General features: G+C 62.6%; 60 protein-coding genes and 2 pseudogenes (1 of these 62 only partly in view). 30 read left to right on the top strand and 32 right to left on the bottom strand.

Annotated features, from left to right (window positions below):
* The first annotated feature begins 269 nt into the window (after positions 1-269).
* The 7 genes and pseudogenes from C8J26_RS19535 to C8J26_RS21020 all read left to right on the top strand — a co-directional run bounded on the left by C8J26_RS19535 (position 270) and on the right by C8J26_RS21020 (position 3806).
* Positions 270-1514 carry a molybdopterin-dependent oxidoreductase gene (locus C8J26_RS19535; RefSeq protein ID WP_019054679.1) on the top strand — a complete coding sequence of 415 codons (1245 nt, stop codon included), beginning with the start codon at positions 270-272 and terminating at the stop codon, positions 1512-1514.
* Positions 1515-1527: 13 nt separating this feature from the next.
* Complete coding sequence (locus C8J26_RS19540) at positions 1528-2004, top strand: hypothetical protein (protein ID WP_037535047.1); 477 nt, start codon at positions 1528-1530, stop codon at positions 2002-2004.
* Positions 2005-2335: 331 nt separating this feature from the next.
* Positions 2336-2668, top strand: a complete 333-nt coding sequence (locus C8J26_RS19545; RefSeq protein ID WP_037535046.1) for an ArsR/SmtB family transcription factor — start codon at positions 2336-2338, stop codon at positions 2666-2668.
* A gap of 10 nt (positions 2669-2678) precedes the next feature.
* Positions 2679-2849 (top strand): annotated as a pseudogene (locus C8J26_RS21015) (thioredoxin domain-containing protein); the annotation flags it as partial.
* Between the two features lie 34 nt (positions 2850-2883).
* Positions 2884-3171, top strand: a complete 288-nt coding sequence (locus C8J26_RS19555; protein ID WP_409349175.1) for a hypothetical protein — start codon at positions 2884-2886, stop codon at positions 3169-3171.
* Entirely contained in the window at positions 3168-3530 is a 363-nt protein-coding gene (locus tag C8J26_RS19560; protein WP_192239384.1) for a DUF190 domain-containing protein, read from the top strand. The genes C8J26_RS19555 and C8J26_RS19560 overlap by 4 nt, the downstream gene beginning before the upstream one ends.
* A 21-nt stretch (positions 3531-3551) precedes the next feature.
* Complete coding sequence (locus tag C8J26_RS21020) at positions 3552-3806, top strand: CrcB family protein (protein ID WP_244647480.1); 255 nt, start codon at positions 3552-3554, stop codon at positions 3804-3806.
* 125 nt (positions 3807-3931) lie between these two features.
* On the opposite strand, the gene C8J26_RS21115 is transcribed toward C8J26_RS21020, so the two are convergent.
* From C8J26_RS21115 to C8J26_RS19580, 4 genes are read right to left on the bottom strand one after another with little or no spacing between them, the layout of a single operon-like run.
* Complete coding sequence (locus tag C8J26_RS21115; RefSeq protein ID WP_260171586.1) at positions 3932-4057, bottom strand: hypothetical protein; 126 nt, start codon at positions 4055-4057, stop codon at positions 3932-3934.
* A 52-nt stretch (positions 4058-4109) separates the two neighbouring features.
* Positions 4110-4622 carry an MgtC/SapB family protein gene (locus C8J26_RS19570; RefSeq protein WP_107963382.1) on the bottom strand — a complete coding sequence of 171 codons (513 nt, stop codon included), beginning with the start codon at positions 4620-4622 and terminating at the stop codon, positions 4110-4112.
* A complete protein-coding gene (locus C8J26_RS19575) occupies positions 4619-5689 on the bottom strand; it encodes a sulfite oxidase (RefSeq protein ID WP_037535043.1) in 1071 nt (356 codons plus the stop codon). Before C8J26_RS19575 ends, C8J26_RS19570 begins: the two co-directional genes overlap by 4 nt.
* Positions 5690-5748: 59 nt before the next feature.
* Positions 5749-6840: a YeiH family protein gene (locus C8J26_RS19580; protein ID WP_183128845.1), complete on the bottom strand. Its 1092-nt coding sequence runs from the start codon at positions 6838-6840 to the stop codon at positions 5749-5751.
* Positions 6841-6950: 110 nt separating this feature from the next.
* On the opposite strand from C8J26_RS19580, the pseudogene C8J26_RS19585 reads away from it, so the two are divergent.
* The 4 genes and pseudogenes from C8J26_RS19585 (at position 6951) to C8J26_RS19600 (ending at position 11806) form a co-directional block, all read left to right on the top strand.
* Positions 6951-7828: pseudogene (locus tag C8J26_RS19585) on the top strand (LysR substrate-binding domain-containing protein).
* A gap of 450 nt (positions 7829-8278) precedes the next feature.
* Entirely contained in the window at positions 8279-8944 is a 666-nt protein-coding gene (locus C8J26_RS19590) for a hypothetical protein (protein ID WP_107960067.1), read from the top strand.
* 20 nt (positions 8945-8964) lie between these two features.
* On the top strand, positions 8965-9993 hold the full coding sequence (locus C8J26_RS19595; protein WP_107960069.1) for a Swt1 family HEPN domain-containing protein: 1029 nt from the start codon (positions 8965-8967) through the stop codon (positions 9991-9993).
* 166 nt (positions 9994-10159) lie between these two features.
* Positions 10160-11806, top strand: a complete 1647-nt coding sequence (locus C8J26_RS19600) for an ATP-dependent nuclease (RefSeq protein WP_107960071.1) — start codon at positions 10160-10162, stop codon at positions 11804-11806.
* A gap of 137 nt (positions 11807-11943) precedes the next feature.
* Here the strand turns inward: C8J26_RS19600 and C8J26_RS19605 are convergent, their stop codons facing one another.
* The 3 genes from C8J26_RS19605 to C8J26_RS19615 form a co-directional block, all read right to left on the bottom strand.
* Positions 11944-12342, bottom strand: a complete 399-nt coding sequence (locus tag C8J26_RS19605; RefSeq protein WP_167398932.1) for a DUF4160 domain-containing protein — start codon at positions 12340-12342, stop codon at positions 11944-11946.
* 164 nt (positions 12343-12506) lie between these two features.
* The gene (locus C8J26_RS19610; RefSeq protein ID WP_146168927.1) at positions 12507-12818 is read right to left on the bottom strand and encodes a hypothetical protein; all 312 of its coding nucleotides are present in this window, start codon (positions 12816-12818) and stop codon (positions 12507-12509) included.
* 142 nt (positions 12819-12960) lie between these two features.
* Complete coding sequence (locus C8J26_RS19615) at positions 12961-13470, bottom strand: hypothetical protein (protein WP_107960077.1); 510 nt, start codon at positions 13468-13470, stop codon at positions 12961-12963.
* Between the two features lie 198 nt (positions 13471-13668).
* Here C8J26_RS19615 and C8J26_RS19620 point away from each other — a divergent pair, with 198 nt between their 5' ends.
* From C8J26_RS19620 to C8J26_RS19630, 3 genes are read left to right on the top strand one after another with little or no spacing between them, the layout of a single operon-like run.
* Entirely contained in the window at positions 13669-14322 is a 654-nt protein-coding gene (locus C8J26_RS19620; protein ID WP_107960079.1) for a ParA family protein, read from the top strand.
* Entirely contained in the window at positions 14322-14654 is a 333-nt protein-coding gene (locus C8J26_RS19625) for a hypothetical protein (protein WP_107960081.1), read from the top strand. The genes C8J26_RS19620 and C8J26_RS19625 overlap by 1 nt, the downstream gene beginning before the upstream one ends.
* On the top strand, positions 14651-15604 hold the full coding sequence (locus C8J26_RS19630) for a replication initiator protein A (RefSeq protein WP_088183874.1): 954 nt from the start codon (positions 14651-14653) through the stop codon (positions 15602-15604). Before C8J26_RS19625 ends, C8J26_RS19630 begins: the two co-directional genes overlap by 4 nt.
* Before the next feature lie 581 nt (positions 15605-16185).
* On the opposite strand, the gene C8J26_RS19635 is transcribed toward C8J26_RS19630, so the two are convergent.
* Genes C8J26_RS19635 through C8J26_RS19650 form a run of 4 tightly spaced genes read right to left on the bottom strand, consistent with a single transcriptional unit; the run spans position 16186 to position 18581 of the window.
* The gene (locus C8J26_RS19635; protein ID WP_107960083.1) at positions 16186-17736 is read right to left on the bottom strand and encodes a type IV secretory system conjugative DNA transfer family protein; all 1551 of its coding nucleotides are present in this window, start codon (positions 17734-17736) and stop codon (positions 16186-16188) included.
* Positions 17736-18017 (bottom strand): hypothetical protein, encoded by a 282-nt coding sequence (locus C8J26_RS19640; protein WP_107960085.1) that lies wholly within the window; start codon positions 18015-18017, stop codon positions 17736-17738. Before C8J26_RS19640 ends, C8J26_RS19635 begins: the two co-directional genes overlap by 1 nt.
* Positions 18014-18238: a conjugal transfer protein TraD gene (locus tag C8J26_RS19645; protein WP_107960086.1), complete on the bottom strand. Its 225-nt coding sequence runs from the start codon at positions 18236-18238 to the stop codon at positions 18014-18016. Before C8J26_RS19645 ends, C8J26_RS19640 begins: the two co-directional genes overlap by 4 nt.
* A gap of 13 nt (positions 18239-18251) precedes the next feature.
* Positions 18252-18581 (bottom strand): conjugal transfer protein TraD, encoded by a 330-nt coding sequence (locus tag C8J26_RS19650; RefSeq protein WP_107960088.1) that lies wholly within the window; start codon positions 18579-18581, stop codon positions 18252-18254.
* A gap of 173 nt (positions 18582-18754) precedes the next feature.
* Between C8J26_RS19650 and traA the strand changes: the two genes are divergently transcribed.
* Both traA and C8J26_RS19660 read left to right on the top strand, forming a co-directional pair.
* On the top strand, positions 18755-21727 hold the full coding sequence (traA, locus tag C8J26_RS19655) for a Ti-type conjugative transfer relaxase TraA (RefSeq protein ID WP_056677703.1): 2973 nt from the start codon (positions 18755-18757) through the stop codon (positions 21725-21727).
* Between the two features lie 61 nt (positions 21728-21788).
* On the top strand, positions 21789-22517 hold the full coding sequence (locus C8J26_RS19660; RefSeq protein ID WP_192143182.1) for a DUF6118 family protein: 729 nt from the start codon (positions 21789-21791) through the stop codon (positions 22515-22517).
* 49 nt (positions 22518-22566) lie between these two features.
* Here C8J26_RS19660 and C8J26_RS19665 read toward each other — a convergent pair whose 3' ends face one another.
* A complete protein-coding gene (locus tag C8J26_RS19665; protein WP_056677700.1) occupies positions 22567-23004 on the bottom strand; it encodes a MerR family transcriptional regulator in 438 nt (145 codons plus the stop codon).
* Between the two features lie 36 nt (positions 23005-23040).
* On the opposite strand from C8J26_RS19665, the gene C8J26_RS19670 reads away from it, so the two are divergent.
* The 5 genes from C8J26_RS19670 (at position 23041) to C8J26_RS19690 (ending at position 30482) form a co-directional block, all read left to right on the top strand.
* Positions 23041-23703 carry a cation efflux transmembrane domain-containing protein gene (locus C8J26_RS19670; RefSeq protein ID WP_055843156.1) on the top strand — a complete coding sequence of 221 codons (663 nt, stop codon included), beginning with the start codon at positions 23041-23043 and terminating at the stop codon, positions 23701-23703.
* 420 nt (positions 23704-24123) lie between these two features.
* On the top strand, positions 24124-25389 hold the full coding sequence (locus tag C8J26_RS19675) for a TolC family protein (protein ID WP_055763290.1): 1266 nt from the start codon (positions 24124-24126) through the stop codon (positions 25387-25389).
* Positions 25386-26555 (top strand): efflux RND transporter periplasmic adaptor subunit, encoded by a 1170-nt coding sequence (locus C8J26_RS19680; protein WP_055763292.1) that lies wholly within the window; start codon positions 25386-25388, stop codon positions 26553-26555. The genes C8J26_RS19675 and C8J26_RS19680 overlap by 4 nt, the downstream gene beginning before the upstream one ends.
* 3 nt (positions 26556-26558) lie before the next feature.
* Positions 26559-29792 (top strand): efflux RND transporter permease subunit, encoded by a 3234-nt coding sequence (locus C8J26_RS19685; protein ID WP_056677697.1) that lies wholly within the window; start codon positions 26559-26561, stop codon positions 29790-29792.
* Between the two features lie 3 nt (positions 29793-29795).
* Entirely contained in the window at positions 29796-30482 is a 687-nt protein-coding gene (locus C8J26_RS19690; protein ID WP_055763298.1) for a ZIP family metal transporter, read from the top strand.
* 244 nt (positions 30483-30726) lie between these two features.
* Here C8J26_RS19690 and C8J26_RS19695 read toward each other — a convergent pair whose 3' ends face one another.
* From C8J26_RS19695 to C8J26_RS19765, 14 genes are all read right to left on the bottom strand, one after another.
* Positions 30727-30915 carry a hypothetical protein gene (locus C8J26_RS19695; RefSeq protein ID WP_041394287.1) on the bottom strand — a complete coding sequence of 63 codons (189 nt, stop codon included), beginning with the start codon at positions 30913-30915 and terminating at the stop codon, positions 30727-30729.
* Between the two features lie 451 nt (positions 30916-31366).
* On the bottom strand, positions 31367-32125 hold the full coding sequence (arsH, locus tag C8J26_RS19705) for an arsenical resistance protein ArsH (RefSeq protein WP_055763304.1): 759 nt from the start codon (positions 32123-32125) through the stop codon (positions 31367-31369).
* Entirely contained in the window at positions 32125-32448 is a 324-nt protein-coding gene (locus C8J26_RS19710) for a YnfA family protein (protein ID WP_055763308.1), read from the bottom strand. The genes arsH and C8J26_RS19710 overlap by 1 nt, the downstream gene beginning before the upstream one ends.
* The gene (locus C8J26_RS19715; RefSeq protein WP_055763311.1) at positions 32445-33731 is read right to left on the bottom strand and encodes an arsenic transporter; all 1287 of its coding nucleotides are present in this window, start codon (positions 33729-33731) and stop codon (positions 32445-32447) included. The genes C8J26_RS19710 and C8J26_RS19715 overlap by 4 nt, the downstream gene beginning before the upstream one ends.
* A complete protein-coding gene (arsC, locus tag C8J26_RS19720; RefSeq protein ID WP_082446616.1) occupies positions 33731-34159 on the bottom strand; it encodes an arsenate reductase (glutaredoxin) in 429 nt (142 codons plus the stop codon). The genes C8J26_RS19715 and arsC overlap by 1 nt, the downstream gene beginning before the upstream one ends.
* An 11-nt stretch (positions 34160-34170) precedes the next feature.
* Entirely contained in the window at positions 34171-34503 is a 333-nt protein-coding gene (locus tag C8J26_RS19725) for an ArsR/SmtB family transcription factor (RefSeq protein WP_055763316.1), read from the bottom strand.
* A gap of 173 nt (positions 34504-34676) precedes the next feature.
* Positions 34677-35120: a DUF411 domain-containing protein gene (locus tag C8J26_RS19730; RefSeq protein WP_055763320.1), complete on the bottom strand. Its 444-nt coding sequence runs from the start codon at positions 35118-35120 to the stop codon at positions 34677-34679.
* A gap of 54 nt (positions 35121-35174) precedes the next feature.
* Complete coding sequence (locus C8J26_RS19735) at positions 35175-35564, bottom strand: DUF305 domain-containing protein (RefSeq protein ID WP_235516307.1); 390 nt, start codon at positions 35562-35564, stop codon at positions 35175-35177.
* 36 nt (positions 35565-35600) lie between these two features.
* Positions 35601-36353, bottom strand: coding sequence for a PepSY domain-containing protein (locus C8J26_RS19740; protein ID WP_055763323.1), 753 nt, complete (start codon positions 36351-36353; stop codon positions 35601-35603).
* Complete coding sequence (locus C8J26_RS19745) at positions 36344-37555, bottom strand: copper resistance protein B (protein ID WP_055763326.1); 1212 nt, start codon at positions 37553-37555, stop codon at positions 36344-36346. Before C8J26_RS19745 ends, C8J26_RS19740 begins: the two co-directional genes overlap by 10 nt.
* Complete coding sequence (locus tag C8J26_RS19750; protein WP_056405756.1) at positions 37552-39489, bottom strand: copper resistance system multicopper oxidase; 1938 nt, start codon at positions 39487-39489, stop codon at positions 37552-37554. Before C8J26_RS19750 ends, C8J26_RS19745 begins: the two co-directional genes overlap by 4 nt.
* Before the next feature lie 43 nt (positions 39490-39532).
* The gene (locus C8J26_RS19755) at positions 39533-40126 is read right to left on the bottom strand and encodes an RNA polymerase sigma factor (RefSeq protein ID WP_055763333.1); all 594 of its coding nucleotides are present in this window, start codon (positions 40124-40126) and stop codon (positions 39533-39535) included.
* Positions 40123-40563, bottom strand: coding sequence for a periplasmic heavy metal sensor (locus C8J26_RS19760; protein ID WP_055763336.1), 441 nt, complete (start codon positions 40561-40563; stop codon positions 40123-40125). Before C8J26_RS19760 ends, C8J26_RS19755 begins: the two co-directional genes overlap by 4 nt.
* Entirely contained in the window at positions 40560-40832 is a 273-nt protein-coding gene (locus tag C8J26_RS19765) for a hypothetical protein (RefSeq protein WP_055763369.1), read from the bottom strand. The genes C8J26_RS19760 and C8J26_RS19765 overlap by 4 nt, the downstream gene beginning before the upstream one ends.
* A gap of 122 nt (positions 40833-40954) precedes the next feature.
* Between C8J26_RS19765 and copC the strand changes: the two genes are divergently transcribed.
* From copC to C8J26_RS19785, 4 genes are all read left to right on the top strand, one after another.
* Positions 40955-41326 (top strand): copper homeostasis periplasmic binding protein CopC, encoded by a 372-nt coding sequence (gene copC, locus C8J26_RS19770; protein WP_055763339.1) that lies wholly within the window; start codon positions 40955-40957, stop codon positions 41324-41326.
* A gap of 1 nt (position 41327) precedes the next feature.
* Positions 41328-42257, top strand: a complete 930-nt coding sequence (gene copD, locus C8J26_RS19775; RefSeq protein ID WP_055763342.1) for a copper homeostasis membrane protein CopD — start codon at positions 41328-41330, stop codon at positions 42255-42257.
* 126 nt (positions 42258-42383) lie between these two features.
* Positions 42384-44858 (top strand): heavy metal translocating P-type ATPase, encoded by a 2475-nt coding sequence (locus C8J26_RS19780; RefSeq protein WP_107960090.1) that lies wholly within the window; start codon positions 42384-42386, stop codon positions 44856-44858.
* Positions 44855-45238 (top strand): MerR family DNA-binding protein, encoded by a 384-nt coding sequence (locus C8J26_RS19785; protein WP_055763348.1) that lies wholly within the window; start codon positions 44855-44857, stop codon positions 45236-45238. The genes C8J26_RS19780 and C8J26_RS19785 overlap by 4 nt, the downstream gene beginning before the upstream one ends.
* Before the next feature lie 221 nt (positions 45239-45459).
* Here the strand turns inward: C8J26_RS19785 and C8J26_RS19790 are convergent, their stop codons facing one another.
* The 4 genes from C8J26_RS19790 to C8J26_RS19810 form a co-directional block, all read right to left on the bottom strand.
* Positions 45460-46032 carry a PIN domain-containing protein gene (locus C8J26_RS19790; RefSeq protein WP_056677692.1) on the bottom strand — a complete coding sequence of 191 codons (573 nt, stop codon included), beginning with the start codon at positions 46030-46032 and terminating at the stop codon, positions 45460-45462.
* Entirely contained in the window at positions 46032-46514 is a 483-nt protein-coding gene (locus C8J26_RS19795; protein ID WP_056677689.1) for a helix-turn-helix domain-containing protein, read from the bottom strand. The genes C8J26_RS19790 and C8J26_RS19795 overlap by 1 nt, the downstream gene beginning before the upstream one ends.
* A gap of 608 nt (positions 46515-47122) precedes the next feature.
* Positions 47123-47686: a recombinase family protein gene (locus C8J26_RS19805; protein WP_056677686.1), complete on the bottom strand. Its 564-nt coding sequence runs from the start codon at positions 47684-47686 to the stop codon at positions 47123-47125.
* Between the two features lie 146 nt (positions 47687-47832).
* Complete coding sequence (locus C8J26_RS19810; RefSeq protein ID WP_031392881.1) at positions 47833-48303, bottom strand: hypothetical protein; 471 nt, start codon at positions 48301-48303, stop codon at positions 47833-47835.
* 201 nt (positions 48304-48504) lie between these two features.
* On the opposite strand from C8J26_RS19810, the gene parA reads away from it, so the two are divergent.
* From parA to C8J26_RS19825, 3 genes are all read left to right on the top strand, one after another.
* The gene (parA, locus tag C8J26_RS19815; RefSeq protein WP_031392882.1) at positions 48505-49182 is read left to right on the top strand and encodes a ParA family partition ATPase; all 678 of its coding nucleotides are present in this window, start codon (positions 48505-48507) and stop codon (positions 49180-49182) included.
* Between the two features lies 1 nt (position 49183).
* Positions 49184-49453 (top strand): ribbon-helix-helix domain-containing protein, encoded by a 270-nt coding sequence (locus C8J26_RS19820; protein ID WP_031392883.1) that lies wholly within the window; start codon positions 49184-49186, stop codon positions 49451-49453.
* A gap of 248 nt (positions 49454-49701) precedes the next feature.
* On the top strand, positions 49702-51051 hold the full coding sequence (locus tag C8J26_RS19825; protein WP_236701726.1) for an IS1182 family transposase: 1350 nt from the start codon (positions 49702-49704) through the stop codon (positions 51049-51051).
* A 350-nt stretch (positions 51052-51401) separates the two neighbouring features.
* Here C8J26_RS19825 and C8J26_RS19830 read toward each other — a convergent pair whose 3' ends face one another.
* Positions 51402-52820, bottom strand: a complete 1419-nt coding sequence (locus C8J26_RS19830) for a YncE family protein (RefSeq protein ID WP_056677682.1) — start codon at positions 52818-52820, stop codon at positions 51402-51404.
* On the bottom strand, positions 52817-53203 hold the full coding sequence (gene copM / locus C8J26_RS19835) for a CopM family metallochaperone (protein ID WP_333981212.1): 387 nt from the start codon (positions 53201-53203) through the stop codon (positions 52817-52819). The genes C8J26_RS19830 and copM overlap by 4 nt, the downstream gene beginning before the upstream one ends.
* Before the next feature lie 255 nt (positions 53204-53458).
* On the opposite strand from copM, the gene C8J26_RS19840 reads away from it, so the two are divergent.
* Both C8J26_RS19840 and C8J26_RS19845 read left to right on the top strand, forming a co-directional pair.
* Positions 53459-54628: a beta-propeller fold lactonase family protein gene (locus C8J26_RS19840; protein WP_107960092.1), complete on the top strand. Its 1170-nt coding sequence runs from the start codon at positions 53459-53461 to the stop codon at positions 54626-54628.
* 46 nt (positions 54629-54674) lie between these two features.
* On the top strand, positions 54675-55407 hold the 5' portion of the coding sequence (locus C8J26_RS19845) for a malate dehydrogenase (RefSeq protein ID WP_107960093.1). Its footprint extends 251 nt past the window's final position; only the first 733 of its 984 coding nucleotides appear in the window; it begins with the start codon at positions 54675-54677; its stop codon lies off the right edge, out of view.

Genomic DNA, 55407 nt, shown 5'->3' on the forward strand with positions numbered 1-55407 from the left:
TTCAAGCTCGGCACGACGCTTCAGCTCGGCTTTTTCGGGATCGTCGGCACTGTCCTCACAGTGGCGCTCGCAGCAATGTGGCTGCTGGTCGGCGCTAAGACGGTCGCGGGCGGCTGGCGCGGCAACCTGTTCGTGTCGCCCTGCATTGCCCAAGCCAATTGATGGGCCAAACCGATCGTCCTGCCGGATCGAACCGGCGAATCTGATCGACCCGTACCGGGCAGACCGGCGGACGGGTCGCGCATACAGAACATGACAGAAACGGGAGAATGTTGGTGGACAGCCTGGATATGAAACTGGCGCAGGCGACGAACCGCCGTCGCTTTCTCGCAGAGGCCGCGATCGGCAGCGGCGCGCTGATCGCCGCACCCGCGCTGGCGCAGAGCATGGTCGATCTGCACCTGCCGGGCGGTCCGTCGGAACGGCCGATGACCAGTGCGTTCCCCGGCAAGGGCAACATGATCCTCCAGCGTATCCACCCGCCTTTGCTGGAAACGCCGATGAGCGTGTTCAATGGCGACGTCTTCACGCCAAACGACCAGTTCTTCGTCCGCTGGCACTGGGCTGACATTCCGACCGCGATCGATGTCGAGGCGTTCCGGATCAAGGTGCACGGCGCGGTCACGCGGCCGCTGTCGATCTCGCTCGCGCAACTGCTGAAGTTGCCACGCGTCGAGCTGGCGGCGATCAACCAATGCTCGGGCAATTCGCGTGCGCTGTTCCAGCCGCCCGTTGCCGGTGCGCAGTGGCGTCACGGGGCCATGGGCAACGCCAAATGGCTCGGCGTGCGCCTGCGCGACGTGCTCGACATCGCCGGCGTGAAGCCGGGCGCGGTTGCGGTGCGGTTCGGTGCGCTCGACCAACCGGTGGTCGCGGGTGGACCGGATTTCGCCAAGTCGCTGTCGATCGACCACGCACGCGACGGCGAAGTGATGCTCGCCTTCGGGATGAACGGCGAACAGATGCCGCTCCTCAACGGCTTCCCGGTCCGGCTGATCGTACCCGGCTGGTATTCGACCTATTGGGTCAAGATGCTGAACGACATCGAGGTGCTCGCCGCACCCGACGACGGTTACTGGATGGCCAAGGCGTACAAGATCCCTGACACTCCAGGCGCGAACGTGCGGCCTGGCCAGAAGGATTTCCCGGCCGTGCCCATCAACAAGATGATCCCGCGCAGCTGGGTCACGAGCCTCGACGAAGGGCAGGCAATCGCGTTCGACCGGTCAATCCCGCTGGGCGGCATTGCGATGGGGGGCGATTGCGGCGTCGCCAAGGTCGATGTGTCGACCGACAACGGCAAGACCTGGTACAAGACAGTGCTCGGCCCCGATCACGGCAAATACAGTTTCCGCCGCTGGGACGCGCAGGTGCCGCTCACGCATGCGGGCCCGACCAGGCTGATGTCGCGCTGCTGGAACACCGCCGGCATCGCGCAGCCGATGACGCCGATCTGGAACCCGGGCGGGTTCATGCGCGGCAACATCGAAACCACCAACATCGTCGTCGGCTGAGGAGCGCTCCCCCATGAAAACGCCTTCCATCGGCACGCTGTCGTTCGGGTTCGTCGGCGCGACCGTCGTTCTTCTGCTCGCGATTGGTGCCCCGAACAGCCGCGTCGCCCCGCCGCCTGCCGCCCCGACCGCACCACCGCCGCCAAGCGTCTCGGCGCGCGGCTTCTCGCTGGCGTCCACTTCGGTCGATCTCCCAACCGACGAAGGGCAATATCCCGCCGGCCCGCATGCCGACGTCATCAATGCGAACTGCACCTCGTGTCATTCGGCGAGCATGGCGCTGAACCAGCCGCCACTCTCCGCCGACCAGTGGACCGCGGAGGTCACCAAGATGCGCGAGGTCTACAAAGCCCCCGTCGCCGCAGCCGACGTGCCGGCGATCGTCGCTTATCTGACCGCCATGAGCGCAAAGCAGCCGGGCGCCGCGAAGGGCAAGGCGCAAGACCCCGATCCGAAGGCTGCGCCCGACGTATCGGGGGGATCAGGCTAAGCCCATCAACTCACGACACGCGGTTCTGCGCGCGAAGTGCTGTGCGGTGTGGCCTCTGGGGGAGGGCGTCGACGCCAATCGAAACACTGCTCGCGCCTGCGCGTTCGCAGGTGCGCCACGTGGCACACCTTACGCGATAATCGTCACCCGGCAGGGCCGAGACGCCGGCACGATGGCTCGGTCGGCACGCCCAGCGGGCCGATAGAGCCGTGCCCGCGGGGTCCCGCCCCACTCGTTGGGGACTTCGGAAAAGAGCGTAGGGTGCCGACTGCCTGCCTACTTGGTGCTATAAACGTCTGTACCGGAACCATATAGCTGCTATTCTGGATATATGGAAAACAACACGGCAATTTCAGCGCTCGGCGCGCTCGCACAAGGAACACGCCTCGACGTGTTCCGCCTGTTGGTGCGGCACGAACCGCATGGCTTGGCTGCGGGCAAAATCGCCCGTCAGCTCGACGTACCGCAAAACACAATGTCCGCACACCTCGGCATCCTCGCCCGTGGCGGGCTGGTGCGATCCGAACGTCATAGCCGCTCGATCATCTATCGTGCCGATCTCGACGGCCTGCGCGCGCTAACGCTCTTCCTCGTCAAGGATTGCTGCGCCGGCAACGCGGAGCTGTGCGCCCCGCTGATCGCCGAACTCACCCCCTGCTGCTGAAAGGACGCCCGTGGCCGTCGATATCGTGATCTATCACAACCCCGTGTGCGGCACGTCGCGCAACACGCTCGGCCTGATCCGCAATGCCGGCATCGAACCGCACGTGGTCGAATATCTGAAAACTCCGCCCTCGCGCGCGCTGCTGGTCGAGCTGATCGACCGCGCCGGCATAACGCCCCGCGGGCGCGGCCAATACGCCGCTGGCCTGCACGATCATGGGCGTCGAGCTGTTCGGCGCCGAGACCGCAGTGCCGGTCGCGGTCGCCTGTTTCGTCGCTTACGCCTGCTCCGGGCATAACGGCATCTACCTGTCGCAACGGGTGGCGGTGCCGAAGCGGGCGGGCAGCACCCTGCCGCCGGACCTGACGCTGCGCGATGCGCGCGCGCTCCGTCCCGTGCCCGACCTTTCAGACCTGTTCGCTCCTCACCCCACGGAAGGCTTATCCATGTCCGACGCCCACCACGTGTCGCAGACCGAGATCGGCTGGTCCGCATCTACATGAAGCCAGCCGACAAGGCGGTAAAGCCGGGCACGCGCTCACGCTGGGCTGCCAAGCCGCTCGACCGAACGCTCGTCGCGCAGGCCAAGGCGGACGGAATCATGAACGCTGTCGCCCACCATACCCACTACGGCTACAGCAACCACGGCCCGGTGCGTGAGAACGGCGCCGAGATCGCCGATCCGCACCTCACCATGTGTGTCGAACTGATCGGCCAGCGCGAGCAGCTCGAAGGCTTCTGCCGGGCGCACGGCGACCTGCTTGCGAACAAGGTCATCGTCTACAAGCACCTGGAGCATTGGACGGTCAGCCCGGCGGGCTTGCGCCAGGAAGATGCGGATACGGCCGAGCTGGCTGGCTGAGGCATGGGGCCATACCTGATTATGTTCGCCGGGACTGGTTCCGACGGCATGCTGCGGTATGGGCTGAACGGCCTCAGCCTGCGCCTGTTCGGCCCCGACCTGCCGATCGGAACGCCCATCATCAACGTGCTCGGCTCATTCCTTATGGGTCTGCTGGACGGCTGGTTCCTGTTGCGGAGCGGATCGAGCCGGGGATGGCGATTGTTCCTCACCACCGGCGGGCTGGGCGGCGTCACGACCTTCTCGACCTTCTCGCTGGAAGCGGCCTTGCTTTAGGAGAGAGCCGAAGTCGGGCAAGCCGCCCTTTATGTTGTCGGATCGGTTGGGCTGGGCGTGCTCGCGCTGTTCGGCGGCCTCGCTCTCGTTCGCTCCTTCAGCCCGGCTTAGCGGCGCCAACCGGCTCAGGAGCGATCATCTTCCTTGACGTTGTCAACCTTCGCCTTGTCTTTGGCGCGGACCGACTCCTCCAGCTCCAGAATCTCGGCCGATTCTTGCGTGGTGGGCTTCTTCTTGTCGATATCGCTCATGAAGTCCTCCGTCTGCAAAACTACTGGTACACCGTTTCGCGCCAAGGATTATTCAGGGTTTCTGCTCGGCGTCCCGCCGGTCCGCTTCGGCCGGGGTCTGCCGAGCGCGTTCGCGGATACGGCGTTCGAGCGGTGCGCCGACGAACAACACTAGCATCGCCAGCAGCAGACCGCCCACAAGTAGTGGCCACACCGCCAATCCCGCTGCCGCTCCGAGCGTCGCTGACACCCAGATGCACGCCGCCGTTGCTAGCCCGTGCACCTCCTGCCCGCTGCCAACGCGCAGGACCGCGCCCGCGCCGATGAAGCCGACGCCGGATAGGATGCCCTGCATCACTCGACCTGCTGCATCGGCGTTCACGTTCGGCAAGCCGCTGTGGACGATCGCCTGGACGGCGATGCAACTCGCGAGCCCGACCAGCCCCAGCGTCCGCAGACCCATGATCTGTCGGTTCTCGCGTGACCGTTCCCAGCCGAGCGTCATGCCGGCCGCCGTCGCCACGATCATCCTGCCGATCGCGTCGACCCAGAAGGCGAGATCGACCGACAAAGGCGGCGGATTCACTCGACCAGCACGTGGACGTGGTGCCAGGCCGTGCAGAGGTATCCGGCGAAGTTCCACATCGTATCGGGTAGTTCGGGCTGACCCTGGCCCGCATCGTCGAACGCGCGCACCACAAGGTGCTGGCGCCCCTTGGGCAGTTCCGCATCGAGCGACCAGCGCTGCCAGCTCCACTGCCCGTCCGGATCGTCGGAGAAATCGGCCTGCCGCCAGTCTCGACCGCCGTTCAGCGACACCTCTACCCGCGACACGTCGCGCTCATAGGCGACGGCATAGCCCTCGATCCGGACCTTGCCCGCGGGCAGACTCTCGCCCGAACCAGGCGAGCAGATCGCGGCGTTGAGCGGCATGGCGTTGATCGTCAGCCCTTGCGTCCAGTCCGCCGTCTCGCTGGTCACGTCGGCCGGAAAAAGCTTGTAATCGTGCGCCTGGATCGGCGCCTCGGAGGGCGTGTCCTTGACCTCGATCCGGGTCAGCCACTTGGCGCTACGCACGCCAGCATAGCCTGGCACGACCAGACGCAACGGCGCACCGTGCTCGGATGCCAGCGGTTCGCCGTTCATCGCCCAGGCGAGCAGCACGTCGGGCGCCCGCGCCTTGGTCATAGCGATCGAGACGCCGAACGGTGCCACCTCGCCTTCCACATCCACCTCGTCAGCGCCGGTGAAGCAGACGAACAGGTTGGACGCGTCCGATGCTCCAACTGCATCCAACAGGTCTGCGAGCCGCACGCCCGTCCACTCGGCATTGCCGATCGCGCCTATGTCCCACGGATCGCCTGAAGTCTTGCCCACCTGTTGGAGATCGGTCCGGCGGTTGCCGGCGCACTGAAGCACAGCCGTGACAGTCCGGACCGGAAAGCGCGCCTTCAACTCCGCAATCGAGATGGAGCACTCGCCCACACTGATCCCGCCCACCTCAATCCGGTGATCGGCCGGCAGGTCCGGCACGGGCCCATGGCTGCGCACATAGAACAGGTTCTGTGGCGTCAAGAACCGCTCGATCAAGGCGCCGGGCACCGGCTCGGCGTTGTAGGGCTCGGGGTTCCGCTCTATCATCAGCTCGCTCATGCTATTGTAACGCCTGACAATCGGTTTGGCCTCGGCCTCATCCTCACTATCTTGCCCGATCATGCGATGTGCAGCGCGGCCAGCAGCGTCAGGCTGATCGCGGCCAAGCCGAGCAACGACAACACGACGGCCATGGTCACGCGGCCCCCGGCCTTGGCGACGGTGCGGACGTCCACGCCGAGCCCGAGCGCCGCCATGGAAACGACGGTCAGCAGCGTGGCGCTCCGGCCGATCGGCGCGATGGCGACGGTCGGCACCAGACCCAGCGAGCGGCAGGCGACCAGTGCGAGGAAGCCGATGATGAACCAGGGCACGAGGTGGGCGAGGTCCATCCGCTTGGCCGTAGGCGCACCGGCGACGAACTCGCCTTCGGGAACCGACTGCGGCGCGAGACGAGGCGCCACCAGCGACAGAACAAGGCACACCGGCCCGAGCATCAGCACGCGCACCAGCTTGACGAGCGTACCCATCTGCACGGCGGTGGCGCCCAACGGCGAGGCGGCTGCGATCACCTGCGGCACGGCATAGACAGTGAGCCCGGCGAGCGCCCCGAAGGCGAGCCCGCCCATGCCGAGCGCAATCCCGAGCAGTGGCAGGCCAAGCACTACCACCACACCCAGTACCGCCGTGAACGCGATCGAGGCAGCTACGTCGTCGCTGTCGGCGCCGATTACCGGTGCCACGGCCGCGATGGCGGAGTTGCCGCAGATTGAATTGCCGCAAGCCACCAGCAGCGCCATCCGCGTCGGCAAGCCGAGCAATCGGCCGATCCCAAAGCTGAGCAGGATTGCGCTCACGACCACGCCGGCGATACCGGCGAGGAGCGGCAGCCCGGCCGCCAAGATGGTCGCGGCACTGACCGAAGCACCGAGCAGGACGACCGCCACCTCCAGTAAGTATTTGGCGCTGAATGCGATGCCTTCGTGCCACCTTTCATCCGGGGTCCACAGGCTGCGCACGGCGGTGCCGATCAGGATGGCGAGCACCAGCGCCTCCAGCCACGCCTTGCCGGCCAGTGCGCGCTCGCCCGCCTCCAGCGCGTAGGCCGAGCCGGTGACGGCGAGGCAGAGGCCGACGCCGGGCAGCAGCGCGGGCAATCTGCTAGTCTGGACGGTAGGGAATATACGATCGGGATAGGCAAAACTGGCCACGGCGGTGTTCCTTCCGTCGCACGATCTAAACCCTGCCTACCGATCGCTCCAACTTAGCCTTGTTGTCATTCCGATCGTCAATCGTGATCGGTTTCTATATCAGGTGCGGTGTGACACTGGAGCAACTGCGCATCTTCGTCGGCGTGGCCGAGCGCAAGCATATGACCGTCGCGGCGCGGCCTTAAACGTCACGCAGTCAGAGGCTTCCGCAGCCATCGCCTCGCTTGAGGAGCGACACGCAACCAAGCTCTTCCACCGCGTCGGGCGCGGCATCGCTCTGACAGAGGCCGGACGGCTGTTCCTGACCGAGGCTCGCGGAGTTCTTGCGCGGGCCGACGCGGCCGAGACGGTGCTGGAGGAGCTTGGCGGGCTGAAGCGGGGCACGCTGCGCCTCGTCGCCAGCCAGACCATCGCCGCCTACTGGTTGCCGCCCATCCTTGCGGCTTTCCATGAGCGCTATCCGGCGATTAGTATCGAACTGTCGATCGGCAACACCGGGCAGGCCGCGGCACGCGTCTATGACGGCAAGGCCGATCTGGGTATTGTCGAGGGCGAGATCGACAACCCGGCGTTGGCGCATTGGCCGATCGGCGAAGACCGGCTGTCGCTCGTCGGAGCACAGCCTTTCGGCGACGCCGACATCGACGTGACATGGCTGCGACGAGCACGCTGGGGGCAACGGGAGCCTGGATCAGGCACGCGATCGACGTTGAATAGCGAGTTGCGCAGCTTGGGAGTCGATCCGGCTGCCCTCGACGTGGCGCTGACGATGCCGTCTAATGAAAGCGACCGAACGGCCGTGGAGGCTGGGGCGGACGTTGCTGTCCTGTCGGCGCTAGTGGTCGACCCGGCCATCAAGGCAGGTCTGTTGCACGTCGCACCGATCACATTCGCTCCTCGCCCCTTCTTCGGGCTGCGGCATAAGGAACGCTATCGCACGAAAGCCGCGGATGCGCTGTTGGACGTGATCGGGTTGCAGCGGCGGTAGGTACGCATCGGCATTCTCAAAACGCCATCCTTTTTGGGACCGCCCGCGATCGCCATCTCCTTCCTGAAACCTGTCTGACCGCACTCTACCAGATTTGCGCCATAGTAGGACGGGACATCGCCCACGAGCGGCCGGATCTGGCAGTAGCTGTCGTTCGGCAGACCGTGCCGGGACGACGCCCTTGTCCCAGAAGGCGTAGATTACGGCGGAAAACCCTGTCGCCATCCTGGATGCACGACAAACGGGTATTTTCGGACACCCAAGCAGACCTGTCGGCGCTTAGCGTATATCTGGGTCCATTCTATGTACCGACCCCTATTATGTGTTTGTCGGACATGTTCACGCGGTAACGAGTCGCCGCCGCGCTTAACGCCAATATTGCGCACGATATTGACATATCATGCGCAATAAGGTATTTAAACGCGCAGTAAGTTCGTATTGGGAAGCGAAATGGCGTTCAGAGCAGATGAAGCCGCTGCGAGCGGTTATGAGAAGGCGCGCAACTACCTTGTGTCGCGGCATTTCACGCCAGCACAGCGCGAGCTGTCGGACGGGGCACTTCGTGCGATTGTCGAGGAGATCGGTCCGCCGGTCGACGGCTATCCTACCTGGCACCCGCTGGTCGCCCAGCATGACGGGCGGAATCCGGAAACCTATCCCAGCGAACGCACGGGCTATGAAGGTCTCGACCATACGCGTTATTTTGCACATGGCTTCATCACCTGTCCCTACGTTGACGGCGACCAGGTGATCGCTTCAGCGCAACGAATTGTCTGCCCGCCTGGGGTCTCGATTTCCGCCGAACGTCTCGACGGTCCGTTCTACATGGACAACGCTGAGCCCATCCTTGTCCGGTGCAATTGGGACCGCGGCCTGGAAGCCAACCACACCATCCCGAAATCGCTCGCCGTGCCTCTGATGCTCGAGCAGGAACTCCCCTGCTGGCGCTGGTCGCAGCGCGCCGAAACGTGGGAAACGATGCGTCCCTATCTGCTTGGCGAGCCCCATGGCAGTCGATCGTCCCTGTTCGTGACGCAGGACACCGCACTGGCTCTCAAGAAGATTTATCTGAGCCTTGTGGAATCGGAGATGTTCGGCCCGGTGAAAATGCGCTGACGGTCGCCCGGGGGATTTTGATGACGAATGGCGTTCAAGCAACCGAGCCAGCAGGCGAGGTCCGTCCCGAGAGCATAGGCGATGTCCCGGTGCGGGTCGTCAACACCTACTCACGTCTATGGCAGTTCGAAACGTGGCTGCGGGCGATGGTTTACGTCGAGCTTCGAGCGAAGCTCGGCGATTCTTGGGCGGATGATCTGAAAAAGAAGCCGGGCCATCAAGAGGCAGATGCATCGCTTACCCATATGCCTACAGCGGAAAGCAGCGCGCTGAGTTACAGTCAGTTGCCCGCCTTGCTCGAATTGATCGAGGCACATTGGGACTGCTTCGAGACATATTTCCCCCCGCGCGATCTTTGGCATGCCAAGTTGCGCGAGGTTAAGCAAATTCGCAACCGCGTCGCGCACTTTCGCGCTGGGCATGCTGATGACTACGCCCGCGTTCTTCAGTTTCTACGGGATCTGGACAAGAGCTTTTGGCGATATTGCACCAGTTACAACAACGGCCAGCCCTTCCTGCCGCAGCGGATCAATCCAGTGGCTAAGCGCTTTTTGCCGCTCGACCCGCTCCCGTTCGTCGAGTTCGAGAAGAAGCGTTGGGCACAAATCGGAATGCGGAACAAGGAGCTGCCGGTTGGGATGACCGTGCATTACCAGCAACGTCCGTGGGCCAATGTCACAACCCTCAAAGCCGGGCAGCCGGGTCTCCTTTATGACATTCGATTGTTCGCGCAGGATGGACGCGGCCTAGACTACCGACGATTCCTAGATCGAACCCGCGCGCTCCACCCGCACCTCGTCCATGTTCTGCTTGACAGCTTCTCTAGCGAGGTTCGCGTGACGATACCTTCGGTCCTGGGTACCAAAGCTATCGTTGCGCTCATCGAAAAGTGCCATGAGGCCGCGGTGAATAGCATCGTGCGCGCCGCTTCTTCGGATAAGGAAGCGGTGATCACTTTGGCATCGCAATGGCCGGAATATGTGCTGGGACCCGAGAATCCGCTCGCCTTTCTCAGTCCTGATATGCCTTGTTCGTTTTTCGGCGTCTGAGGATTTCAAAGGGGCAGCAGAGCGAACGTAACTGACTCGCGAAGGCAACCGAAAGTCAGTCTGGCAGCAGTGCGCCACTACACGCCATCCAGCGGCCCACTTGGTTTCCCACCCGTTCTGACGGCTATGCGATATACGGCAGAATAAACATCTAGCGGGGCAGACAATGCACCTTGAATCTATACGAGTAGAAAAGTTCAAACGGATTGACGCCATTGACTTGCCGCTTGCAGACCTAAACATACTTGTTGGGTCAAATGGGAGCGGAAAATCTTCAATACTTCAAGCACTGCATCTTGCCTCCTGCCTAATGCGCCAGGCAGATCGCATACGAATGGACGGAACGGCGATGGTGAGGGTAAGTGACCTCGACTATCTTCCATCCGACGAATATTGGCGACTTGGTCATGGTGCAGATTGGGGAAACCGCTCGAATAGCCCATCTTCCAAGGTGATCTTCAAATTTCGCGCCAATGACGGCGCAGAAGTTATAGCTCATTTAGAAATGCGTTCGGCAAGAAACGCTGGTATCTCAGTGCAAGGAGAGCTTCCAGAACTGGTGAGAACTCAATTTCGGGGTGCTGAGACATTTTTCAGTGGTTTTATTCCCGGAATATCGGGCATTCCAAACGTGGAACAGAAAAATTCCAAACGCGTCGTTTTGAAGGCTTGTTCATTCGGTGATTCGAATGTCTACCTTCGCAATGCGCTCAACCTACTATCTCTAGAAAACATTGGTCAAATTGAGACATGGCTGATGCCACTCTTAGGGCGGATTAAGCTAAGTATAAAGTTTGACGACGCGGCGGACTTTGACATTCACGCCGAAGCTGAGATAAATGGTATTATTATGCCACTGGAGCTTCTGGGCACCGGATATCTTCAGTTAATACAGATATTCTGCTACATTCTGCTATTTAAGCCAAAGATTCTTCTGGTTGATGAACCGGATATCCACCTCCACCCAAGTGTCCAAGAGCAGCTGGCGCAGATTCTGTTAGAGATTGCCCGCGCGCAAGGCATCAAAATCATTATGACTACGCATTCCCCCTTTATTGTGCGCGGCGCACCCGCAGACACGAATGTTGTATGGCTGGCAGACGGTGAGAAAAAGTCTGATGACCGTGCGTCGGTTGAGTTAGCTCTAGGCTGGGGTGCCTTTGGAAAAAAAGTCATCGTTGTGAGCGAAGATGCAAAGAACGACCTTTTGAAGAAGCTTATCCGTCAATGGCCGGAAATCGAGCGAGCGGTCACCGTTCTTCCGGGACGAGGTTACCAACACCTCTTGACTAAAGACGAGGCTCGGGAACTTAAGGCGTCACTCGGCGATAAGTTCAAGATATTGGTGCACCGCGATCGTGACTCGCTTACGGATGACGAGGTCATTGCGCTCAAGGATTCATACGCCAGCGAAGGAATTCGTCTCTGGTTGACTGACCAATCCGACCTCGAAGCGGAATTCTGTGATCCAGGATTTCTCTCAGCGTTAACCGGGGAGCCTATACACACGTGCGAAAATTGGCTGACCGACATTTCGAACCAGAACCAAGCGCCCATTAAAGATCAGTTCGCTAAGCAGCGCGCAGCGCACAACGATGAGCTGCATAAGGCGGGGGGGAGCCCCACCAATGATGATGTGTGGGCAGTATTCCAAGGGCGGACGCTCAAGGGCGCAAAAGGTAAATTTATCTTCAATCAGCTGAAAAACAAAGTTCCGGCTAATGGCTTCTCAGCCGCAGCGGTAGGCTTGCTCGCTGTTTACCCAGAACGCGCAGCCAGCCTCAAAGCTAACCTAGAGGATCTGCTTGCATAACTACCGTTCAATGGATCAATCAAGGTCGCCTTCTGTTCTGTCGTAGATTGACTCGGCAACGTACAGAACGACACTGCTAGTCACGTCCCCAGCAATCGGAGTCCCGTGACGAGCTAAAGCTGAAGCCGCCGACCGCTTTAGAATGCCGATTCTCGTAGCTTCATAACGATGCCGGTGGGAAATTGGCCGGCGTGTACGGCTGTCCACACGGTCATTAGTTCGTGGCGATGCTCATCGATCCATGATTTGATTGTCTGATCGTAGGGCGTTGGTTTGCCGACAAGGCGCTCGCCGGTATCGATTGCGTAGGTCGCGCAGTGCCGATCGTCTTTGTAGTCGATGTGAAGGTGGGCGCGGCCGTGGTTGGCCATTGTGTCCATGCGAATGACGAGGTTCGACACTCGCATGACCATAAAATCTTGGTCGAAAACGCCTGACGCATCATCGTCGATGAGCATATCCAATGACGCGAACCGCCCCTGGAGCGTTTCCCCGACCGAAAACAAACGCTTCTTTAGCTCGTCTACGCTTTGCATGTTTAACCTACCATCCATCGGGACCGACGCGGGCTAGACACTTCGCATTAACAAAACATCTGCGGCTTTCCCGTTTCTTCGTCGTTGTGGTTCCGTTTCGGGAAAGTGCAACTGGGAACAGGTTTTGGGGAATGGCGTCACCCAAGAGGTGAAGCGCCCTTTCCTCACCTCAGGCGGTGCCGATCGACGTTCCCAATCGATGACGGCGTATGGTCGCCTTGGGGAAGATCGACGTCGTGCTTCACCGTGTCCACGGTGAGCAGTCCACGATGCGTTTCGACACGCTGTCCCGCTGCCAAAATCTCCGCATAGAAGCTACCGAACCCAACCCACTCGGGAGGATATTGCCTGACCTGTTCAAAGTCCTTCTTTCTCACTGGACTCGGGCCACGGTTCGCAATGCGGACCGACGATTTTGGTTGATAGACCATCGCGCTACCGTCCGTGAAGCCAACGAGGATGTTTTTTAGGCTCATGGTAAGGCTCCCGAGGATCTTCATGTCGCGCTGAAAAATTTGCTTACCGATCGACAGGAAGCTAAGCGACTAAGCGACTAAGCGACTAAGTGGTCGAGCATTGTCGGCGACATCCGTTGATGGATGCCGCCGACTTCGACTTTTATCGCTGACGCATGGTGGGATCGAGCATGAGGTCCATCAGGATGGCCGCAACCTCAGGGCCGTGTTCCTCGTAGATCGTGCCGGTACGCATGTTCGTTCCGCGATCAGTGAGCTGCGGCAATAGCCAGAACACAGAGCCGTCATGCACATCAGGCCAAGTCCAGCGCACCTTTACGCCCGTGCCCAATCGTGTCTCCGATGGCCAAATTTTTTCGATTGGATATAAGGCTGTAGTGTCAATCTCGTGCGGACGGGCATCGGTGACTAAGCCAACGCCCTTGATGCGCAGTCCTGCGCCTGGCGAGAACGATTTTATAAACGCGATGTCGCCAATCCGAATGGACCGGAGCGTTGCTTCGATAAACGGAGCCTCGCCATCATGCAGCGACGCGGTTGCATTTGGAGGTGTGCTAGGCTCCCAGCCGCTGCACGCGACCCCTAGCTGAAGGAAGTAGGACGTAACGTCCGTGACGCCGCCGTAGCTGGCGCCGAAACCAAATATGCTCATTCTGTGCTCCTTGGCTCATGGCCTATGAAGTGAAACACGGCTTTAAGCCGTGCCATGTATATTGGCATTCCGTAAGCCACGGACAAGTCAGGGCCGAATGTTGGCGAATCTACGCGAGTTCCCCATCCTAGCGGTTTCTCTTGCAGCTAAGCGACTAAGCGATATAAGTCGCTTATCAGCTTAGTAGGAGCGACAGCTATGCAGGTATGGGCCGTGATCGCTCAGAAGGGCGGGCAATCCAAAACCACCCTTTCGACTGGGTTCGCCGTCGAGGCGGCGCGGGAAGGGGCATCAGTCGTCATCCTCGATGCCGACGACCGGCAAGGGTCGGCACTCTATTGGTCCGAACGCCGCGACGACGACGACGTGATAGTGAAGGACAGCAGCGTCGCCGGCCTACCTCTCCACGTTTCGCGTGGACGCGCCAGCGGCAAGATTGATCTTATCATCATTGATACGCCCGCGAACTCCAAGGACATTGCCATGCTCGCGGCCGAGCAAGCAGACTTCGTCATTGTCCCCGTCGCACCGCGTGGGCTGGACGTTCATTCGGTGTTGCAGACCGTCAAGCAGGTGCAGCAGGCCGGCACCCCATTTGCAGTCATTTTGACACAGGTTCCGCATCAGGGCGGGGAAGGGCAGGAGGCCCATGCGGGCTTCGCCGCCAAGGGCGTAACGCTGTTCGACAGTCGGCTCCATTTCCGCAAGGATTTCTACAAAGCTACGCCACTCGGCCGGACGGCGGCAGAGACAGAACCGGATAGCAAGGCTGCGGCCGAACTGCGCGCAGCCTATAATGAGGCTAAGCGACTAAGCGGCTTTACGACTAAGCCAGTAAGCGAGGCAGCATAATGGCAAAGAGACCGTCTGCACTTGCTAGCATCTTCGATGACGAGCCGGACGAGGCGGCAACGGCTTCCATCGTCGAGGCTGTCCCCGAGCCGCAACAGGCGGCCGCGCCGCACCGATCACGGCGCGCGGCCGAGACGCCCACGCCGGTAGCGCCGGCGCGTCGTAGCAGTCATCCAGGCAAGAAGCCGGTGCTGATCCACATTCCCGAGGACATGCACCGTGCACTGCGCCAACTTAGTGTGGAGGAGGGCGGTGAGCCGCTCACCGTCGTCACCGAGCGCCTACTTCGGCAGTATCTCGTCAAGCGGGGCCACACCAGGTTCGCCCCGTGAGCAAGCGGCGTGATCCCAATCCCGAGTTCGACCTGTTCATCCCTGCGCTCGGTGACCTCCCGCTCAAGGACCAGCGGGAAGTTATGGAGCGTCCGTTCTTCTCGTTGCAGAAGCGCAAGCGCCTCAAGCCCATCGAGTATCGCAGCCCGGATGGCGAGGCGTGGGTGCGCGTGCAGGCGATTCCCGACTACGGAATGGCGACGATTTGGGATGCCGACATTCTAATATGGGCGGCATCTACCCTCAATCGCATGAAGCAGCAGGGCCTGAACGACCTTCCGCGCACGCTGACGACGACGCCTTATGACCTGTTGCGAGCTATCAAGCGCGGCACTGGCGGCAGAGATTATCAAGAGTTGCAGGCGGCGCTGCTTAGGCTCCAGACGACCTCCATCACCACCTCAATCCGCGCGACCAAGCGCCGGCAGAAGGCCGGCTTCAACTGGCTCGATAGCTGGACCTTTGACACCGACGCCGAGACCGAGCAGCCACGGGGCATGACGCTGACCCTTTCGGATTGGGTTTATGAGGGGATCGTCAACGAGAAGTCGTTGCTTACCATGCACCCTGACTATTTCCTCCTGTCCGGAGGCCTGGAGCGGGCGCTGTATCGCATCGCGCGCAAACATGCCGGCACGCAGCGCGGGGGGTGGTTGTGCCGGGTCGAGGTGCTTCGCGACAAGACAGGCAGCGATGCCCAGCCCAAAGAGTTCAATCGGATGCTTCGGCGCGTGATCGAGGCTGACCAGCTCCCTGATTATACAATGGAAGCAGCCGAAACGACCGACAAAAGCCCTGCTGTGCTGTTCAGGCTCCGCGGTGAGGCCGAAGCATTAGCACTGGCCGAGAAGATGCGCGTGGAGGAGGAGCGGCGAGCCCGCCTTGACGCCGATCGTCGGCGTACGGAAGAGGTGGACGCCCGGATGGACCGGCTGGCCGGCCGTCGCTAACTATCGGGGTTTCACCCACCGCAGTCCCCAACTATCGGGGTTTCACACACCTGCTGGTTTGCCGGGCAGAGTCGGGCAGGCTCCGGCCGGCGTAATGCAGCGTTCGCGCTGTGGATAACTGGCACGGAAGAGCCGTTCAAGCCATGCCAGAGTCGGGGTTTCACACACCTTTTCGTCGGGGGATCACCCACCGCACTATCGGGGTTTCACACACCGAATCACGGGGTTTCACCCACCGGCTATATCGGTAAGGTACTGAAAACAGGTTAGGAATTAGGGTCTTTTTGACCCTTAACCTTTTTAAGATTCCTATTTAACAGAATCACTTAATGTCACTGCGCCGTTCGACAAACCAAAAGACACCCAGTGGAATCGGCCTAATGGCCGATGCCCTATTCGTTTCGTGCCGCCTGCGGCGTCACAGAGGCGGCGCAAGCGCCGCTAGCTAGGCGAGAAAGAAGTTGGGGCGGGTGGCACGGAATCCGTTCGCTAAAGCCGCCCAAGCGTGCGGTGAGGGCAGGAGAGGAGCTTTCGGGGGCCTTGGGATACCTATCACGGTGAATGTCCCCAGCGGGGCTCAATCACGCCGGATCGAACAGCCCGGCGAACTCGCGCTGGTCGTAGTAGCGGATTTTCTCGACCGCGAGCGGGTGTTCGCCCTGGCGCAGCAACAGGAGCTGGTCGGGCCGCATCCGCATAATTTCGTCGGGCGTGGCGAGCCGCCGCGCGGAGATATGCCCGCTGATGCTTTCCGAAGGGCCGGCGCGATTATCGCCCCAGCCCGTGCCACGCGAGGTGCTGACGGTATCATATTCGATCGTGGTGTCGCCGATCGTGCGGGAGAGCATGTCGGCGGTGGCATGGTCGTTCACCCCGAACGTCTGGATTACGCCCGCATTGGACATGAAGGTGCCGGCCCGCTCGCCATAGGTGGCCTTGAGCTGGTGCATGTCTTGAAGGATAGGCCAGAGCTGAAGACCATAGCCTGCCATCAGCCCCATCGCGCGTTCGACCGGTTCGAGGCGACCGAGGGCGGCGAACTCGTCCAGCAGAAACAGCACAGGCCGGGGAGGGCGGGCGGTGGACCGGGCCATGTCAGTGACGGCCTGGCTCACCAGCAGGCGCAGCCAGCGGGCATAGGTATCGAGCCGATCGGGCGGGAGCACCAAGAACACGGTGGCGGTCGTGTCCTTCAATCCTGCGAAGGTGAAATCGGACGCGGCCGTGCTGGCGACGATGCGCGGGCTGTCGAGAAAGTGGGTGTGGCGCTGCGCCGAGGACAGCACGCCGGCAGCTTCGCGGTCGGACTTGCCGAGCTGGCGGTTGGCGGCGCGAGCGATCAGGCCACCGGCACCGGCGCTGTCCTGCATATCGGCCAGTAGCGCGGCGAAGCCGGCAGGGGCGAGCGTCAGCTTGTCGCGCACCGTCGCCAACACGCGGCGATCGGCGGGTTCGTGGACCACGGTGTGCAGGATCAGCCCGGCGATCAGCGCCTTGGCTTCCTCGTTCCAGTGCGCTTCGCCCGATTGCCCCGGCGCGTCATGCACCAGCGCATCGGCGAGGGTGTTGGCATCTTCCGCTAGATCGAGGCTGGCGGGGTCAAGCCGGTCGAGTGGATTGTAGCGGGCAGGGGGCTGACCCGACACGCCGAACGGATCGAGGCACCAGACCTTGCCCTTGGCGGCACGCGCGCGGGCGGTGACGCGGGCGTTCTCGCCCTTGGGGTCGATGCAGATCACCGAGCGATCGAGCAGCAGCAGGTTAGGGACGATCGTCCCGACGCCCTTGCCCGAGCGGGTGGGTGCCATTGTCAGCAGGTGCGCCGCGCCGTCGTAGTGCAGCAGCTTCCCCGACTTGGCCGAACGGCCGATCAGAAGATCCCCGTTCGCTTCCAGCTTCCGTACGTCGGCGCGGTCGCCGAAGCGGGCGGAGCCGAGCAGATCGTTACGCTGGTTGGCAGCCCGCCGGTTGAACCGCCAGGCCAGGAACAGGACCGCGCCGGCCAGCAGGAACGGAATGTCGGTCGCTATCTCGCCATAACCGAAAATGCTCTTGAGCCAGGCGTTGCTCGCCATCAGCACCACGAAAGCGACGAAGACCGCGAACAGCGGGCTGATCCGTCGCCGGGGCATCAGTGCGCTTCCATCGGCGTGATCGGCAGCGATCGATCGGCGTCGGGATGATCGAGCAGCCGGAGCAGGATTTGCGAGACGAGGGGAGGGGGCACGCCCTCGTCCAGCATCATCGCGAAGAACGCATCGTCGTTCGGTGACGGGATCATGTCCTCGATAACCAGGTTAGCGCGAGAGTCCGCCATGTCCTCATGCCACATCGCGATTTCCGCCGGCGTGCCGCGTACGAAATCCATCGCGCGGACTTGGCCACGGATTGCCTCAATATCGAAATCGCTCATTGCGCTTCGCTCCCTTCAGCCTCCGCGTCGAACGCGCGTTTTCCGCGTCTTTTCCACAGCGCCAGCACGTCGCCGGCCTCGTCGCCGTGACCACGCCCGGCGAGATCGAGCAGCGCGCCGTAGAGGGTAGCGCGATCGTCGTCGGTCAGCTCGACCAATCCGGCTTTCTGGACCAGCCCGCCCAGCTCAATCAGGTGGCGTGTGCGTTCGCGACGTTGCACGACCCAGCCCCTGTTATCTGTTCGACGTTCCGCCGCTTCCGCCCGCAGCGTTGCCGCCCGGTTCAGTCGCAGCGCCCGATCCGTCGATTGCAGCAGCGCCGCCACCTTTCCGCCCGCGCCGTTGAAAGAAGGCCGCGCCCTTTGCGCGCCATGCCTCCTTCGCGTCCGCGTCCTTTGATCCGATCGCATCGAGCAGCACGCCGGCAAGGGTTTCCGCATCGAGCGCATCGGCTCCCGTCGCGGCGACGAGTTGGCCGAGCTGTTCGACCCGTTTCACCTTGAGCGCGCGGGCCTTGTCACCCAGCGCCTTCAGTTCGGCATCGTAATCGCGAACCTTCCGCATCGCTTTCACCCTTCCGCGTATCGATCAGTAGTATCTTAGCCCACCTATCGTGCGGGTAAAGCTAGAACGAGCAAAAGCAGCACCAAGTCAATCAGGAGATGCAAAGCAGATTGTGAGTGCGCGCTTATACGTCGTTGCCGACGTGCGCTAAGTAGGGCAGTGTGCGGAGCGTCATGGCGATCTATCATTTCTCCGCCAAAGTTGTGAGCCGCGCAAACGGATCGAGCGCCGTCGCGAGCGCCGCCTATCGTTCCGCATCTGAGCTGCACGACGATCGGTTGAACCGCGATCACGACTTCAGCAACAAGGCGGGCGTGATTCACTCCGAGGTGATGTTGCCGGAGGGCGCACCAGAGCGTTTAAACGATCGCACGACGCTGTGGAACGAGGTTGAGGCAGGCGAGAAGCGCAAGGACGCGCAGCTTGCCCGTGAGGTGGAGTTCTCGATTCCGCGTGAGATGAACGAGAAGCAGGGCGTCCAGCTCGCACGCGATTTCGTGAAGAAGCAGTTTGTCGATCGCGGGATGGTCGCTGATCTGAACGTGCATTGGGACAAGGCGAAGGACGGCACGCCCAAGCCGCACGCGCATGTCATGCTTGCGATGCGCGACGTGGGGCTGGAGGGGTTCGGGAAGAAGAACCGCGACTGGAACTCGACCGAGCTTTTGAAGGACTGGCGCGAGGCGTGGAGCGCTCACGTTAACGAGCGCATGGCCGAGCTGGGGATTGAGGGTCGCATCGACCACCGCAGTTACGAGGCGCAGGGGATCGGGCTGGAGCCGCAGCACAAGATCGGCCCGGCCGCATCGCGTCGTCCGGAGCAGGGGCTTGAGGCGGAGCGGATCGAGGATCACACGCGCATCGCTCGTGAGAACGGCGAGAAGATCATCGCCGATCCCAATGTCGCGCTGGACGCCCTCACGCGGCAGCAGGCCACGTTCACCGTCCGTGACCTTGCGACGTTCGCGTTCCGGCACAGCGACGGCAAGGAGCAGTTCGACCAGGTGATGGGGGCGGTGCGCGCCAGCCCTGAGCTGGTCGCATTGGGGAAGGATGGACGCGACCAGGAGCGGTTCACGTCGCGCGACATGATTGCGGTGGAGAACCGGCTTGAGCGTGCCGGCGACGATCTGGCGGGCCGGGGCGAGCATGGCGTCGCCGATCGGCATCGTGACGTCGCGATCGGCGCGGCCGAGGGGCGTGGCCTTGTCCTGTCGGGCGAGCAGCGCGACGCCTTCGATCATGTGACCGGCGACGCGGGGCTGGCGTCCGTCGTCGGCTATGCCGGCAGCGGCAAGTCGGCGATGCTTGGCGTGGCGCGCGAGGCATGGGAGGGGCAGGGTTACACGGTTCGCGGCGCGGCGTTGTCGGGCATTGCGGCCGAGAACCTTGAGGGCGGATCGGGCATCCAGTCCCGCACCATCGCTAGCCTGGAACACGCATGGGGGCAGGGCCGCGAGCAGCTAGGCCCCAAGGACGTGCTGGTAGTGGACGAGGCTGGCATGATCGGCTCGCGCCAGATGGAGCGGGTGCTGTCCCAGGCACGCGATGCTGGGGCCAAGGTCGTGATGGTCGGCGATCCTGAGCAGTTGCAGGCGATCGAGGCGGGCGCGGCGTTCCGCAGCGTCACCGAGCGGCACGGCGCGGCCGAGATCACCGAGATACGCCGGCAGCGCGAGGACTGGCAGCGCGACGCCACACGTGCGCTGGCGACCGGGCGCACCGGCGAGGCGATCCACGCCTATGACGGCAAGGGCACGGTCCACGCGGCCGACACGCGCGAGGCGGCGCGGGGCGCGCTGGTCGATGGTTGGGATCGCGCGCGCCAGACCGAGCCGGGCAAGAGCCGCATCATCCTCACCCACACCAACGCCGAGGTGCAGAGCCTCAATGGCGAGGCGCGCGACCGGTTGCGCGCGAGCGGCGACCTTGGCGATGACGTGACGGTGAAGGCCGAGCGCGGCGAGCGGCAGTTCGCGACCGGCGACCGCATCATGTTCCTTCGCAACGAGCGCGGCATGGGGGTCAAGAACGGCACGCTGGCGACGATCGAGCGGGTATCGCCCGAGGGCATGGCGGTGCGCCTCGATGACGGGCGCGGGGTCGCGTTCGACACCAAGGATTATGCCCATGTCGATCACGGCTATGCGGCGACGTTCCACAAATCCCAAGGCGTGACGGTCGATCGCGCCCATGTCCTCGCCACTCCGGGCATGGACCGCCACAGCGCCTATGTCGGCATGTCGCGGCACCGCGACGACGTGCAGCTTCACTATGGCCGCGACGACTTCACCGACCAGCGCCAGCTTGTTCGCGCTCTGTCGCGCGAACGCGGCAAGGACATGGCGGGCGATTACGCTAAGCCCGAGCAGGATCAGGCGCGGGCGTTCGCCGATCGGCGCGAGATCCGGTTCCCGGAACTCGCACGCCAGATGGTCGAGAAGGTGCGCGACAAGGCCAAGGGCATGTTTGCCGGTTTCCGGCCAAAGCCGGCTGTCGCGAAAGAGGGGGCGATTAACACTGCCCGCGATCACGGGCAGGGGGGTCCGATTAACACCGCCCGTGATCGCAGCCAGGGGGGTCCGATTAACACCACCTTGGACGTCTCTCAGGCCAAGGCGATCGAACGCTATGCACGTGCCGCGGGCGATATCGGCCGGATGCGCAACAAGGGTCTGCCCGTGCTGCCGCATCAGGAGAGCGCTTTGCAGAAGGCTGGCGAGAGGCTGGACGCGACCCGTCCCCATGCCGCGCGCGACCTTGCATCGGCGCTTGCGCGTGATCCGAAGCTTATCGAGCAGGTGTCGGGCGGCAATACAGTTGGCGCGGCACGCGCGATGGCCGACGAGAAGCGTGTGCGGCTAGACCCGGACGCGCGTGCCGAGCGGTTCGTGGAAGGCTGGCAGAAAATGCAGCAGGCGCGGGCAGGCATGGAGCGGGCCGGCGACAGTGCCGGTGCCGAGCGGTTGCGCGAGCGGATGGAGAAGGCGGCGGGCGGGCTGCACCGTGACCCGCAGCTCGAATCCGCACTGCGTCGCCATGCACCCGACCTGGCGCTGAAGCAGGAAAGCGAGCGGTCGATCGGCGATGCGCTGTCGTCGTCGCTCGATCGTGGGCGCGACCGGGATCGGGGGATGAGCCGGTGACGGTTCGTGCTTTCGGGTACGATCCGGTTTGTGGTTTCATGCAGTAAAGGGGAAGAAGTGCATGAGTGACGATCACGAACCGGACGCCGCAGCGGAGGCGTTTGAAGGTGTCCGCGGTGAGCTTGCGCTGTTGCGCCGCGCCGTCGAGCGGCTGTCCGCGGAGCGCGCCGAGGTGCCGGAGATACCCGATTACAGCGAGACGCTGGGGAAAATGGCGAAGGCGCTCAACGCGACCATGCAAAATGTCGGCGTGCTGGCGAAAACGGCCGAGGACAATGTCGCGCCGCGCTATGTCGCCGACCGGATCGTCGCGGCTGGCGGCCATGCCCGCGACGAGGATCGGCGCATGATCGCGACCGCCGGTGAGAAGATGGACAAGGCGACGACCGCTTTGCACGGTATCGGCGGTTCTGCCCGCCGTGCGGACGAGCAGCGCCGTACCTTGTGGCAGGTCGGTGCGGGAGCGTGCCTGGGCGGGGCGCTGCTATGGACGATCGTGCCGGGGATCATCGCGCGCGAGCTCCCGGGGAAGTGGCAGGTGCCCGAGTGGATGGCAGCGCGCACGCTTGACCTACCGAAATGGGAAGCCGGGCAGCGCCTCATGCGAGCTGCTGGGCCGGATGCTTTCGCCAACATCGCGGCAGCCGATCGGATCATCACCGCAAATCGCAAGGCTGTGCAAGCCTGCTACAAGATAGCTGTGAGGACTAAGAAGACGGTGCGCTGTACCATCGAGATCAGTCGGGATGACGTGGCGGCAAGAAGTGCGATCGTCAGCTCCACGGATTGAAGTGCCCAAGCGGTGCAAGCCGATCATTCCACCGGACAGCAGCGATGCGCTATGCGGAAGGGGCAAGTGCTTCGATGATCCGGCAGTCGGCGACGGTGTTGCGGCTACAGGAATCTATTAGCGCGTCGAGTTCACCAGCAAGCGCGGTGAGGTCTGCAATTTTGCGTCTAATCGCGTCGCGGTGTTGGTTGGCAACGACATCGACGGCGATGCAGGACTGATCGCGCCGATCGGCAAGCCCCATAAGCTCGCGCACCTGATCGATTGAAAAGCCAAGATCACGCGCGCGACGGATGAAGGACAGGCGGCGTAGATGCGCGCCCTCATAGGTCCGATAGTTCCCCGCCGATCGCTCAGGAGCCGGCAGCAAGCCAATCTGCTCATAGTAGCGGATCGTCTCGACTTTCGTGCCGGTCGCACCAGCCAGTTTTCCGATCGTCAGTTTCTCAGACACAGCGCTTGACCCTCTAGCGACTAGAGGGTGCATATAGGCTGTCAGATCGATTCTATCGAGGTGGCGAATATGGCCTGCACAAGCTGCGCGTCCGACAAGGCGGACACTCTCAACGACCCTAAGTGGCGGCGCGCGCTATGGATTGCGCTCGCCATCAATGGCGGCATGTTCGTTATCGAGATCGTTGCCGGCATCACGGGTGGATCGAAGGCGCTGCAAGCCGACGCGCTCGACTTTTTTGGGGATACTGCGAACTACGCAATCAGCCTTGGCGTTGCCGGAATGGCGATAGCCTGGCGCGCACGCGCTGCGATGTTGAAGGGGGCGACGCTTGCTTTGCTAGGCGTCTATGTCTTGTTCGCGGCGGGATGGGGGGCGCTCCACGAAGCAACGCCCCATGCCGAAATTATGGGCGTGGTCGGCATCGCCGCGTTGATCGCGAACCTTGTAGTCGCGGTCATGCTGTACCGCTTTCGAAGCGGTGATGCGAACATGCGGTCAGTGTGGATTTGCTCGCGTAACGACGCGATTGGCAACATCGCCGTCGTACTGGCCGCAGGCGGAGTGTTCGGCCTCAACAGCGCGTGGCCTGATCTCGCCGTCGCCACCTTGATGGCTGTGTTGGGAATATCGGGCGGTGTTCAGATCATGCGGCAGGCACGCGCCGAAATGCGTAGCGAGCCCTCACCCGCCCCCGCTACTTACCAGCAGTCGTTACATGGCAGTCGGTAAGCTGCTAAGGCGCGGGCCGATGCACCGCCTCTCCGCCCTGTTCCTCAGTTTCATGCTCGTGCTTATGCTCGGGCTTGGATCAGTCGCGCATGCGACCGAAGGCGTGACGTGCGTTGATACCACAGCGGTCAGCTCCCTCGATCATTGCGACGGCGATGCCGACCAAGTGCCGGCAGACGCCGACAAGGCTTATCCTCACCATCATGGTGGTTGCCACGGCCATCATGTCGGCGTGCCGATCGCGTCCGATTCAACCGGACCAGCCAGCAGCGTTCGTATGACTGCATCGATGTGGCGCAATGCGCCCAAGGCCCCGGTAGCGTCGGACCCAGCCCTACGTCCTCCCCAAGCCTGACCAACGCCTAATTCCGCCGGGAAAGCCCGTGCGGATGCCCAAGGTTCGTCAGGAGTCCGTTACCCATGCACCGTTTTATTGCGGCCTTATTGGCCGTGGCGTCGTGCGCGTCGATCGCACAGGCGCAGTCAGCCGATCCAACATCGACCAGTCCCCCGCTCACCCTTGAGCAGGCGCTTTCGCTTGCCGGAGCCAGCGCCCCCAGCCTTGAGGCTGCCACGGCTGGCGTCCGGGCAGCACAAGCAGGCCGCACGGTTGCCGGCTACCGCCCGAACCCGTCGATCGTCGCCGAGACCGAGAACATTGCCGGCAGCGGCCAATATCGCGGTCTTCGAAGCGCCGAGACAACGGCAGGTCTGGCACTACCGATCGAGTTGGGTGGCAAACGATCGGCACGGATCGCTGTCGCAGATGCGATTGGTAATCGAGCGAGGATAGGCACGGCGTTGGCCGAGGCTGATCTACGGCTTGCCATCACGCAGCTCTACATCGAGGCGACCGCAGCGGAACGCCGACTGGTGACCGCGCGCGAGCAGGCCGGTATCGCCCGCGAAGCATCGCGCGCAGCCGGCGTCCGCGTTCAAGCGGGGCGAGCATCACCGCTCGAACAGCAGCGCGCCGATGTATTGCGGATCAACGCGGAGACGGCTGTGGAGCGCGCAGAGCGGCTTGCCGAGGTCGCCCGAAGCAATCTTGCCCGACGGATCGGCCAACCCCTCACGGGACCGTTGGACTTGGTGTGGTTCGGCCGTGTCGAGGGCTTTGGTCCAGCGCGGCCGATCGAGACCGCCGGGACGCTGGCATTGGCGGCGACACGCGCGGACGTGACAACGGCAGAGGCACAGGTGCGGCTTGCTAGGTCGCAGCGCATTCCCGACGTGACACTCAGCGCCAGCGCACGACGGCTTGAGGCTACGAACGACGTGGCAGCGGTGTTCGGGCTGTCGATCCCGTTCCCACTGTTCAACAACGGCAAGGCGGCAGTGGCGCAGGCGCGGGCGCAGACTGATCAGGCGCAGGCGCTACGTCGCGCGGCCGAGCTGGATACCGCGCAGGATATCGCAAGCGCACAGGCGAACGTCGCGAATGCCGCGACGACCGCTCGCAACGCCAGCGGGCCGGCATTGGCGTCGGCAAGCGAAGCCGCTCGGATCGCCCGGATCGGCTACCGGGAGGGCAAGTTCGGTCAGCTCGATTTGCTCGATGCCGAACGTACCCTGTCCGAAACACGAACCGCCGCGATCGATGCGCTCGCCACCTATCACGACGCCAAGGCACGCCTCGAACGGCTCGTTGCCGCAGCGCCCTCGACCGAGGAAACCAATCAATGACGAAGACCATCATGCGGGCGCTCGCGCCTGTGACCCTGGCTGTCCTCCTTGCCGGATGCGGCGGGGGTGGCAACGGCGAGGCCGGTGAGAAAGCCGGAGCCGAGAAGACCGAAGGTGCCGAGGCCAGCGAAGCCAAGGAGGGTCCAAAGGATATCGTCACCCTGTCCGCGCAGCAGATTGCGGATGCCGGGATAGAGGTTACGCGTCCTACAGTAGGCGGCGTGGCCGGAGCGATCGAGCTATCGGCAACGATCGAGGGCGATCCTCAGGGTGTGCAGGTTGTGTCCACCTCCGTAGGCGGTCGGCTCGTTTCCCTCACCAGCAATCTCGGGCAGTCAGTCAGCCGGGGAGACCCGCTGGCTATCATCGAAAGCCGGGAAGCGGCATCACTGAAAGCGGAGGTAGAAGCCGCGCGCGCGCGTTCCGCACTCGCCCAATCAAACCTTCGCCGCGAACAGCGCCTGTTCGCTGAACGTGTTTCGCCAGAGCAGGATCTGGTCGCAGCGCGGACGGCAGCGACGGAGGCCAGCATTGCCCTTCGCCTCGCGCAGCAGCAATTGTCAGCGACGGGCAGCGGAGGCGGCGCGCTCAACCGCATCGCGGTTCGCTCGCCGATCGCCGGCCAGGTCATCGCGAGATCCGCTACACTCGGGCAGGCGGTCGCGGCCGATGCAGAGCTGTTCCGCGTCGCCAACCTGTCGAAGGTCACTGTAACCACCTCACTCGTCCCCACCGATGCCGGTCGGGTGAAACCCGGCGTGCGTGTCGAAGTGACGGCACCGGGGCGGCGTCAGGAGGGGCGCGTCACGTTCGTATCCCCCATTCTGGACGAGACGACCCGATTGGTGCCGGTGATCGCTACCCTCGACAACGCCGGCAGCACATGGCGCGTCGGCGAAACGGTCAACGTATCGATCCTCGTTCCTGCGACCGGGGACCGCACCGTCGCCGTGCCATCGGCCGCAGTGCAGATGATCGAGGACAAGTCGTTCGTGTTCGTCCGCACTGCGACAGGATTCCGGGCAATTCCCGTGACGCTTGGTCGCACCAACGGCGGGCAAGTCACCGTAACGGCAGGCCTTACCGGCTCGGAGCGCATCGCTTCCACCAACAGCTTCACGCTCAAGGCCGAACTCGGCAAGGGTGCAGGCGGGGATGAGGACTGAGCCATGATCGGTCGCATCGTCACCCTCTCCGTCGAGAAGCGCTGGCTCGTCCTGCTTCTCACCATCGCGGCTGCATTGCTCGGGATTGGCGCGCTGCGTCAGCTTCCGATCGACGCCGTACCCGACATCACCAATAACCAGGTGCAGATCAATGTCGTTGCTCCTGCCCTCTCCCCCGATCAGATCGAGAAGCAGGTTGCGTTCACGGTCGAAACCGCGCTCGCGGGCATTCCTGGCCTTGAATATACCCGCTCGCTAAGTCGCAATGGCTTTGCCCAGATCACAGCGGTTTTCGGTGAAAAGACCGATATCTACTTTGCGCGAGCGCAGGTCGCGGAACGTCTGCGAACCGCTGAGGAAGACCTTCCCGAAGGTGTGAACCCCGAGATGGGGCCGATCGCTACGGGCCTCGGCGATATCTTCATGTGGACGGTCGAATATCGCGAGCTGGACCAAGTTCACCACCGCAACGGCGAACCCGGCTTGCAGCGCGATGCCAGCTATATCACCCCCGAGGGGGATCACCTTGTCAGCGACGCCGACAAGGCGACCTATCTGCGCACCGTACAGGATTGGATCGTCACGCCGCAGCTCAAAAGCACGGCCGGGCTTGCTGGCGTCGACTCCCTTGGTGGCTACACCAAGGAATATCTCGTTATTCCGGACATACAGCGCATGGCGGCAATGCGGCTAACGCTTCAGGATCTCACCACCGCCCTTCAGCGCAGCAATACCAGCGCGGGCGCTGGCGTGGTCAACCGCAACGGAGAAGGGCTGGCGGTTCGATCGGATGGGCGTGTTCGCAACGCCGACGAGCTGGCACGTACCGTCGTTGCCACCCGCGAGAGCGTTCCGATCCTGCTTAACCAGATCGCGACCGTTCGCACCGGGCAGGCGCTACGCATGGGATCGGCGTCAGAAAACGGCCATGAAGTTGTCGTCGGCACCGCGGTTATGCGGATCGGGGAGAATAGCCGCACGGTATCGACCGGCGTTGCCGAACGGCTGACGCAGATCGGCCGCTCTTTGCCGGTCGATGTTGTCGTGAAGCCGGTCATGAACCGGACCGAGCTGGTGAACTCCACAATTTCGACGGTTGCCCGCAACCTCGCCGAAGGTGCGGTGCTGGTAATCGTCGTTCTGTTTGCGCTGCTTGGCAATTTCCGCGCGGCGCTGATCGCGGCCTGCGTCATTCCGATCACGATGCTGCTGACCAGCATCGGCATGTTGGAGGCGGGCGTTTCCGCAAATCTGATGAGCCTTGGTGCGCTCGACTTTGGTCTGATCGTAGATGGCGCGGTCATTATTGTGGAGAACGCATTACGGCGTTTGGGCGAGGCGCAGCATGGTCGTGATGACGTGCTGACCATCGAGCAACGTCTCGGGATTGTCGCGGCGTCGGCGCGCGAGATGATCCGGCCATCGGTGTACGGGCAGGCTATCATCATCCTTGTCTATGCGCCGTTGCTCACCTTCACGGGTGTCGAAGGCAAGATGTTCGAGCCGATGGCGCTCACGGTCATCATCGCTCTGGTGTTCGCCTTCATCCTATCGCTGACCTTCATACCGGCAGCGATTGCGATCTGTCTCAGCAAGCGGGTCGAGGAGAAGGAAAGCCGCGTCGTCACCTTCCTCCGGAAACGTTATGAGCCGGGACTTGATGCGGCAATGCGCCGACCCACCCTCACCATCGGCGTCGCGATCGGTGCGCTGGCACTCGCCGGGGCCGCTTTTACGACATTGGGGCAGGAGTTCTTGCCGCAGCTCGATGAGGGCAACATCCTCGTGCAGGCGGTCCGCATCCCGGGCACATCGGTCGATCAGAGCCAGGCGATGCAATTCCAGGTGGAAAAGGCACTCGCCAAGGCCCCTGAGGTCCGCTTCGCCTTCTCGCGCACCGGCACGTCCGAAATCGCATCGGACCCGATGCCGCCTAACGCGACCGACACCTTCGTCATCCTGAAGCCGAAGAAGGAGTGGCCCGACCCCGGCCTGTCCAAGGAAGAGCTGGTCGAGCGGCTGGAAAAGCGGCTCTCCACTCTGCCCGGCAACGCCTATGAGATCACTCAGCCGATCCAGATGCGGTTCAACGAGCTGATTGCAGGCGTGCGCGGCGACATCGCGATCAAGGTCTTTGGCGACGACTTTGGCGAGATGAACGCGACCGCAGATCGGATAGCCGGCATCCTTCGAAAGACGCGGGGTGCAGCAGACGTGCGGGTTGAACAAACCGAAGGCTTGCCGATGCTCGATATCCGGCCGAACCGCACTGCCATGTCCCGCGTCGGGGTGACGGCGGGTGACGTGCAGGACACGGTTGCCGCAGCCATTGGCGGCCGACAGGCTGGCGTGATCTTTGAAGGCGATCGTCGCTTCCCCGTCGTGATCCGGATGGCCGAAAGCTCACGATCCGATCTGACGGCGGTTGCTCAGGTGCCGGTGCCGACCGGCAGTGGCGGCTTCGTACCGCTATCGACAGTGGCGGATATCGCCGTGGTCGATGGTCCCAACCAGATCAGCCGCGAGAACGGCAAGCGGCGTGTCGTGGTGCAGGCCAACGTGCGCGATCGAGACGTGGCCGGTGTCGTGGCTGATGCCCGGTCAGCCATCGACGCTCAGGTGAAATTGCCGCCTGGCACGTATCTCGAATGGGGCGGTCAGTTCGAGAACCTGGCATCTGCCCGCGATAGGCTTAGCGTTGTGGTGCCGATCTGCTTCGTGGTCATCATGTTCCTGCTCTACGGCGCGCTTGGCTCCGTCAGGGATGCGTTGATCGTGTTTACCGGCGTTCCGCTGGCGCTGGTCGGAGGCATCCTTGCGCTGGTGCTAAGAGGCATGCCGTTCTCCATTTCAGCGGCAGTCGGCTTCATCGCGCTATCAGGTGTCGCGGTTCTCAACGGGCTGGTCATGGTGTCGTCCATCCATGATCTGATGCGGCAAGGCATGGGTCGTGCGGTAGCGGCGCATCAAGGCGCTCTGGCGCGGCTCCGGCCAGTTGCGATGACGGCGCTCGTTGCGTCGCTTGGCTTCGTGCCGATGGCACTTGGTCATGGTGCTGGAGCCGAGGTGCAAAAGCCGCTGGCGACCGTCGTCATTGGTGGCCTGATATCCGCAACCTTGCTCACCTTGTTCGTGCTGCCGACGCTCTACGCTCGTTTCGGACGGCGCGAGCTGCCAGCCCCATCAGGGGGACACATCGAACTGCCGCCTTTGAGTCATGACAGCGTGAGGGCTTAAGCTATGCAGGCCGTTGCCTTCACGCTCATTCCCGTCGTCGCCGTACTGATCGGCTCGCTATTCGCGGTATCGAGACGGCCAAGTGATGCCTTCGTAAGCGCCATGCAGCACTTGGCGGCAGGCGTCGTGTTCGCCGCAGCGGCAGCCGAGATCCTGCCCCAGGTGATGCACGAAGGTTCACCGATCGCGACATTCACAGGCGGCGCGCTTGGCATTCTCGTGATGCTGTCGCTCAAAGCCCTTGAGGGTCGCGCCAGTGGACCGATCGCCATGCTCGGTGCGGTCGCGGTCGACATCCTGATCGACGGGCTTGTTCTCGGGTTGGCGTTCGTCGCTGGCGGGAAGGCCGGCGTGTTGCTGACGATCGCGTTGACGTTGGAGGTGCTGTTTCTCGGACTGACCGTGACCACCGAGTTGGGCGAGACGATCAAGTCCAAGGCGCGGATCATCGCGATTACGATGGGGATCGCGTTGTTGCTGCCGATCGGTGCGGCGATAGCGACTCCCGTTGCGACGTTTCCGCCCGTCGTCATCGCCGGGTTTCTCAGTTTCGGTTTGATGGCGCTGCTCTACCTTGTGACGGAAGAGCTATTGGTGGAGGCGCACGAGAAGCCCGATACCCCGCTTATCAGCGCCATGTTTTTCATCGGCTTTTTGGGATTGCTCCTGATCGAGGAGTTTTTGGGCTGACCGCTCGACGTGGAACGTCTTGGACCAATGATGATGACGTCGAGCTTCGTCGGCGTATCGAGGCCAAGCAGACTCTGGCGGTAATCGCACGCGAGATGGGCCGAACGATGGATGCGGTTCGGGGAAGAGCCTCAACCCTACGGGTAACTCTCCGCTCGTCACAGCGACCATGGCGCGACGGCGTGCCGCGGCGGGTAGATGTAGACTAGGAAAATAGGGGCGGCTGCCCGCCCCTATCCAGCTTTTAGCCGTGCTTCATGCCGCCCTTGGCATGATCGCAGCAGTCCGCGGCCTTGGCTTTTGCGCCATCCTTGCAGCAGTCCGCACCGTCCTTGCAGCACGCCATGTCGGCGCAGCAATTGGCGACAGCGGCGAATGCGCCAGTCGACAGGGTGAGGGCGAAGGCAGCGCTGATGAGCTTGAACTTGGTCATGATATTCTCCGAAATTTACATGTGATGGTGTTCGACGTCACACGGTTTGCGGAGGGGGCGTGGCCGGAGCGTATGCCATGCCCAAAAGGCCCGTCTGTGGAGCTGGCCAAGGCGATAGATGGGAGGACGGAACCAGCCCGATATGCTCGACGGTTTCGCCGGCAACCGCAACGCACGGTATGGCGCAGGCCGACGCAGGTGCCTTTTTGATGGGAGCGCCTGCTGATTTGCTGGCGCAGTCCATCATCGCGGACGCAGCCGGAGGCGCGGCCATCGCCATCGTCTCGCAGAGCGGGCCAAGCCGGACCAGCAACATCACTGCCAGGACGAAAAACGCCATGGAACGCAATATCTTGGAGAATGGGCGAGCCCGGCGTTTCATTGGATGCATCTAGAAGCACACTCAGTGATGCACAATGTCGGAGGAGCGGTTCGCCACACTAAGAGAACTTTACTCGCCTTTCCGGTACGTTGGCGAGGTTGCGATGCTCGAAAGGTCCGTGGCGCTATCGATCGGCACATCTGCCTCCTTTCGCTCGGAATAGCGATCAACAAGCTGCGTGGTGTGCGGGCGTAGAAGGACCGTGAAGCGCACCAGCTCCTCCATCACATCCACGATCCGATCATAGTAGGCCGAAGGCTTCATTCGGTCGCTTTCGTCGAACTCCGCAAACGCCTTCGCGACGCTCGATTGGTTTGGGATCGTCACCATTCGCATCCAACGGCCGAGGACGCGCAGGGTGTTCACGCTGTTGAACGACTGCGATCCGGCCGACACCTGCATGACGGCAAGCGTGCGGCCCTGCGTCGGGCGCATCCCACCCATCGACAGCGGCAGGTGATCGACTTGCAGCTTCATGATGCCGGTGATCTGGCCGTGGCGCTCGGGGCTGCACCACACATGCCCCTCCGACCACATCGACAGTTCGCGTAGCTCGTGGACGGCCAGGTGATCGTCCCCCGTCACCTGATCGGGCAGCGGCAACGTCGAAGGATCGAAGATTCGCGTTTCGCAGCCGAAGAATTGCAGCAGGCGAGCGGCTTCCTCAACGCACAACCGCGAAAAGGACCGCTCCCGCAAAGAGCCGTAGAGCAACAGTATGCGCGGAGGTGGATCACCAGCGCCCAGCCCAAGGGCAGGACGATCGAGCGCATAGCGCCGATCAAGGGCGGGTAGATGATCGGGGTCAGAGAGGGCGCGAAGCGGCATCAGGCGGTCCTTGGGCCAAGCAGAATGATACAGGTGCCGATCAGGCAGAGTGTCGCTCCACCAGCGTCCCAGCGGTCGGGCCTCACCCCTTCGACAGCCCACAGCCAGATCAGCGATGCACAGATGTAGACGCCGCCATAGGCTGCATAGGCCCGCCCTGCTGCATCGCTGTCCACGCGTGTCAGCAGCCAGGCGAACAGCACAAGCGATACCACGCCCGGAGCCAGCCACAGGGGCGATTTGCCCAGCCGCAACCATGCCCAAAAGGCAAAGCAGCCTGCGATTTCCGCGAGCGACGCGGCCAGATATACGAGTGCCGTCATCCCATGCTGATCCTGATCGCGAGTGCCGCGAGCGTTACCAGCAGCACCGGAATCGTTAGCGTCGCGCCGACCTTGAAGTAATAGCCCCAGCCGATCCGAATGCCCTTTTGCCCGAGGACGTGCAGCCAGAGCAGCGTCGCGAGCGAGCCAATCGGTGTGATTTTCGGGCCAAGGTCGCACCCGATCACGTTGGCGTAAATCATGGCTTCCTTGATCGCGCCCGTGGCGTGCGTCGCGTCGATCGACAGCGCACCCACCAGAACGGTCGGCATGTTGTTCATCACCGACGACAGCAGCGCGGCAATGATCCCGGTGCCGAACGCCGCACCCCAAACGCCGCCTTGCGCGGTGCGATCGAGCAGGCCGGCAAGATGGTCGGTCAGTCCGGCATTCCGCAGGCCATAGACGACCAGGTACATGCCGAGCGAGAAGATCACGACCTGCCACGGCGCGCCGGCCAGCACCTTGCGCGTCTGGATGACATGGCCGCGCGCGGCGATGACCAGCAAGAGCACGGCACCGGCAGCAGCGACGGCGCTGACCGGCACGCCGATAGGTTCGAGCAAGAAGAAGCCGGCGAGCAGCAGGGCGAGGACGACCCAGCCCGCCTTGAATGTGGCATGGTCACGGATCGCATCAGCGGGCGCGCGGAGCTGCGCCACATCGTAGCTGGCGGGTATGTCGCGCCGGAAGAACAGCAGCAGCACGACCAGCGTCGCGGCGATCGACGCCAGATCGACCGGCACCATCACCGAGGCATAATCGGCAAAGCCGATCCGGAAGAAGTCGGCCGACACGATGTTGACGAGGTTGGAGACGATCAGCGGCAGGCTTGCGGTATCGGCAATGAACCCCGCCGCCATGACGAACGCCAGCGTCGCCTTGTCCTTGTATCCCAGGGCCCTCAGCATCGCGATGACGATCGGCGTCAGGATCAGCGCGGCGCCGTCATTGGCGAACAGCGCCGACACCGCCGCCCCGAGCAGGACGATCAGCACGAACAGCCGACGACCATGCCCCCCGCCCCAGCGCGCAACGTGGAGCGCCGCCCATTCGAAGAACCCGGCTTCATCGAGCAACAGGCTGACGATGATGATCGCGACGAACGTCGCGGTCGCGTTCCAGACGATGCCCCACACCACCGGCACGTCAGAGAGCGAAACGACCCCGACGAGTAGCGCGACGGCCGCGCCGCCTAGCGCGCTCCAGCCGATGCCCAGGCCCTTGGGCTGCCAGATGACGAGCGCGATCGTGACGACGAAGATAGCGAACGCGAGCAGCATCAGGCGATGCGCTGGCCCGAAGCATCCACAACCTGTTCGCCGTCTTCCTTGGCAAACGCGCCCTGTTGGGCATCAGGCAGCAGATCGAGGACCGCTTCGGACGGTCGGCACAGCTTCACGCCGAGCGGCGAGACGACCAGCGGCCGGTTAATGAGGACCGGATGCGCCATCATCGCGTCCACCAGCGTGTCGTCTGACAGCGCATCGTCACCAAGGCCCAGCTCCGCATAGGGCGTCCCCTTCTCGCGTAGCAGATCGCGGGGCGTGATCCCGGCGCGGTCGATCAGCTCGACCAGCAACGCGCGCGAGGGTGGGGTTTTCAGATATTCGATGACGTGCGGCTCGATGCCAGCATTGCGGATCATCGCCAGCGTGTTGCGCGACGTGCCGCACTCGGGGTTGTGATAGATCACGATATCGACGGCCACGGGGCGTCCTTTCAGCAGCAGGGGGTGAGTTCGGCCAGGAGCGGCGCACACAGTTCAGGCGAGCCGGCACAGCAATCCTTGACGAGGAACAGCGTTAGCGCGCGCAGCCCGTCTAGATCGGCACGGTAAATAATCGACCGGCTATGCCGTTCCGAGCGCACGATGCCGGCGCGCGCGAGAATGCCGAGGTGCGCGGACATGGTGTTCTGCGGCACGTCGAGCTGACGGGCAATTTCACCCGCCGCCATGCCGTCCGGTTCGTGGCGAACCAGCAGGCGAAACACGTCGAGGCGTGTGCCTTGCGCGAGCGCACCAAGCGCAATGATAGCCGAATCGTTATCCATGCATCCGGCATAGCGGATATGTTAAGTTATGAAAGCTCTCACGATCTTCAAACCACTATCGATTCCGACAACGCCCTGCACCGACATGAAAGCGGCAGGCGTAAAGACCATGCCGGCCACGACATGTCGGGCATGAAAAGTAAATGGGAGGGAGGCGTCCGCGCCTCCCTCTTTTAATGGCGGGCGAACACCTTGCGTCCGGTTGGTCCGAACGCGATCACCTCATAGGGCTGTGCGTTCATGCCCGGCATTTCCATGCCAGGTGATCCCACCGGCATACCCGGCACGGCAAGCCCGTTTACGCCTTTGGGATGCTGGGCAAGCACCCGTTTCATGTCGGCAATCGGTACATGGCCCTCAAATGCCATACCGTCGACTACCGCGGTGTGACATGAACTGAGGTCGGCGGGGACACCCATCTTGCGCTGAAGCACATCGCGGTGAGCGTCATCGATGATCTGCACGTTGCGCCCGAACTGCTGACGGACCTGCTTGGCCCACTGCTCGCAACAGCCGCACCCTGGATCGCGGTGCATGGCAATGCTGTTCGCCGCTAAGGCCACAGCCGGGGTCATCATCGCTGCGGCGACGATCGCACTCCGGATCGTAAACTTCATTGCTAAACTCCTTTGGTGAAGCCCCGCCCGGGGGCGGGGTTCCTGCCAGCGGCCTTATTGGGCGCGCTTGCCATGCGACTTGAGCCAGCCCTGAAGCTCGGCGATGTCCTTTTCCTGCTTCGTAATGGTCATCTGCGCCATCCGCTTCGTGTCGGCATCCTTCGCGTCCCGAAGCGCCACGCGCGACATGGTAACGGCTCCACGATGATGTTCGATCATCTTGCGGGTCCACATCTCCGATGCGTCTCCCTGCTTCGCGGCCATCATCTTCTGATGCATGTCCATCTCGGATGCGGCGTAAGGATTGCCCGGATCATTCATCATCTTGGAATGATCCATTCCCTGCATCTGGCTATGATCCATGCCCGCCATGCTGCTCTGTGCGGCAAGCGGACTGGCGGCGAGCGCTGCGGCTAACATGCCGATCGTGGTAATGGTCTTCATAGTCGTTCTCCCGAGGTATCCCCCACCTAGAGAGAGTTACGCGGCAACGTCGTGCACCCCTTGGACTTTTCTTTGCCTGCGGCGCGGCCAGCGCATGTAGAGCAGCACCACGCCTGCCACCGCAAGGGCTAGCCCCCCAGCTGCAAATGCCATCATCCAAGGGGTGTTGAAGTTCTCATGGTTTTTCCAGTCCATGATGTGGAGGCCCCAGAAAAAATCATAGAGCCGCCACGTACCCGTTCGGACACCGACAATCCTACCGTTCTCCGGTGACACGAACACGCGCGTCGTCTCGGCGTCCTCGAACTCCACACGCCAGACCGGCAGTTTGCCACGAAACTCCGTGCTCGCTGTTCGAGCAAACATGACGGACGCAACAGGGACACCGGGGCCGCGATATGCCGCGCGTGCAACTCGTAGCGCAAAGGGCGCATCGATACGCTGCATCGGCAAACCGGTCCGGGCGTCGTGCATCCGGACCGTGCCGTTAGCCATCGTCAACTCGGCGACGGGTTGTCCGAACAAGGTCGTGTAGCGCAGTTCGCGCACCGGGCCGGGGGCAGCGCCCAACACCGATGCCGGGGAAGCAAACTCCTGAGCCGGATCGATCGTCGCCGTGTTCTCGCGTGCAACGAGGTGTTCTCCTCGTACCCGCTCGATCGGCAGGATGCTCATCAACAAGCCGCTGGAGAACCAGAGCAGTAGCTGCACCCCGATAATCAGTGCCAGCCAGCGATGAAGCTTGCTGGCACCGACATGAAGGCGGAGCCTGCCGCTCCTCAGAACCAGGTCCTCACGCCGGCAACGAAGCTGAAGCCGCCCGTGTCATCACCGCGTGCTCTCGTGAAGCGTGCCGTGTCGCCGAATTGCCTTTCCCACGACACGCCGATGTAGGGCGCAAACTCACGCGACTTTTCGTAGCGCAGCCTGAGCCCGAGTTCGAGGTCCGTAAGCCCCGATCCGATGCCGTCCTGGCGCACGTCTTGGGCTGCAAAGTTGGCTTCCACGCGAGGCTGAAGGACGAAGAATTGTGTCACTCGCTCGTCGTACCATGCCTCGGCTCGGCCAAGCACGTCGCCCTTGTCAGAAAGGAACAGTGCCCCCTCGACGTCGAACCAATAGGGCGCAAGCCCCTCGATCCCGACCGTCGCGTAGGTGCGAGAAGGGTTCGGCTTGAAGTCGTAGCGGACGCCCGCCTGAAGGTTCCAATAGGGATCGAGCGCACGGCTGTAGAGCGCCTGCACCTCGGCCGCTTCGAGCGGTTTGCCAAATGTGCCCTCGCCTTCGCTCTTCAGGGTGAGACGGTTGATGTCTCCCCCGATCCAAGCCTCGCCATCCCATCGATAGCCGTCCCCGCCTTTGCGCGCCTGATACTCGGCAAGGTTGAAGAGCACTTGGTAGTAGGTCATTCCGCCATGCTCGCGGCGCAGGTCGCGGTTGGCATCGCTCATGGCTGCCTCGCCGTAATAGCGAGACGCTGCCAGCACCGGAGATGGTGCAGGCGCGGGCGCATTGCCCGGCTTCAGGTCTGTACCGACAGGCACGGTCGCCATTCCCGGCATTGAAGACATGTCATGCTGCGTTGGCTGGCCGGGTGCCATATCCATGCCGGGCATCGCCGACATATCATGGCCGGTGTGCTCGCCTGTTGCGGTAGCCGGAGCAGGGTTCATGCCTGACATTTGGGACATGTCGTGGCCGGCGTGCGGATCGGCCGCGTTCGCACCGCTCATGTCCATGCCGGGCATCGTGTGTTCGGCATGTGGATCGGCTGCAGGCTTGGAGGGACGCTTTGCCGGGACCTTCCTAGTCGCTGCCTTCTTGGCAGGGGCCCGCTTTGTGGCCGGTCTCGATCTAGCGGTCGGTTTTTTCGCCGGCATTTTCATGCCCGGCATGCTCATGCCCGGCATCATTGAATGGTCCATCGTCTGCGCCGTGGCAGGTGCCGTGGCGACCAGCGCGCCGATCCCGGCGAGAAGCAGCGCCTTCATGCCGCCTCTCCCTTCGCCGAACGGACCTGGACGACCTGCATCATGCCCGCGTGCATGTGGTAGAGCATGTGGCAGTGGAATGCCCAATCGCCCTCGTTGGCGGTCACGTCCCAACTGACCTTGCCCCCCGGTTGGACCATGACGGTATGCTTTCTCGGGCTGTACGCGCCGTGCCCCGTCACCAATTCGAAGAAGTGGCCGTGCAAGTGGATCGGGTGGCCCATCATCGTGTCGTTGACCAGCGTGACGCGGACGCGCTCGCCAGCAAGAAATGGGATCGGTGCCTTCACCTCGGACAGCTTTTCACCGTCGAGCGCCCACATGTAGCGTTCCATGTTGCCGGTAAGGTGGATCTGCACCTCGCGCGACGGCGCGCGCAGATCGGGATTGCGATCGACCGCGACCAGATCGCGGTAATTCAGCACACGATGCCCGACATTCTCCAGACCCTGACCGGGGTCGCCGGTACGATCCATCGGCATCGGCGAGATGGTCTGGACACCCGGCCCCTTCTTCACGCCCGGCGCTTTCGAAAAGTCGCGCATGTTCATGTCCATGCCCGCCATGCCGCCCATTGCCATACCACCTGCGGCGTCGGGCGCACCTGCCATGCCTGGCATCGTAGCACCCGACTGCATCGCGCCGTGATCCATCCCGGCCATTCCGCCCGCGCCGGCACCGGCAGCACCGTGGTCCATCTGCGCGTGGTCCATCGCAGCGGCGGGCTTTTCAGCCGTGGCCATTGATCCGTGATCCATTCCAGGCATGCCACTATGGTCCATGCCCTGCATCGAACCGCCGCCCGACATATCCATGTTCATGTCCATCCCCATGTCCTTCATGGTGGCGACAGGGCGCTTGCGAAGTGGAGGGACTTCAGCGGCCATGCCTTCGCGGGGGCTTAGCGTTGCGCGCGCCATGCCGGACCTGTCCACGCTCTCACCGACCAGCGTGTAGGCGCGCTCGTCCGATGGAGTGACGATCACGTCGTAGGTCTCGGCCACGCCGATCTGGAACTCGTCGACCTCAACGGGACGGACGTTGAGGCCGTCCGCCTGGACAACGCTCAGCTTCAACCCCGGAATCCGGACGTTGAAGGTCGTCATCGCGGACGCATTGATGACACGCAGCCGCACCCGCTCGCCCGGCCTGAACAGCCCCGTCCAATTGTCCTGCGGCCCATGCCCGTTGACGAGATAGGTGTAGTTTGAACCCGTCACGTCGGCGACGTCGGTCGGGTCCATCCGCATCTTGCCCCAATCGAGGCGATCCTTGAGCGGCTGGTCCTCGCCCTTGAGCAGGCCGGCGAGCGTCTGCTGCTGCCGGTTGAAATAGCCCGACTGCTTCTTGAGCTTCATGAAGATGCGATGCGGGTGGAGCTGGCTGTGGTCGGACAGCACGATAACGTGCTCGCGATCCGACTGGATCGGGTCAACGCCCTTGGGGTCGATCACGATGGGGCCGTAGAGCCCCATCTGCTCCTGCAACCCGGAATGGCTGTGATACCAATAGGTGCCGGCCTGCACGATCGGGAACTCGTAGGTGAAGGTCGTGCGCTTATCGATGCCGGGGAAGGCAACGCCCGGCACGCCGTCCATCTGGAACGGCACGATCAGGCCGTGCCAGTGCAACGAGGTCTGCTCATCAAGACCGTTCTCGACATGCAGCCGCACGGTCTGACCTTCCCGCAGCCGGATCAGCGGTGCGGGCACAGTGCCGTTAATGCCGATGGCGTGGCTCTGCCGTCCGTCGATCATCATCATCTGGTGCGCGACCCGGAGCCGGATTTCATCACCCGATACAGTAGGCAGCGGCTTCACAATACCAGCGGAAACAGGCTGCGCCCATGCCGGCATATATGCCGACAGCGCAACACCGCCTCCTGCAAGAGTGGCACCGCGCAGCAATTGGCGGCGGTCTAGAACGCGCGACATGGTAGCTCCTTGGGATTGAGCCGCTGCCGGCCCGTCTCACCTCTTACGCGTCCCGTGCGCCTACCCCTTGGTTCTCTTTCAAATTTTCGGCGAGGCGCGCGCGAGCCCGATATAGCCTGGTTTCGACCGCCTTCTGGCTGATCCCCAATACATCGGCCGTTTCCGCCTGGCTCAAACCCTCGATCGTGCGGAGCACCAACGGTTCTTTGAGATTCATCGGCAAGGTCGCGATGGCGCGCGTCACTTTGGCAAGTTCCTGCCGATCGGCTGCTGCGTCATCGATTGCTACCTGATCGTCCGCGATCGTCTCGGCCTGTTCGTCGAGCGGTGCGGCAAAGGAGAAAAACCGACGGACCGCGCGCTTCCTTGCCCAATCCCGGCATTTGTTGACGGCGATCGTAGAAAGCCATGCTTTCATCGCCCGCTGTGTATCGTAGCGCGGCATCGCCTGATGCGCCGCGACAAACGTCTCTTGAACCAAATCGAGCGCTTCGTCGGCCTCGCCGACAAAGGCGCGCGCGAGCCGGAATATAGGCTGACGATAGCGACGCATGATTTCGGAGAATGCCGCTTGTCGGCCAGCGATGCTGAGCGTCGCCAGTTCGCCGTCGGACAGGGTGGTCCAATCGAGGCTCACCCCTGGTCGTCGGTGAGCGCCTTCACCACCGCAGCATCGAATTGGGGGGTCTGATCCGGGCGCAAAAGCTGCCGCATGGCGAAGATATGCGCCAACGTTGCCTTCTGTAACTCGCCCATCGCCGCATGACTCTGATCGACCGCGGCGGTCACCTTGGGGCCGTTGCCATGCTCGGTCTCAATGGCCTCGGCTAGCCGTGCATTGTCCGCGCGCATTTCCAATTCCAGCGCGTGGCGTTGCACCGCGAACCGGTCCTCTAGGCTTTTCAGCCGGGCCTGCTGATTGCCATCAAGCGCCAGCTTATGGTGCAGGACCTCGTGCAAGGCGGTGCCCGGTTGCTTAGGCTGGGGCAGCAACACGCGCGCAAGAAATACGCCTGCGATAGCCGCGAGGAAGGCCAGTACAACGCAGACGATAAGCCGCTTGGTCGATGTCATGGCTCACCAATCAGCAAGACCGATGGCGCCAGTGGTGATGCGCCCCCGAGCGGCGAAAGCGACACCGCAGGGCTGGCGGTCGCCGGAAGTTCCGCGCCAACCATGCCGATCGCGAGCGCTGCGACCATCACGCCCCCGACGCCCAATCCGGTCAACCGTGCGACGGGCTGCGCACCGATGCGTGCGAACACCTGCGCTTCGATCCCGTCCAGCGATGCCGGCACGGGTGCGCCCGCGAGCCTCGCCAATGTTCTGTCTAGATCGTCCATGCTGTCCACTCCGCGCCTCTACCACTTGTTACGCAGCGATGCCCATCACCCCTCGACTTCCGTCATGAGGGGCGAGCGGCCGGGCCGCGTAGAACAGGCACGAACCTGATCGGAGTATTCCCATGCGTCGCGTCTTCCTTCCTACCGCTGTCGTCCTTCTCGGCCTTGCCGGAGCCGCCCAGGCCCATCCCAAACTCGTATCCGCATCCCCGGCACCGAATGCGATGGTCGCGAAGCCCGCCAATGTCACACTGCGCTTCAGCGAGAAGCTGATGCCCAAGTTTTCCGGTGCGGATCTGATGATGACCGGGCATGGCGGCATGACGCACGCACCAATGAAAGTCGTCGGGACCGCAACTGTCGGCTCGGACGGTCGCACCCTCGTCGTCACGCCCAAGTCGCCGCTCGGCGCGGGTAGCTATAAGCTTGCCTGGCATGTGGTCTCGACCGACACACACCGCATCACCGGAAACTACGCCTTCACGGTGAAGTAAGGTGGAAGCCGACTGGCCGCTGATCGCGGTTCGCTTCGCGCTTTACGTGACGCTGAGCGGGCTGTTCGGCCTCTCGGCATTCGGCCTCTACGGGTTGAAGGTCGGTGAGCGCGGCAACGCGCTTGCCTTCCGCCCTTGGCTGTTCGGGACCGGGCTTCTCGCCCTGCTATTCTCCGGCATAGCGGTCGCGCTGCTCGCAGCCGCGATGGCAGGTGCACCTCCGTGGCCGATCGATCGGGAAGCAGTCGGAATGCTGCTCTCTGACTCCGCAACGGGCACGGCATGGAAAGTACGCATGATCGCGCTCTTGGTGGCGTCTATCGCTGCCCTAATAGCGGCGCGGCGCACGATGCCGCTTGGCTTGGTCGCCATCTTTTCCGGCGTCGCTCTCGCAACGCTCGCCTGGACGGGGCACGGGGCGATGGACGAAGGCGCGACCGGGTGGGTGCATCTGGCGGCCGATATCCTCCATCTCCTGAGCGCTGGTGCGTGGGTGGGAGCGCTGCTCGGGCTTGGGCTGCTGGTGACACGACCAGCGCGGCGCACCGATGCCGCCCACCTCGCACTGACCTATCGAGCGCTGCACGGGTTCGGTCTGACCGGCACGATTGTCGTCGGTACGATCGTCATCACCGGCCTCATCAACGCTTGGCTGTTGGTTGGCCTTGGCAATCTCCCGACCCTCGGCACGACGGTCTACGGCAGGCTCTTGATCGCCAAGCTTGTGCTGTTGGGTGGGATGCTCGGACTCGCTTCGCTTAACCGCTTCCGCTTTACACCGGCATTCGAACGATCGGTGTCAGCAGGCGATTATAAAGGCGCGCTGCGAACCTTGCGAACAAGTCTTGCAGTCGAGGCTTCGTGCGTGGTCGCGATCCTCGTGCTGGTAGGTTGGCTCGGCACGCTCGAACCCCCTGCGTCGGCCATGTAGCTATTGGTTTGAGGGCAATCGAGCTTTGCGACGTAATTTAATTAGGTGCCGTGAGTCGTTGGAAGGGGGGCTTGACCCTGACACGGTGTCAGACCCTACATGCTCTCGGGTTGAAGGAGTTTTTCTATGAACGACCCTGATTTCCACGCCCATTTGGCCGGGGGCTGCGGGTGCTCGAACAAGCAAGCTGATAAAGCTGCTGCGATCGAGCGCGAGGCGGGCGCGTCCTGCTGCTCGTCCTCCAAATCTCCGGCTGTTCCACAAGCTGCCAAGGAAGGATGCTGCTCAGGGAAAGCGGGCGGAGAACCTTCTGCCACAGTGACCGACCCGGTATGCGGCATGACCGTTGATCTGGCAAAAACAGCGCACCATGCCGAGCATGCCGGGCACGAGTATCATTTCTGTAGTGCAGGGTGTCGAACCAAGTTCGTCGCTGACCCTGATGCCTACCTTGGGGCCAAGCCAAAGCCCGAGCCGGTGGCAACCCCGGGAGCGATGTGGACGTGCCCCATGCACCCTGAGATTCGTCGGGAAGGGCCGGGAACGTGCCCCATTTGCGGCATGGCCCTCGAACCGGAAGAGCCGTCGCTCGATGACGGTCCCAATCCAGAACTAGTCGATTTCACCCGGCGTTTGTGGGTAGCAGGAGCGCTCACCGTTCCGCTGCTCATTGTTTCGATGTTCGCCGAGATGTTTGGGCTCCATGTTGTTAGCCCTACCGCTTCGCCTTGGGTCCAACTCGCACTCACTGCGCCAATTGTGCTGTGGGCGGGATGGCCGTTTTTCGAGCGGGGGTGGATGTCGCTTCGCACCCGCCATCTGAATATGTTCACGCTGATCGCGATCGGCGTCGGTGCGGCATTCCTCTACAGCCTGGTCGCAACACTCGCGCCCAGCATCTTCCCTGCGACGTTCCGGATGCACGGGGGCATGGTCCCAGTCTATTACGAAGCTGCCGGCGTCGTCGTGACACTGGTGTTGCTCGGACAGGTTCTCGAATTGCGCGCCAGAGCGGCGACTGGCCGCGCGATACGCGCCCTCATGGACCTCGCTCCCAAGACAGCGCGACGGTTGCGGTCTGACGGGGCAGAGGAAGAAGTCAGCCTTGCCGACGTGGCAACCGGAGATCGGTTGCGGGTCCGCCCCGGCGATGCGATCCCGGTCGATGGCGTGGTGGTCGAGGGTCGCTCCTCGGTCGATGAATCCATGCTCACCGGCGAGCCGGCCCCCGTCCTCAAGGAAGTCGATGCCGCAGTCACGGGGGGGACGGTGAACGGCACGGGCAGCCTCGTTATGGAAGCCGGCGCGGTCGGTTCGGACACGATGCTGGCGCGCATCGTCCGCATGGTCGCGGAAGCGCAGCGCAGCCGTGCCCCGATCCAGGCGGTCGCCGACCGGGTATCGGGCTGGTTCGTACCTTTGGTCGTGCTGATCTCGGTCGCGACCTTCGTGGTGTGGTCGCTGGTCGGTCCCGAGCCACGCATGGGTCACGCCCTTCTTAATGCGATCGCCGTGCTGGTGATCGCCTGCCCGTGCGCGCTCGGGCTCGCGACCCCTATGTCGATTATGGTTGGCACCGGCCGCGGCGCGCAGGCCGGCGTGCTCGTCAAGAATGCCGAAAGCCTACAGGCACTCGATAAGGTCGATACGCTGGTCATCGACAAGACGGGCACGCTAACGGAAGGCAAGCCGTCGCTGGTCGCGATCGAGGCAACCGGCACCTTTGGAGAGAACGACATGCTCGCGCTCGCTGCGGCTGTCGAAGGACAGTCCGAACACCCGCTAGCCCACGCGATCGTCGTCGCCGCCAAGGAACGCGGATTGCAACTCGCCACGGTCGCAGACTTCGCTTCGCAGACCGGCATGGGTGTCAGTGCCACGGTTGGCGGCCGATCGGTGGTGATCGGCAATGCCGCACAAATGAGCCGGGTCGGTGCCGATCCCCAGTCACTCGACGCTTCGGCCGATCGCCATCGGAGCGAGGGAGCCGGCGTCATCCTGATCGCGATCGACGGCGCACTCGCGGGCTTGCTCGCGGTTGCTGACCCGGTGCGCCCTTCGGCGCGCGACGCCATCGCGGCTCTTCGCAAGGAAGGTCTGCGCGTTATCATGCTGACGGGCGACAATCGCGGGACGGCCGATGCGGTTGCGCGCGCCGTGGGCGGCCTGGACGATGTACGCGCCGATCTGCGACCGGAAGATAAGGCGCGGATCATCGGCGAATTGAAAGCTGATGGTGCCAAGGTTGCAATGGCCGGCGACGGTATCAACGACGCCCCGGCGCTGGCCGCTGCCGACGTTGGGCTCGCGATGGGGACGGGAACCGACGTAGCGATAGAAAGCGCGGGCATGACGCTCACACGCGGCGATCTTTCGGCGATCGTGCGCGCGCGCAAGCTCGCCCGTGCGACGATGCGGAACATTCGGCAGAACCTGTTCTTCTCATTCCTGTTCAACGGGGTCGGCGTGCCCGTCGCGGCCGGCGTGCTCTACCCCGTTGCCGGCATCCTTCTGTCACCAATGCTGGCTGGCGCTGCGATGGCCCTCTCTTCCTTCACCGTCGTGCTCAACGCGCTGCGTCTGAACACGGTGAAACTATGAACATCGGGGCGGCGTCGGAGGCCAGCGGCGTCTCGCAACGCATGATCCGCCACTACGAGAAGATCGACCTTGTGCCCGCACCGCTCCGGCGCGGGAGCTACCGGGATTATTCGGAAGTGGACATTCATCGGCTGCGGTTCATCGCCAACGCGCGAGACCTTGGGTTTCCAATCGAGGAGATCCGCACGCTACTCGGCTTGTGGTCGGATCGGGATCGGTCGAGCGCCGAAGTTAAGGCGCTGGCGAAAGCGCGCGCTGCCGAGCTGGGCCGCAAGGCGCGCGCGTTGAAAGCTATGCAATTGGCGCTGATCGACTTGGTTGAGCGCTGTCACGGCGATGATCGCCCGGAGTGCCCAATTATCGAAAGCCTCGCTGAATAATCCGATCGAGCGCGGCGCTTAGCGTGCCGCGCTCTACCGCCTGTGGGCGTTCGCAAGCGGTTCTAGTGTTCTCCCTTCTCGTGTGAAAACGGCTTTTGGGAAAGATCTATCGTTCCCAAAAGACCATCGTTTTCGAGGAAGCTTTGTGTCAAAACCGAACGGTTCTGACGCTTGAGATAGGTCAGCGCCTTTCAAGCGCTTGCTGGTGTCAGAACCCTCATTTAAAATAGCTCGGCGAGGGGTTGCAGTCGGTGGCTCGCTTGGACCAAGCCGCTTTTCCGAAAGCGGTCGAGGTAATCTTCGGCGGTTACAGCGGGATTGCGAAACTGACGGCGCTGGCTACCGATCGCGGTCAGAGCCTTGGCCGTATCAAGATCGATGACATTGACGATGAAGTCGTCGGGATGCTTCACCTCGATACCGTGGCGGGCGGCCACTTCGACCGGAAAATCCTTGAGGTTGTAAGTGACGATCGCATCGGCTCTGCCGTGAATCGCTGCTGCAAGAACATGGACGTCCTTGGGATCAGGCAGCGTCAGGGCAGGCATCAGCGATTCATAGCTTTCCACCAGCGCCTCCCCGAAGCTGTCCATGTAGGCCCGCTGGCGTTGGAAATGGTCAGTTGGCAAATCAGGAAACCGCCGCCTCAGGCTTTCCTCCCACTCGGCCAGGATCGCCTCGCTCCAGAGCGGCCGGAACAGCCGGTTGGCGGCGAACCACAAAAGCGCACCCCGCACGATGGAGGGGTGCATGACGTTGGCATCAAGCAGGACGGTGTAGCGGCCGACCAGCATCAGGGACGATCGAGGGGTGCGTGATCATCGAAGAGGCCAGCTTCCTGATCCAGGTCCGCCATCCCCTGCAAGGCCTCATGCCGGGCCGCATCCATGCGGCTGCGGTAGGTCAGCACGTCGCGCCCGAGCAGCTTACGATGCGTGCCGACCATCCGGAACGGCAGGTCACCGCGTTCTAAGAGCTTGATGAGGTGTGGACGCGACATGTTGAGCAGATCGGCCGCCTGGCTGGTTGTAAGTTCTGCCTGTACTGGCACAACAGTGACGGCATGACCGTTGCCGATCTCAACCAGCATCTTGACGATACTGTTGAACACACCAGAAGGCAGGCTGATAACGTCCTCGCCTGCCCCTTCTACAGTCAGGTGAATAGGGCGGCTGGAATCTACCCTCGACAGTGCACGCGCGGCGTTACCGGCCGCCTCGATCTCGTGTGCAGTAGGCTCGTAGGCCTCGTCGATATTGAAGGCCACGGCGGCCATGTTTCGTCTCCCAGAGCGGAAGCCATCTAGTGATTGCGACTTGTAAACGCAATAAGTGAAACGAGTGTCAACGGGAGGACGTTCCACTGCGGTGATCGTCGAGCATGCTGAGGGGGGTTGGTGTGATCCAGTCGCCTCCCAGCTTGGGGTATGGGCCGTAGAACAGATCACCCAACGCACGCCGATAGTGCGCGTTCATCCAGCGACGGCGTCGATGCTCCGGTCCATCGTGGAGCATGTGGCAGCGCTGGCAGAGCGCTGCGAGCTGGTGAAGCGCACTGTCGCTCGGATCATGATTGAGGTGCGCACAGGCCAGGACCACCGGTGTCCACCGGCCTTGTAGCAGAATGTTCTCCGTAGGCCGTTGCACACGCCGGCCCCGGCCATTGCGCCAGCATTGCCGGTTCCGATCCCACCACCGTCCGTCGCCCAGGTGGAAGACCTTCTGCCTGTGGGGGCGTCCACAATGCTCGCAGTGTCCCCCCGCCCGCACGAAGCGTATCTGGTGCGAGAGCTGCGCCCAGTCGATCGGATACAGGAACACGTGCTCGGGGCGGATAGGCATCAGGCCCTCCCTGCCGAAACGTCAGGTTGCTCAGCCCACCGCATCATGGAGCCACCGTCGCTGCGGTCAGCGCCCGGTAGAGTGTGGCATGATGGCATTTGAGCAGCTTGGCGGCTTCGCGCACCGATGTGCCTTCGCCTATCAATCGTTCGCCGAGCGCGACCTGATCGGGGGTGAGCTTGGGCGGACGGCCGAAGCGCACCCCTCTTGCCTTGGCTGCTACCCGTCCGCTGCCGGTGCGCTGGTGGATCAGCTCGCGCTCGAACTCGGCGATGCCGGCGAACACGGTCAGCACCATGCGGCCCGCAGGCGAGGTCGTATCCGCCCAGGGCTCGGCCAGCGAACGCAGACCGGCGCCGACCTCCTTCAGTCTCTCGGCAATATCGAGCAGGTCGCGGGTCGAGCGTGCCAACCGATCAAGCCGCGTCACCACCACCGTGTCTTCGTCACGCAGTTGCTCGATCATCTTGGCAAGCTGAGGCCGGTCACGCTTTGCGCCAGAGATTTTTTCTTCGAACGTCCGCTTGCATCCGGCCTCTTTCAACGCGGCGCGTTGCAGCCGGAGATCCTGGTCATCGGTGGACACACGGGCGTAGCCAATCAACATGTCGCATAACTGTATCGAAATGTGAGTATTATGCAACAGACTTTTGCGACAACGCTAAATGAGACAAAACAGTTTTCAGGAACGCTGTCGCAAAACTTAGAACATTTGCGACAGTCGACAGTTGCTATCCTGCGGCCCTCACAGCCTCATTCTTCAAGCCTGCCTGTGCGAGCCTCCTTCTTCGACTTGTCCCATTCCTTCTTGATGAGCCGTTGGGCTGCTTTCTCGACCGTATCCGCCTTTTTGAGCCAATCGGGCTTTGGAGTATGCCGCGCACTCACTAGCTCCTCGACTGCGCGGAAGAGCGCGCGATCCAGGGCATGTTTGTCCTCAGTCCCTACGTCGCGGCAGGCCGGGTTTAGGCGGAGTACGATACCAGCGCGCGCGGCATGTACCTTTCGCCAATTCACCGGCTTGGCAGGGCTAACTGCACCACGCCGCACCTCGGCCGTTAACTCTACAACCAGCCCTCGCATTGCTTCTCGCCATACCGCGCGCTCGCTGGTGACGATCTGGACGAAGATGGCCTTGTCTGCGTTCTCCTTCCCGGCCTGCGCGCCAAAACGCGCGCCAAGGTAGGCAAGCACGCCCGCAAAGGCCGTTCCGAAGCCTTGCACCCACGTCCAGCCGCCTGATCCTGACCCCCCTGATATTCCTGTCACGTATGCTCCCTTATGCCGCGAACCTCGGGTGCAGCTTACGACCACCCAACCACGCTGCTACAGGCCACGAAGGCTATCAGTTCACAAGTGAGATTGTTATCTTGCTCACTTGTGTGCTATCCATCATGTTCACACGCGAACACGTGCAGGGGCTACATGAAGACCATATCTATCATCAGCCAGAAGGGCGGAGCGGGTAAGACCACGCTTGCCATCCACCTTGCCGGTGCCGCCACCAGTGCGGGCCTCTCCGCGCTGATCCTCGACGCGGACCCGCAAGCGACCGCTAGCCAATGGAACCACTGGCGAGGCGGCGCGGACCCTGAGGTCGTAGATTGTGCCTCCCCCACCCTCCTTCCGCGCAAGGTGCAGCAAGCAGCCGATCTAGGCGCGGACCTAGTCATTATCGATACGCCCCCACACGCGGACATCATGGCGCGCGAGGCGTGCAAGGCTGCGGACCTGATCCTTATTCCTTGTCGTCCCCAAGCGTTCGACTTGTCAGCCGTTGAAACGACGGCCGAGCTGGTGAAGGCAGCAGGCAAGCCGGCCTTCGTGCTCTTCATGGGCGGTCCTCAGCGCGCGCCAACTACTTACAGAGACGCGCGGGAGCTGATTGAGGGCAGCGAAGGCGTTGAGGGTATGGGTGTGCCGGTCGCGCCCGTCATGCTCACGATGCGCGCGATCTATCACCACAGCACGGCGCAAGGGAAAACCGCGATAGAGGCGGAGCCTGACGGTAAGGCGGCGGAGGAGATCGCCGCGCTATGGACGTGGACAAGCGAACGTGTGAACTTGCCCACAAGTAAGCAGGGCAGAAAGAAGCGAGGCTGACATGAGCAAATTTGGCGCCATGAGGCAGCAGCGTGCAGAACGCGCGAAGGTGGAGCCGAGCGTCTCGACCCCAGCCATTGAGGGCTCGGCGTCGGTGCGATCGGCGGCGCGGCAGGGCAAGAAGGCTGTCAGCGCATACTTTAGTCCGGAAGTTAGCCGAGGCTTAAATGTGCTGGCGGCCGAGAACGGAACTACCCTTCAGGCCTTGATGGGCGAGGCAATCGACCTTCTCATGCGCCAGTACGGCAAGCACCCGTTCGGGGAGCGGTGACGCGCAGCTTTGAAGAGGGGGCTGCACATAGAACGGACCCAGATGTACGCTAACGCGATCGGGTGTCAGCAAACCCCCAGATTCGGGTTTCCGTACAGCTGACCAAAGCGACAGGGTTTGTCGCACACTCTGCCATCCTGTTGGCACCACGACCCAAGGCCGGAGCGCACCCTGTCCGAAAGCATGTCAGACTGTCCGAAAACTGCGTGATGGATTCCCGTCAGGTTTCGTATCCGGTATGATCGGGCATGGGCTACATCGAACGTCAATCGCGCGATCAAATGCTGCTGCTGCCAGCCTCGGTCGATGACTATGTGGCGGCAGACAACGCGGTGCGTTTCATCGCGGCCTTCGTCGACGATCTGGATCTGGGGGAACTTGGCTTTGACCGCTTTCGGCCAAAGGCGACGGGCCGACCCGGCTACGATCCCGCGGATCTGCTGAAGCTTTACCTCTATGGCTATCTCAATAGGGTCCGCTCAAGCCGATGCCTGGCGGCGGAAGCCGGGCGCAATCTCGAAGTGATCTGGCTGCTGGGCGGCCTGCGTCCCGACTTTCGCACGATCGCGGATTTTCGGCGCGTGAACCGGCCAGCATTCAAGCCGCTGTTTCGCGCCTTCGTGCTGCTGTGCCGCAAGCTCGATCTGTTCGGGCGGGAACTGGTTGCCGTGGACGGCACGCGCCTCAAGGCGGTGAACAGCCGCAAGCGCAACTTCACGCAGCAAAAGCTGGCCGGATGGATCAAGCTGGCCGACGAGCGGATCGAAGAGTATTTGGGACGGCTTGATCGGGCCGACCGCGCGGAAATCGAGGCGCAAGGCGCGGCGCGCCGTGCGGCCACGCTCGAGGCGAAGCTCGCGCGGGTGCGAACACGGCGTGAGCTGCACCAGGCGATGCTCACCGAACTTGTCGCCAGCGGTGAGAGCCAGCTGTCACTTACCGACCCTGATGCCCGGGGGATGGCGATGCACCCCAAGGTCGGGGTGGGCTACAACGCACAGGTCGCGGTCGATGCCCGATACAAGCTGATCGTCGAGCAGAACGTCACCAATTCGGGCAGCGACCTTGGATTCCTGGCCCAGACAGCCGGTGCCGCGCGTGAGGTGCTGGGCGTCGAACGTATCGATGCAGTCGCTGACAAGGGCTACTACAAGGGCGAGGACATCGCTGCCTGCGAGGATATCGGCGTCGTGCCCTATGTCGCGCGGCCGCAGCGCGGCTCGGCGGTTGCAAGCGGCTATTTCAACAGAACCGAGTTTCGCTACGACCCGGAGGCCGACTGTTACGTCTGCCCGAGTGGTGATCGCCTTGATCCTTATACCCGCACCCGCAAGGACGAGCATATCGCCATCCGCTATACCAATATGCGGGCCTGCCAAACCTGCTCCCTAAAGCCGCAATGCACTTCGGGCTCCCGGCGAACTATTGATCGCTGGGAAAACGAGGCTGTGCTTGAACGCATGGCCGAACGACTTGTCGCGAGGCCCGATATTCTCGACAAGCGACGCGAGACGGTCGAGCACCCGTTTGGATCAATCAAACAGTGGATGAACCAGGGTGCGTTCCTCATGCGCGGGCTCGCCAACGTCAACGCCTAGTTTAGCCTGACGGCGCTCGCCTACAACCTGCGGCGAGCCATCAACATCCTCGGCATTCCCGCCCTGCTCCGCGCCGTGCAGGCCTGAAAAGGCCGGACATCCATTTCTCAAGAGAATATCGCGCTGACGATGCCCAATGTGAGGGATTTGCCCGCCGACGAGCGATCCAATCCAGAAATTCTGCCTCGAGCGCCCTCCAGGGCAGCGCGCGCCTAACGGCATGGCCATCCCGGAGTTCTCGGACGGTCTGGTGTGTTTTCCGACAGTCTCAAAACGCTGCGGCAGCCTATACCAGCGTCATGACCAAGATACCGGATACGGACAAGAGATCGCAGGTTTCACCGGAATCCTCATTTTTGCACCTGAACGACGGCGCCCGGCATCATCGGGTCGCCCGGAGCAATGACGAGGTAACGGCGCATGTCGCCTTTTGCGTCGCTGACGATCTGGCGGAGCGGTCCGAGCGTGTTGACTATCGCGCCGCCCGCCGGATTGGTCATGAACTTCGCCAGAGGCTGGATCACGCCGCTGCCATCAGCGCGGGAGGATAGCCCAAGGACATAGGGCATCTTTGGACTGAGGCCCGCAACCGCCGCCTGCAAAATCTGGACTTGGCCCTGATCGAACAGCGTCACCTGGCTGCGCCCAGTCCCGGATAGAGTCAGCTGGATCTTCATGCCGGCCTGGGCGAGCGGCACCAGGTTTGCACGGCCATCGCCTACCGGCACCGCGCCGGGAACGTAGGCCACGCCTTGGGGCCCCTGACCGATCGGAATCGTCGCGATAACGGTGTTGCTGGCGGTATCGATCGCCGCGACTGCGTCGGCGTTCTCCAGCCCGACATACATCCGCGTACCGTCGCCCGACGGCCAAAGGCCGTGCGGGAGCGCGCCGACCGGGATGTTCGCGACCTGCGCGAAGTCGGTGGTGCGGAACACCTTGACGACGTTCTCGGTGCCGACCGTCACATAGGCGAACTGGCCAGCCTTGGTGCGGGCGATGTTGACGTGGTTGGTGATCGCGCCTGTGTCGAACGTCTTGAGCACTGCGAAGGGTGGCTTGGCGTCGAACACCATGACCTTGCCGACGTCTTTCAGCGTCAACCAGACCTGCTTGCCGTCGGGCGTCGCGGCGATGTCGGGGCAGAACGGGCTCGCCTGCTTGACGCGACCGACGATCTTCTTCGAGGCGGTGTCGATCACAACGGTCTCGGGAGAAAAGCTCGAACAGACGTAACCGTATTTCCCGTTCGGCGAGAAGATCGTCATGCCGGGGCCATTAGGAACGGGGATGCGCGTAGTCGGCGCGAAGGTCTTGCCGTCGAGCACCTGGATATAATCCTCGCCGCGCACCGCGACCCAGACTTCGCGACCGTCGGGGCGGAAGAACGCTTCGTGCGGCGATCGGCCCACATAGGTCGTATGCTTCACGGCATTGGTCGCAGTGTCGATGAACGTCACCGAGTTCGAGCCGATCGAGATCGCCGCCAGCGTCTTGCGATCAGGCGAGAAGCCCATGCCGTGGACGAGCAGCTGTCCCTTGTAGAGCGGGCTGAGGTTCGCGGGGGTCTGGTCGCCGAGTTTTATCATGCCGAGCAGCGTGTTGGTCGACGGATCGATCACCGACACGGTGTTGGAGAACTGGTCCGAGGTGTAGAACCGGTCCTGCGCGCTGACGGGGACGTCGGGGGTCGCGTTCGGCACTTGCTGGGCAAACGCAGGGCCCGAGAAACACAAGGCGGCGCAGGCGGTTAGGGTGAAACGCTTCATGGACGGTCTCCGTGATGGGGGTGACCGGTCGCGGTCGGTTCGGTGTGAGGCAGCAACGCGCCGCCTTCGGATAGGATGCCCTGCATCACCGCGATTTCCTGACGCTGTTCGACGATGATTCCCTGGGCGAGCCGGCGCAGGCGTTCATCCTTGCCGAACCGCAGTTCGACTTCGGCCATGTCGATCGCACCCTGATGATGCGGGATCATCATTCTTGCGAAGTCGCGATCGGGATCGCTTGAATAACCGGTCATCATCGCGCCGTGCATCCGCGCCATCGCCGCATCCATTGCGGACGCGAAACCGTCCGTTTGCGCTAACGCACCCGTTGATACGGACACGGCTATCGCCGTTAGCAAGGCCGTGCGAGATTTCATCGTCATGCCTTTAGTATTCCCATTTATGACACGCGAGCGATGAATGCCGAGCGTGACAGCGTAAATGATCGCAGCTCAGCCATCGATCCAACGCATAAGCATGGTTGTTCTGATCATCTAAAAAGAACGGTAGACAATCTATGATCGCGTTTTCGTATTGAAACCATCGTTACCATGCGTTGGACGCAGGGGAGATATCGGTCGATCTAGCGGCATCGGACTGGCACGATCACCCGCCGGATCCGCGATAAGGATCAAACGATGAAAGCTGCGATCGTTCTGGTTGCCGCGATGTTGGCCTCCGTAGCCCCAGTCCCGGCGATCGCTCAGGCCTATTGGGCTGCACCTGCGGCGGACGACTTTCCCTGCGATATCAAGGCGGTTCAGGCACCGTGGTCGAAGGCTGATATCGACCTTAGTCATCATGACCGGATCTATGTGTCTGACCCGACATCGACAAAGATCGTTGTCATCGATCCTGCAGCGGGCAACGAACTGGGACGCATCGACCTCACCAAAAGCGCGATAGCTGAGCCCAGCTTTTCCAGCCCCAAAGTCCAGCACCTGGCTGCAACGCGTGACGGGCGGACCCTGGCGGTATCGGCATTAGCGCAGCACAGTGTGACGCTCGTAGATCTGGCCACGAACACGGAACGAGGCCGGACCGTGTTCCAGACGTCGCCTACCGCCGTCGCGTTTACGCCCAATGGGCACGAACTCTGGGTTTCGCTCGGCGATGAACATGCCATCGCGGTCGTGGATCCTAAGACCGCGCGGGAGATCACCCGCGTACCAGCAAGTGGCGGAGCGGGCGCGACCATCCTGTCGCCAAACGGACGCTATGCCTTTGTATCGCTTACTGAAAGGCCGTCCATCCTGGTTGTCGACGTCGAGCATCGGCGCGTCGTCGGACACGTTGCCAGCAACGGTGCAGGTGAGGGAGCAATCGCGGTCTCGCCAGATGGCAAACAGATTTGGGCAACACGCCGCGAGAGCGGCACGACCACGGTTTTTGCTGCCAAACCGCCGTTTGCGGTACGCGAAGTGATAAACACTGGTCCAGCAACGGGCGCGGTCAACTTCGCCCAGCGCGCGGACGATTCCTTTGCCTATGTCAGCATTGGCGGCGATCAACCTGCAATCAAGGTCTATAGAACCGACAGCCTGGAGGCTGTGACAACCATCCCGCTACAAGCGGCTCCGACCGCGGTTTGGCCGTCGGGCGATGGTACGAGGATCTATGCCAGCCTGGCCGGAACCAACAAGGTCGCTGGGATCGACACGCTGACGTACACCACCGCGTCGACGATCCCGATCAGTACGGATGCGCAAAGCCTGATCTACGTTCCTGGTGCCGTGCGATCAGGAAAAGGTCTCGCCAATCTGGTGCCATCCGGGCGCGATGCGGCGCTTGCCGTGGCGGCGCGTTGATCGGTCTTACACCGTCTGTAATTTCCCAAGGAAAGCCCTTTCCAAAATGACCAAGCCCCCCGTCAGGATCGTGATCAGCGGTGCCGCAGGACAAATTTGCTATTCGCTGCTCTTCCGGGTCGCGCAGGGTGATGTGTTCGGACCGGACCAGCCCGTTATCCTTCAACTGCTCGACGTGCCGCAGGCGATGGACGCAGTACGCGGCGTGGTCATGGAACTGGAGGATTGCGCGTTCCCGCTGCTGGCAGATGTGATCATTACTGATGATCCGATGGTGGCTTTCAAGGACATCGATGCGGCCATGCTGGTCGGGTCTCGTCCCCGCTCGAAGGGCATGGAGCGCCGTGATTTGCTCGCTGCCAACGCAGCGATCTTCAAGACGCAGGGCGCAGCGCTGGACGCAGTGGCCAAACGCGACGCCAAGATCCTGGTCGTCGGCAATCCCGCCAACACAAATGCCTGGATCCTTGCGCAAAGCGCGCCGGGTTTCCCTGCCGAAAACATCACGTCGATGATCCGCCTCGATCACAACCGCGCGCAGGGACAGCTTGCGGCCAAAGCGGGTGTCGGTGTCGATGCGATTACAAAGCTCGTCGTCTGGGGAAACCATTCGCCGACGATGTTTGCCGACTGGGGAAATGCCGAACTCGATGGCCAAAAGCTCGCCGACCGTATTGGAGACGAGGCTTGGTACCGCGAAACGTTGATCCCCACCGTTGCGCAGCGCGGAACCGCGATCATCGAAGCACGGGGTGCGTCCTCGGCCGCATCGGCCGCAA

Origin of the sequence: Sphingomonas aurantiaca, assembly GCF_003050705.1 — a bacterium.
Classification (GTDB): Bacteria; Pseudomonadota; Alphaproteobacteria; order Sphingomonadales; family Sphingomonadaceae; genus Sphingomonas; species Sphingomonas aurantiaca.

Bases quoted from the DNA above. Each gene is read 5' to 3' on its own strand.
- C8J26_RS19535 (WP_019054679.1), top strand. From the start codon at position 270: ATGTTGGTGGACAGCCTGGATATGAAACTGGCGCAGGCGACGAACCGC.
- C8J26_RS19540 (WP_037535047.1), top strand. From the start codon at position 1,528: ATGAAAACGCCTTCCATCGGCACGCTGTCGTTCGGGTTCGTCGGCGCG.
- C8J26_RS19545 (WP_037535046.1), top strand. From the start codon at position 2,336: ATGGAAAACAACACGGCAATTTCAGCGCTCGGCGCGCTCGCACAAGGA.
- C8J26_RS19555 (WP_409349175.1), top strand. From the start codon at position 2,884: ATGGGCGTCGAGCTGTTCGGCGCCGAGACCGCAGTGCCGGTCGCGGTC.
- C8J26_RS19560 (WP_192239384.1), top strand. From the start codon at position 3,168: ATGAAGCCAGCCGACAAGGCGGTAAAGCCGGGCACGCGCTCACGCTGG.
- C8J26_RS21020 (WP_244647480.1), top strand. From the start codon at position 3,552: ATGTTCGCCGGGACTGGTTCCGACGGCATGCTGCGGTATGGGCTGAAC.
- C8J26_RS21115 (WP_260171586.1), bottom strand. From the start codon at position 4,057: ATGAGCGATATCGACAAGAAGAAGCCCACCACGCAAGAATCGGCCGAG.
- C8J26_RS19575 (WP_037535043.1), bottom strand. From the start codon at position 5,689: ATGAGCGAGCTGATGATAGAGCGGAACCCCGAGCCCTACAACGCCGAG.
- C8J26_RS19590 (WP_107960067.1), top strand. From the start codon at position 8,279: ATGGCGTTCAGAGCAGATGAAGCCGCTGCGAGCGGTTATGAGAAGGCG.
- C8J26_RS19595 (WP_107960069.1), top strand. From the start codon at position 8,965: ATGACGAATGGCGTTCAAGCAACCGAGCCAGCAGGCGAGGTCCGTCCC.
- C8J26_RS19600 (WP_107960071.1), top strand. From the start codon at position 10,160: ATGCACCTTGAATCTATACGAGTAGAAAAGTTCAAACGGATTGACGCC.
- C8J26_RS19605 (WP_167398932.1), bottom strand. From the start codon at position 12,342: ATGCAAAGCGTAGACGAGCTAAAGAAGCGTTTGTTTTCGGTCGGGGAA.
- C8J26_RS19610 (WP_146168927.1), bottom strand. From the start codon at position 12,818: ATGAGCCTAAAAAACATCCTCGTTGGCTTCACGGACGGTAGCGCGATG.
- C8J26_RS19615 (WP_107960077.1), bottom strand. From the start codon at position 13,470: ATGAGCATATTTGGTTTCGGCGCCAGCTACGGCGGCGTCACGGACGTT.
- C8J26_RS19620 (WP_107960079.1), top strand. From the start codon at position 13,669: ATGCAGGTATGGGCCGTGATCGCTCAGAAGGGCGGGCAATCCAAAACC.
- C8J26_RS19625 (WP_107960081.1), top strand. From the start codon at position 14,322: ATGGCAAAGAGACCGTCTGCACTTGCTAGCATCTTCGATGACGAGCCG.
- C8J26_RS19635 (WP_107960083.1), bottom strand. From the start codon at position 17,736: ATGCCCCGGCGACGGATCAGCCCGCTGTTCGCGGTCTTCGTCGCTTTC.
- C8J26_RS19640 (WP_107960085.1), bottom strand. From the start codon at position 18,017: ATGAGCGATTTCGATATTGAGGCAATCCGTGGCCAAGTCCGCGCGATG.
- C8J26_RS19650 (WP_107960088.1), bottom strand. From the start codon at position 18,581: ATGCGGAAGGTTCGCGATTACGATGCCGAACTGAAGGCGCTGGGTGAC.
- traA (WP_056677703.1), top strand. From the start codon at position 18,755: ATGGCGATCTATCATTTCTCCGCCAAAGTTGTGAGCCGCGCAAACGGA.
- C8J26_RS19660 (WP_192143182.1), top strand. From the start codon at position 21,789: ATGAGTGACGATCACGAACCGGACGCCGCAGCGGAGGCGTTTGAAGGT.
- C8J26_RS19665 (WP_056677700.1), bottom strand. From the start codon at position 23,004: ATGCACCCTCTAGTCGCTAGAGGGTCAAGCGCTGTGTCTGAGAAACTG.
- C8J26_RS19670 (WP_055843156.1), top strand. From the start codon at position 23,041: ATGGCCTGCACAAGCTGCGCGTCCGACAAGGCGGACACTCTCAACGAC.
- C8J26_RS19675 (WP_055763290.1), top strand. From the start codon at position 24,124: ATGCACCGTTTTATTGCGGCCTTATTGGCCGTGGCGTCGTGCGCGTCG.
- C8J26_RS19680 (WP_055763292.1), top strand. From the start codon at position 25,386: ATGACGAAGACCATCATGCGGGCGCTCGCGCCTGTGACCCTGGCTGTC.
- C8J26_RS19685 (WP_056677697.1), top strand. From the start codon at position 26,559: ATGATCGGTCGCATCGTCACCCTCTCCGTCGAGAAGCGCTGGCTCGTC.
- C8J26_RS19690 (WP_055763298.1), top strand. From the start codon at position 29,796: ATGCAGGCCGTTGCCTTCACGCTCATTCCCGTCGTCGCCGTACTGATC.
- C8J26_RS19695 (WP_041394287.1), bottom strand. From the start codon at position 30,915: ATGACCAAGTTCAAGCTCATCAGCGCTGCCTTCGCCCTCACCCTGTCG.
- arsH (WP_055763304.1), bottom strand. From the start codon at position 32,125: ATGCCGCTTCGCGCCCTCTCTGACCCCGATCATCTACCCGCCCTTGAT.
- C8J26_RS19710 (WP_055763308.1), bottom strand. From the start codon at position 32,448: ATGACGGCACTCGTATATCTGGCCGCGTCGCTCGCGGAAATCGCAGGC.
- C8J26_RS19715 (WP_055763311.1), bottom strand. From the start codon at position 33,731: ATGCTGCTCGCGTTCGCTATCTTCGTCGTCACGATCGCGCTCGTCATC.
- C8J26_RS19725 (WP_055763316.1), bottom strand. From the start codon at position 34,503: ATGGATAACGATTCGGCTATCATTGCGCTTGGTGCGCTCGCGCAAGGC.
- C8J26_RS19730 (WP_055763320.1), bottom strand. From the start codon at position 35,120: ATGAAGTTTACGATCCGGAGTGCGATCGTCGCCGCAGCGATGATGACC.
- C8J26_RS19735 (WP_235516307.1), bottom strand. From the start codon at position 35,564: ATGAAGACCATTACCACGATCGGCATGTTAGCCGCAGCGCTCGCCGCC.
- C8J26_RS19745 (WP_055763326.1), bottom strand. From the start codon at position 37,555: ATGAAGGCGCTGCTTCTCGCCGGGATCGGCGCGCTGGTCGCCACGGCA.
- C8J26_RS19750 (WP_056405756.1), bottom strand. From the start codon at position 39,489: ATGTCGCGCGTTCTAGACCGCCGCCAATTGCTGCGCGGTGCCACTCTT.
- C8J26_RS19760 (WP_055763336.1), bottom strand. From the start codon at position 40,563: ATGACATCGACCAAGCGGCTTATCGTCTGCGTTGTACTGGCCTTCCTC.
- C8J26_RS19765 (WP_055763369.1), bottom strand. From the start codon at position 40,832: ATGGACGATCTAGACAGAACATTGGCGAGGCTCGCGGGCGCACCCGTG.
- copC (WP_055763339.1), top strand. From the start codon at position 40,955: ATGCGTCGCGTCTTCCTTCCTACCGCTGTCGTCCTTCTCGGCCTTGCC.
- C8J26_RS19780 (WP_107960090.1), top strand. From the start codon at position 42,384: ATGAACGACCCTGATTTCCACGCCCATTTGGCCGGGGGCTGCGGGTGC.
- C8J26_RS19785 (WP_055763348.1), top strand. From the start codon at position 44,855: ATGAACATCGGGGCGGCGTCGGAGGCCAGCGGCGTCTCGCAACGCATG.
- C8J26_RS19790 (WP_056677692.1), bottom strand. From the start codon at position 46,032: ATGCTGGTCGGCCGCTACACCGTCCTGCTTGATGCCAACGTCATGCAC.
- C8J26_RS19795 (WP_056677689.1), bottom strand. From the start codon at position 46,514: ATGGCCGCCGTGGCCTTCAATATCGACGAGGCCTACGAGCCTACTGCA.
- C8J26_RS19805 (WP_056677686.1), bottom strand. From the start codon at position 47,686: ATGTTGATTGGCTACGCCCGTGTGTCCACCGATGACCAGGATCTCCGG.
- parA (WP_031392882.1), top strand. From the start codon at position 48,505: ATGAAGACCATATCTATCATCAGCCAGAAGGGCGGAGCGGGTAAGACC.
- C8J26_RS19820 (WP_031392883.1), top strand. From the start codon at position 49,184: ATGAGCAAATTTGGCGCCATGAGGCAGCAGCGTGCAGAACGCGCGAAG.
- C8J26_RS19825 (WP_236701726.1), top strand. From the start codon at position 49,702: ATGGGCTACATCGAACGTCAATCGCGCGATCAAATGCTGCTGCTGCCA.
- C8J26_RS19830 (WP_056677682.1), bottom strand. From the start codon at position 52,820: ATGAAGCGTTTCACCCTAACCGCCTGCGCCGCCTTGTGTTTCTCGGGC.
- copM (WP_333981212.1), bottom strand. From the start codon at position 53,203: ATGACGATGAAATCTCGCACGGCCTTGCTAACGGCGATAGCCGTGTCC.
- C8J26_RS19840 (WP_107960092.1), top strand. From the start codon at position 53,459: ATGAAAGCTGCGATCGTTCTGGTTGCCGCGATGTTGGCCTCCGTAGCC.